The 57,671-nt window shown below is 74.0% G+C and carries 42 protein-coding genes and 5 pseudogenes (1 of these 47 running past the window's edge); 24 read left to right on the top strand and 23 right to left on the bottom strand.

Going from position 1 to position 57,671, the window contains the following annotated elements:
* Both ACIQWA_RS35670 and ACIQWA_RS35665 read left to right on the top strand, forming a co-directional pair.
* Window positions 1–9,965, top strand: partial view of an SDR family NAD(P)-dependent oxidoreductase gene (locus ACIQWA_RS35670; RefSeq protein ID WP_402489884.1) — the 3' end only. Its footprint begins 20,428 nt before the window's first position; 9,965 of the gene's 30,393 nt are visible here — the last part of the coding sequence; its start codon lies off the left edge, out of view; its stop codon occupies window positions 9,963–9,965.
* Window positions 9,966–10,241: 276 nt separating this feature from the next.
* The gene (locus ACIQWA_RS35665) at window positions 10,242–11,111 is read left to right on the top strand and encodes a N5-glutamine methyltransferase family protein (RefSeq protein ID WP_402489881.1); all 870 of its coding nucleotides are present in this window, start codon (window positions 10,242–10,244) and stop codon (window positions 11,109–11,111) included.
* 356 nt (window positions 11,112–11,467) lie between these two features.
* Here ACIQWA_RS35665 and ACIQWA_RS35660 read toward each other — a convergent pair whose 3' ends face one another.
* The 9 genes from ACIQWA_RS35660 to ACIQWA_RS35620 all read right to left on the bottom strand — a co-directional run bounded on the left by ACIQWA_RS35660 (window position 11,468) and on the right by ACIQWA_RS35620 (window position 25,779).
* A complete protein-coding gene (locus ACIQWA_RS35660; protein WP_402489878.1) occupies window positions 11,468–12,316 on the bottom strand; it encodes an ABC transporter permease in 849 nt (282 codons plus the stop codon).
* Window positions 12,313–13,362: an ATP-binding cassette domain-containing protein gene (locus tag ACIQWA_RS35655; RefSeq protein WP_402489875.1), complete on the bottom strand. Its 1,050-nt coding sequence runs from the start codon at window positions 13,360–13,362 to the stop codon at window positions 12,313–12,315. The genes ACIQWA_RS35660 and ACIQWA_RS35655 overlap by 4 nt, the downstream gene beginning before the upstream one ends.
* 106 nt (window positions 13,363–13,468) lie before the next feature.
* The gene (locus ACIQWA_RS35650; RefSeq protein WP_402489873.1) at window positions 13,469–18,571 is read right to left on the bottom strand and encodes a beta-ketoacyl synthase N-terminal-like domain-containing protein; all 5,103 of its coding nucleotides are present in this window, start codon (window positions 18,569–18,571) and stop codon (window positions 13,469–13,471) included.
* A gap of 175 nt (window positions 18,572–18,746) precedes the next feature.
* Window positions 18,747–20,897, bottom strand: coding sequence for an aminodeoxychorismate synthase component I (pabB, locus tag ACIQWA_RS35645; protein WP_402489870.1), 2,151 nt, complete (start codon window positions 20,895–20,897; stop codon window positions 18,747–18,749).
* A gap of 29 nt (window positions 20,898–20,926) precedes the next feature.
* Window positions 20,927–21,685: a thioesterase II family protein gene (locus tag ACIQWA_RS35640; RefSeq protein WP_402489867.1), complete on the bottom strand. Its 759-nt coding sequence runs from the start codon at window positions 21,683–21,685 to the stop codon at window positions 20,927–20,929.
* 40 nt (window positions 21,686–21,725) lie between these two features.
* Complete coding sequence (locus tag ACIQWA_RS35635; RefSeq protein ID WP_402489864.1) at window positions 21,726–21,920, bottom strand: ferredoxin; 195 nt, start codon at window positions 21,918–21,920, stop codon at window positions 21,726–21,728.
* Between the two features lie 38 nt (window positions 21,921–21,958).
* Window positions 21,959–23,212, bottom strand: a complete 1,254-nt coding sequence (locus tag ACIQWA_RS35630; RefSeq protein ID WP_402489861.1) for a cytochrome P450 — start codon at window positions 23,210–23,212, stop codon at window positions 21,959–21,961.
* Window positions 23,213–23,240: 28 nt separating this feature from the next.
* A complete protein-coding gene (locus tag ACIQWA_RS35625; protein ID WP_402489858.1) occupies window positions 23,241–24,299 on the bottom strand; it encodes a DegT/DnrJ/EryC1/StrS family aminotransferase in 1,059 nt (352 codons plus the stop codon).
* 94 nt (window positions 24,300–24,393) lie between these two features.
* Complete coding sequence (locus tag ACIQWA_RS35620; protein WP_402489855.1) at window positions 24,394–25,779, bottom strand: glycosyltransferase; 1,386 nt, start codon at window positions 25,777–25,779, stop codon at window positions 24,394–24,396.
* Between the two features lie 576 nt (window positions 25,780–26,355).
* Here ACIQWA_RS35620 and ACIQWA_RS35615 point away from each other — a divergent pair.
* Window positions 26,356–27,039: a LuxR C-terminal-related transcriptional regulator gene (locus tag ACIQWA_RS35615; RefSeq protein WP_402489852.1), complete on the top strand. Its 684-nt coding sequence runs from the start codon at window positions 26,356–26,358 to the stop codon at window positions 27,037–27,039.
* Window positions 27,040–27,640: 601 nt separating this feature from the next.
* On the opposite strand, the gene ACIQWA_RS35610 is transcribed toward ACIQWA_RS35615, so the two are convergent.
* Entirely contained in the window at window positions 27,641–27,997 is a 357-nt protein-coding gene (locus ACIQWA_RS35610) for a hypothetical protein (RefSeq protein WP_402489849.1), read from the bottom strand.
* Window positions 27,994–28,338, bottom strand: a complete 345-nt coding sequence (locus ACIQWA_RS35605) for a hypothetical protein (protein ID WP_402489846.1) — start codon at window positions 28,336–28,338, stop codon at window positions 27,994–27,996. Before ACIQWA_RS35605 ends, ACIQWA_RS35610 begins: the two co-directional genes overlap by 4 nt.
* A 694-nt stretch (window positions 28,339–29,032) precedes the next feature.
* Here ACIQWA_RS35605 and ACIQWA_RS35600 point away from each other — a divergent pair.
* The 3 genes from ACIQWA_RS35600 to pgm all read left to right on the top strand — a co-directional run bounded on the left by ACIQWA_RS35600 (window position 29,033) and on the right by pgm (window position 33,621).
* Window positions 29,033–30,562, top strand: a complete 1,530-nt coding sequence (locus tag ACIQWA_RS35600; protein WP_402489843.1) for a hypothetical protein — start codon at window positions 29,033–29,035, stop codon at window positions 30,560–30,562.
* A 343-nt stretch (window positions 30,563–30,905) separates the two neighbouring features.
* A complete protein-coding gene (locus tag ACIQWA_RS35595; protein ID WP_402489839.1) occupies window positions 30,906–31,733 on the top strand; it encodes a GNAT family N-acetyltransferase in 828 nt (275 codons plus the stop codon).
* Window positions 31,734–31,980: 247 nt separating this feature from the next.
* A complete protein-coding gene (gene pgm, locus ACIQWA_RS35590) occupies window positions 31,981–33,621 on the top strand; it encodes a phosphoglucomutase (alpha-D-glucose-1,6-bisphosphate-dependent) (protein WP_360229482.1) in 1,641 nt (546 codons plus the stop codon).
* A gap of 137 nt (window positions 33,622–33,758) precedes the next feature.
* Here pgm and ACIQWA_RS35585 read toward each other — a convergent pair whose 3' ends face one another.
* Window positions 33,759–34,937: an MFS transporter gene (locus ACIQWA_RS35585; protein ID WP_402489835.1), complete on the bottom strand. Its 1,179-nt coding sequence runs from the start codon at window positions 34,935–34,937 to the stop codon at window positions 33,759–33,761.
* A gap of 152 nt (window positions 34,938–35,089) precedes the next feature.
* On the opposite strand from ACIQWA_RS35585, the gene ACIQWA_RS35580 reads away from it, so the two are divergent.
* Complete coding sequence (locus ACIQWA_RS35580) at window positions 35,090–35,461, top strand: ArsR/SmtB family transcription factor (protein WP_402489832.1); 372 nt, start codon at window positions 35,090–35,092, stop codon at window positions 35,459–35,461.
* Between the two features lie 106 nt (window positions 35,462–35,567).
* Window positions 35,568–36,299 carry an HAD family hydrolase gene (locus ACIQWA_RS35575; RefSeq protein WP_402489830.1) on the top strand — a complete coding sequence of 244 codons (732 nt, stop codon included), beginning with the start codon at window positions 35,568–35,570 and terminating at the stop codon, window positions 36,297–36,299.
* A gap of 141 nt (window positions 36,300–36,440) precedes the next feature.
* Here ACIQWA_RS35575 and ACIQWA_RS35570 read toward each other — a convergent pair whose 3' ends face one another.
* Window positions 36,441–37,097 carry a GNAT family N-acetyltransferase gene (locus ACIQWA_RS35570; RefSeq protein WP_402489827.1) on the bottom strand — a complete coding sequence of 219 codons (657 nt, stop codon included), beginning with the start codon at window positions 37,095–37,097 and terminating at the stop codon, window positions 36,441–36,443.
* 93 nt (window positions 37,098–37,190) lie between these two features.
* On the opposite strand from ACIQWA_RS35570, the gene ACIQWA_RS35565 reads away from it, so the two are divergent.
* On the top strand, window positions 37,191–38,786 hold the full coding sequence (locus tag ACIQWA_RS35565; protein ID WP_402489825.1) for an AMP-binding protein: 1,596 nt from the start codon (window positions 37,191–37,193) through the stop codon (window positions 38,784–38,786).
* A 139-nt stretch (window positions 38,787–38,925) separates the two neighbouring features.
* Window positions 38,926–39,066, top strand: coding sequence for a hypothetical protein (locus ACIQWA_RS35560; RefSeq protein ID WP_402489822.1), 141 nt, complete (start codon window positions 38,926–38,928; stop codon window positions 39,064–39,066).
* Between the two features lie 116 nt (window positions 39,067–39,182).
* On the opposite strand, the gene ACIQWA_RS35555 is transcribed toward ACIQWA_RS35560, so the two are convergent.
* Complete coding sequence (locus tag ACIQWA_RS35555) at window positions 39,183–39,704, bottom strand: AAA family ATPase (protein ID WP_402489820.1); 522 nt, start codon at window positions 39,702–39,704, stop codon at window positions 39,183–39,185.
* Window positions 39,705–39,886: 182 nt separating this feature from the next.
* Here ACIQWA_RS35555 and ACIQWA_RS35550 point away from each other — a divergent pair, with 182 nt between their 5' ends.
* On the top strand, window positions 39,887–40,276 hold the full coding sequence (locus ACIQWA_RS35550) for a hypothetical protein (protein WP_402489817.1): 390 nt from the start codon (window positions 39,887–39,889) through the stop codon (window positions 40,274–40,276).
* Between the two features lie 103 nt (window positions 40,277–40,379).
* Here ACIQWA_RS35550 and ACIQWA_RS35545 read toward each other — a convergent pair whose 3' ends face one another.
* The 3 genes and pseudogenes from ACIQWA_RS35545 to ACIQWA_RS35535 all read right to left on the bottom strand — a co-directional run.
* Entirely contained in the window at window positions 40,380–40,985 is a 606-nt protein-coding gene (locus ACIQWA_RS35545) for an AAA family ATPase (protein WP_402489814.1), read from the bottom strand.
* Between the two features lie 273 nt (window positions 40,986–41,258).
* Window positions 41,259–41,798, bottom strand: coding sequence for a DUF6328 family protein (locus tag ACIQWA_RS35540; RefSeq protein WP_402489812.1), 540 nt, complete (start codon window positions 41,796–41,798; stop codon window positions 41,259–41,261).
* Window positions 41,799–41,956: 158 nt separating this feature from the next.
* A pseudogene (locus ACIQWA_RS35535) lies at window positions 41,957–42,505 on the bottom strand (MarR family winged helix-turn-helix transcriptional regulator); the annotation flags it as partial.
* A gap of 48 nt (window positions 42,506–42,553) precedes the next feature.
* Here ACIQWA_RS35535 and ACIQWA_RS35530 point away from each other — a divergent pair.
* The 4 genes from ACIQWA_RS35530 to ACIQWA_RS35515 all read left to right on the top strand — a co-directional run bounded on the left by ACIQWA_RS35530 (window position 42,554) and on the right by ACIQWA_RS35515 (window position 47,582).
* The gene (locus tag ACIQWA_RS35530) at window positions 42,554–43,534 is read left to right on the top strand and encodes a DMT family transporter (RefSeq protein WP_402489809.1); all 981 of its coding nucleotides are present in this window, start codon (window positions 42,554–42,556) and stop codon (window positions 43,532–43,534) included.
* A 52-nt stretch (window positions 43,535–43,586) separates the two neighbouring features.
* The gene (locus ACIQWA_RS35525; RefSeq protein ID WP_402489806.1) at window positions 43,587–44,186 is read left to right on the top strand and encodes a hemerythrin domain-containing protein; all 600 of its coding nucleotides are present in this window, start codon (window positions 43,587–43,589) and stop codon (window positions 44,184–44,186) included.
* Between the two features lie 355 nt (window positions 44,187–44,541).
* A complete protein-coding gene (fusA, locus tag ACIQWA_RS35520; protein WP_402489803.1) occupies window positions 44,542–46,635 on the top strand; it encodes an elongation factor G in 2,094 nt (697 codons plus the stop codon).
* Window positions 46,636–46,796: 161 nt separating this feature from the next.
* The gene (locus ACIQWA_RS35515; protein ID WP_402489800.1) at window positions 46,797–47,582 is read left to right on the top strand and encodes a maleylpyruvate isomerase family mycothiol-dependent enzyme; all 786 of its coding nucleotides are present in this window, start codon (window positions 46,797–46,799) and stop codon (window positions 47,580–47,582) included.
* Between the two features lie 86 nt (window positions 47,583–47,668).
* Here ACIQWA_RS35515 and ACIQWA_RS35510 read toward each other — a convergent pair whose 3' ends face one another.
* Window positions 47,669–48,535, bottom strand: a complete 867-nt coding sequence (locus ACIQWA_RS35510; RefSeq protein WP_402489797.1) for an NAD-dependent epimerase/dehydratase family protein — start codon at window positions 48,533–48,535, stop codon at window positions 47,669–47,671.
* Between the two features lie 289 nt (window positions 48,536–48,824).
* Here ACIQWA_RS35510 and ACIQWA_RS35505 point away from each other — a divergent pair.
* Window positions 48,825–48,952, top strand: a pseudogene (locus ACIQWA_RS35505) (transposase); the annotation flags it as partial.
* A gap of 7 nt (window positions 48,953–48,959) precedes the next feature.
* Here the strand turns inward: ACIQWA_RS35505 and ACIQWA_RS35500 are convergent.
* Window positions 48,960–49,643: a class I SAM-dependent methyltransferase gene (locus ACIQWA_RS35500; protein WP_402489795.1), complete on the bottom strand. Its 684-nt coding sequence runs from the start codon at window positions 49,641–49,643 to the stop codon at window positions 48,960–48,962.
* 272 nt (window positions 49,644–49,915) lie between these two features.
* Between ACIQWA_RS35500 and ACIQWA_RS35495 the strand changes: the two genes are divergently transcribed.
* The 3 genes and pseudogenes from ACIQWA_RS35495 to ACIQWA_RS35485 all read left to right on the top strand — a co-directional run.
* Window positions 49,916–50,740, top strand: a complete 825-nt coding sequence (locus ACIQWA_RS35495; protein ID WP_402489892.1) for a helix-turn-helix transcriptional regulator — start codon at window positions 49,916–49,918, stop codon at window positions 50,738–50,740.
* Window positions 50,741–50,921: 181 nt separating this feature from the next.
* Complete coding sequence (locus ACIQWA_RS35490; protein WP_402489792.1) at window positions 50,922–51,827, top strand: neutral zinc metallopeptidase; 906 nt, start codon at window positions 50,922–50,924, stop codon at window positions 51,825–51,827.
* Between the two features lie 87 nt (window positions 51,828–51,914).
* Window positions 51,915–52,233 (top strand): annotated as a pseudogene (locus tag ACIQWA_RS35485) (ATP-binding protein); the annotation flags it as partial.
* Window positions 52,234–52,282: 49 nt separating this feature from the next.
* On the opposite strand, the gene ACIQWA_RS35480 reads toward ACIQWA_RS35485, so the two are convergent.
* A complete protein-coding gene (locus ACIQWA_RS35480) occupies window positions 52,283–53,110 on the bottom strand; it encodes a 2-phosphosulfolactate phosphatase (protein ID WP_402489789.1) in 828 nt (275 codons plus the stop codon).
* A gap of 434 nt (window positions 53,111–53,544) precedes the next feature.
* Window positions 53,545–53,898 carry a hypothetical protein gene (locus ACIQWA_RS35475; protein ID WP_402489786.1) on the bottom strand — a complete coding sequence of 118 codons (354 nt, stop codon included), beginning with the start codon at window positions 53,896–53,898 and terminating at the stop codon, window positions 53,545–53,547.
* Between the two features lie 250 nt (window positions 53,899–54,148).
* Between ACIQWA_RS35475 and ACIQWA_RS35470 the strand changes: the two are divergent.
* Both ACIQWA_RS35470 and ACIQWA_RS35465 read left to right on the top strand, forming a co-directional pair.
* Window positions 54,149–54,487: pseudogene (locus ACIQWA_RS35470) on the top strand (DnaB-like helicase C-terminal domain-containing protein); the annotation flags it as partial.
* 135 nt (window positions 54,488–54,622) lie between these two features.
* A complete protein-coding gene (locus tag ACIQWA_RS35465; RefSeq protein WP_402489783.1) occupies window positions 54,623–54,847 on the top strand; it encodes a hypothetical protein in 225 nt (74 codons plus the stop codon).
* A 292-nt stretch (window positions 54,848–55,139) separates the two neighbouring features.
* On the opposite strand, the gene ACIQWA_RS35460 is transcribed toward ACIQWA_RS35465, so the two are convergent.
* Window positions 55,140–55,286, bottom strand: a complete 147-nt coding sequence (locus tag ACIQWA_RS35460) for a hypothetical protein (protein ID WP_402489781.1) — start codon at window positions 55,284–55,286, stop codon at window positions 55,140–55,142.
* A 96-nt stretch (window positions 55,287–55,382) separates the two neighbouring features.
* On the opposite strand from ACIQWA_RS35460, the gene ACIQWA_RS35455 reads away from it, so the two are divergent.
* From ACIQWA_RS35455 to ACIQWA_RS35445, 3 genes are read left to right on the top strand one after another with little or no spacing between them, the layout of a single operon-like run.
* Window positions 55,383–55,907, top strand: a complete 525-nt coding sequence (locus ACIQWA_RS35455) for a hypothetical protein (RefSeq protein ID WP_402489778.1) — start codon at window positions 55,383–55,385, stop codon at window positions 55,905–55,907.
* A complete protein-coding gene (locus tag ACIQWA_RS35450; protein ID WP_402489775.1) occupies window positions 55,904–56,056 on the top strand; it encodes a hypothetical protein in 153 nt (50 codons plus the stop codon). The genes ACIQWA_RS35455 and ACIQWA_RS35450 overlap by 4 nt, the downstream gene beginning before the upstream one ends.
* Window positions 56,053–56,553, top strand: coding sequence for a DUF6228 family protein (locus ACIQWA_RS35445; RefSeq protein WP_402489772.1), 501 nt, complete (start codon window positions 56,053–56,055; stop codon window positions 56,551–56,553). Before ACIQWA_RS35450 ends, ACIQWA_RS35445 begins: the two co-directional genes overlap by 4 nt.
* Window positions 56,554–56,568: 15 nt before the next feature.
* Here the strand turns inward: ACIQWA_RS35445 and ACIQWA_RS35440 are convergent.
* Window positions 56,569–57,247 (bottom strand): annotated as a pseudogene (locus ACIQWA_RS35440) (ATP-binding protein); the annotation flags it as partial.
* Window positions 57,248–57,671: the final 424 nt, after the last annotated feature.

Genomic DNA, 57,671 nt, shown 5'->3' with positions numbered 1-57,671 from the left:
TCGGGATCTCCCCCCGCGAGGCCCTCGCCATGGACCCGCAGCAACGGCTCACGCTGGAGCTCGCCTGGGAGGCCCTGGAGCGTGCCGGCATCGACCCCGGCGGCCTGCGCGGCACCCGCACCGGCGTCTTCACCGGCGTGATGTACCACGACTACCCGGGCAGCGACGGCAACGGCAGCGTGGTGGCCGGCCGCGTCTCGTACGAACTCGGGCTGGAGGGCCCGGCCGTCGCCGTCGACACCGCCTGCTCCTCCTCGCTGGTCGCCCTGCACCTGGCCGCCCAGGCACTGCGCCAGGGCGACTGCTCGCTCGCGATCACCGGCGGCGTGACGGTCATGGCCACACCCGGCGTGTTCGCCGAGTTCGGCCGGCAGGGTGCGCTCGCCCCCGACGGGCGGTGCAAGTCGTTCGCGACCGCCGCCGACGGCACGGGCTTCGCGGAGGGCGCGGGCTTCCTGGTCGTCGAACGGCTGTCGGACGCGCTGCGCAACGGGCACCCGGTGCTCGCGCTCGTGCGCGGCAGCGCGGTGAACCAGGACGGTGCGTCGAACGGGCTGACGGCGCCGAACGGCCCGTCGCAGCAGCGGGTGATCCGGCAGGCGCTCGCCAACGCCCGCCTCGGGGCCGATCAGGTCGACGTGGTCGAGGCGCACGGCACGGGTACGACGCTGGGCGACCCGATCGAGGCCCAGGCACTGCTCGCGACCTACGGGCAGGACCGCGAACGGCCGCTGCTCCTGGGCTCGATCAAGTCGAACATCGGGCACACCCAGGCCGCGGCCGGTGTCGCCGGCGTGATCAAGATGGTGCTCGCGATGCACAACGGCGAGCTGCCGTCGACGCTGCACGTGGACGAGCCGAGTGCGAACGTGGACTGGTCGGAGGGGGCCGTCCGGCTCCTGACCGAGCCCCGGCCGTGGGCCCCGGGCGACCGGCCGCGCCGGGCCGGCGTCTCGTCCTTCGGCATCAGCGGGACCAACGCCCACGTGATCATCGAGGAGGCCCCGGCAGCCGTCCCGTCCCCGGAGGAGCCGGAGGAGCCGGAGGAGCCGGAAGTCGTGCCGGGAGTCGTGCCGTGGCTGCTGTCCGCCGCGACCCCGGAGGCCCTGCGGGCACAGGCGGGGCGCCTGCTCGCCGTCGCCGACGAGGCCCGACCGGTGGACATCGCGTACTCGCTGGCGACGACCCGCGCGGCGCTCGAACACCGCGCCGCCGTGGTCGGCGACGGGAGCGAACAACTCCTGGCCGGCCTGCGGGCGGTGGCGGACGGCGAGGCGCCGACCGGCGTCGCGAGCAGCGGGCGGACGGCGTTCCTCTTCTCGGGGCAGGGGTCGCAACGGCTGGGGATGGGGCGGGAGTTGTACGTCCGGTTCCCGGTGTTCGCGGCGGCTTTCGACGAGGTGTGCGCGGAGCTGGACCCGGCCCTGCGCGAGGTGGTGTGGGGTTCGGACGCGGAGCTGCTGAACCGGACCGCGTACGCCCAGGCGGGACTGTTCGCGGTGGAGGTGGCGCTGTACCGGCTCGTCGAATCGCTGGGCGTCCGGGCCGAGTTCCTGGCCGGGCATTCGATCGGTGAGGTGGCCGCGGCGCACGTCGCGGGGGTGTTCGGCCTGGCCGACGCCTGCACGCTGGTGAACGCTCGTGGCCGGCTGATGCAGGCCCTGCCTGAGGGCGGCGCGATGCTCGCCGTCCAGGCGACGGAGGGCGAGGTCCTGCCGCTGCTGGGCGAGCAGGTGTCGATCGCCGCGATCAACGGTCCGCGCTCGATCGTCGTCTCGGGAACCGAGGACGCCGTCGCGGCGATCGAGGCGCACTTCGCCGATCGGCGCACGACGCGCCTGCGGGTCTCCCACGCCTTCCACTCGCCGCTGATGGACCCGATGTTGGCGGACTTCCGTTCCGTACTCGACGGTCTGAGCTACCACGCGCCGTCGATCCCGCTGGTCTCCAACCTGACCGGCGCGGCGGCGGAAGGGATCCAGGGGCCCGAGTACTGGGTCCGTCACGTCCGCGAGGCCGTCCGCTTCGCCGACGGCGTCCGAACGCTGGAAGCCGCCGGCGTCCGCCGCTTCCTCGAACTCGGCCCCGACGCCGTCCTCACCGCGCTCACCGTGAGCGCGCTGCCCGACAGCGAGGCCGAGGCCGTCCCGGCGCTGCGCCGCGGCCGCGCCGAGGAACGGACCGTCGTCGAGGCACTCGCCCGCCTGCACGTGCTCGGCGTCCCGGTGGACTGGTCCGCCTTCCACGCCGGAGCGGGCGGCCGCCGGATCGACCTGCCGACGTACGCCTTCCAGCACCGCCGCTTCTGGACCGACGCCCCGGCGCCCTTCCCGACGGCCGAGTCCGCCGGGCTCCGCAACGCCGACCACCCGCTGCTCACCGGTTCGCTCGAACTGGCGGGCACCGCGGGGTTGGTGTTCACCGGCAGGCTGTCGGCCCGCTCGCACGGGTGGCTGGCGGACCATGTCGTCCTGGGCTCGGTCCTGGTGCCGGGCACGGCGCTGGTGGAACTGGCCGTGCGCGCCGGGGACGAGGTCGGCTGCGACCTGGTCGAGGAGCTGACCATGGCTGCGCCGCTGGTCCTGCCCGAGGACGGCGCCGTCCGGATCCAGGTGCGTCTGGCCGAGCCGGACGATGCCGGACGCCGTGGGATCGGCATCCACTCCACGGCGGACACCGGCCCGGAGCCGGTCTGGACCCTGCACGCGAGCGGCGTGCTGGGCTCGGGCGCGGCACCGGCGGAGTTCGACGCCTCGGTGTGGCCGCCGGCCGGTGCCGAGGTGGTCGACGCGGCCGGGCTGTACGAGGGCCTGGCGGAGGCCGGGTTCGGGTACGGCCCGGCGTTCCAGGGGGTGCGGGCAGCCTGGCGGCGCGGAGAGGAGCTCTTCGCGGAGGTCGCCCTGCCGGAGGGCACCGACGGCAGTGGCTTCGGCCTGCACCCGGCGCTGTTCGATGCCTGCCTCCACGGCTTCGCCCTGGTGGGCTCCGGCGGGGGCGGCGGCGTGCCGTTCGTGTGGGAGGACGTCGTGCTGCACGCCTTCGGCGCGTCGTCGGTGCGGGTGCGGCTGACCCGGTCGGCCTCGGGCGCGCTCGCGGTGGCCGTGGCCGACACCGACGGCAGGCCGGTGGCCTCGGTCGGCGCACTGACGGTGCGTCCGATCGCGGCCGAGCAGCTCGCGGCCAGTACGAAGGCGGGCCGGGACGCGTTGTTCCGGGTGGACTGGGTGCCGGTGAAGGTGTCCGCCGCGCCGGAGTTCGTGGTGGTCGGGTCGTTGGCGGAGGTGCCGGAGGTCGTTCCGCCGGTGGTGGTGGTCGAGACGGTCGCGGACGAGGTGCACTCGGGGACGGCGCGGGTGCTGGAGCTGGTGCAGGGTTGGCTGGCGGAGGAGCGTTTCGCCGGGGCGCGGCTGGTGTTCGTGTCCCGCGGCGTGGTGGCGGGTGAGGACCTGCCGGGTGCTGCGGTGTGGGGTCTGGTGCGGTCGGCGACGTCGGAGGAGCCGGGCCGGTTCGGTCTGGTGGATCTGGCGGGGTCGGAGGAACTGCCGTCGGAGGTCCTGGGATTGGACGAGCCGCAGTTGCTCGTCCGTGACGGTGAGGTCCTCGCGGCGCGCCTTGCCCGGATGGAGACGCCGGTCGAAACGGTGGCGTGGCCGGCCGAGGGCACGGTTCTGATCACCGGTGGCACGGGCGGCCTGGGCCGGGTCGTGGCCCGGCACCTGGTGGCCGAGCACGGGGTGCGCGATCTGCTGCTGGTGAGCCGCCGTGGTGCGGATGCCGAGGGCGTCGACGCGCTGCTGGCGGAGCTCGGGGCCGGGGTGAAGGTCGAGGCGTGCGATGTCGCCGACCCGGCTGCGGTGGCGGACCTGTTCGCCCGGCACGAGATCCGTGCGGTCGTCCACACGGCCGGCGTGCTCGACGACGGCGTCATCGGCTCCCTGGCCGCCGAGCGCGTCTCGGCCGTCCTGCGCCCGAAGGCGGACGCGGCGTGGAACCTCCACATGGCCGCGGGGAACGTCGAGGCCTTCGTCCTGTTCTCCTCCGTCGCCGGTACGTTCGGCAGCGCGGGGCAGGCCGCCTACGCGGCGGGCAACGCCTACCTGGACGCCCTGGCCGTCCACCGCCGCTCGCTCGGCCGGCCCGCGGTCTCCCTCGCCTGGGGGCCGTGGTCGGACGTGGCCGGCATGACCGGCACCCTCACCACCGCCGAGCGCGAGCGGATGACCCGCGCCGGCGTGCCTCCGCTCGACCCGGAGCACGGACTGGCCCTGTTCGACGCGGTCGCCACTGGCGCCGAGCCGGCCGTCCTGCCCGCCCGGCTCGACCTGCCCGCCCTGCGCGACCGGGGCGACGTCCCCGCCCTCCTGCGCGGGCTGATCAGGACCCCCGCCCGCCGGGCGGCCGCGACTCCCGCGGCGGTCGACCTGACCCGGCGGCTGTCGGGCCTGGGCGGTGACGCGCGGCACGAGGCCGTCCTGGACGTGGTGCGCGACCAGATCGCGCTCGTGCTCGGTCACGGGGAGCGCTCGACGGTGGAGCCGTCGAAGGCCTTCCAGGACCTCGGCTTCGACTCGCTGACGGCGGTCGAGCTGCGCAACCGGCTGCGGACCGTGACCGGTCTCCAGCTCCCGGCCACCGTCGTCTTCGACTACCCGACCGCCCGCGCGCTCGCCGGGTTCCTGCTGGAGGGCCTGTTCGGCGCCACCGAGACGACGGACCTCGCGCCGGCGGTCCCGTCCCTCCCGTCCGACGACCCGATCGTGCTGATCGGGATGGCCTGCCGCTACCCCGGCGGCGTGGCGTCGCCGGAGGACCTGTGGCGGCTGCTGGCCGACGGGGTGGACGCGGTTTCGGAGTTCCCGGCCGACCGAGGCTGGGACGTCGAGGCCCTCTACGACCCGGACCCGGACCACAGCGGCACGTCCTACACCCGCACGGGCGGGTTCCTGCGGGAGGCGGCGGCGTTCGACGCGGCGTTCTTCGGGATGAGCCCGCGCGAGGCCCTCGCGACCGACGCGCAGCAGCGCTTGCTGCTGGAGACCTCCTGGGAGGCCTTCGAGCGGGCCGGCATCGACCCGGTGTCGCTGCGCGGCAGCCGGACGGGCGTGTTCGCGGGCGTCATGTACGCCGACTACGCGAACCTGCTCGGCGGCGGTGAGTTCGAGGGCCACCAGGGCAGCGGCAGCGCCGGCAGCGTGGCGTCCGGCCGGGTGTCCTACACCCTCGGCCTCGAAGGCCCGGCGGTCACGGTCGACACGGCCTGCTCGTCGTCCCTCGTCGCGATGCACCTGGCGGCGCAGGCCCTGCGCAGCGGTGAGTGCTCGCTGGCGCTGGCCGGTGGTGTCACGGTGATGTCCACTCCGGCGACCTTCGTCGAGTTCTCCCGCCAGCGCGGCCTCGCCGCCGACGGCCGCAGCAAGGCCTTCGCCGAGGCGGCGGACGGCGTCGGGTGGGGCGAGGGCGTCGGCATGGTGGTGCTGGAGCGCCTGTCGGACGCCCGGCGGAACGGGCACACCGTCCTCGCGGTTCTGCGGGGGAGCGCGGTGAACCAGGACGGCGCGTCGAACGGGCTCACCGCGCCGAACGGGCCTTCGCAGCAACGGGTGATCCGCCAGGCTCTCGCGAGCGCCGGGCTCTCGACGGCCGATGTGGACGCCGTCGAGGCGCACGGCACCGGGACGACGCTGGGCGACCCGATCGAGGCCCAGGCGCTCCTCGCCACGTACGGCCAGGACCGCGAACTGCCCCTGCTGTTGGGCTCGATCAAGTCGAACATCGGCCACTCCCAGGCGGCGGCCGGGGTGGCGGGCGTGATCAAGATGGTGCTCGCGATGCAGCACGGTGTGCTGCCGCAGTCCCTGCACATCGACCAGCCCTCCACCCACGTCGACTGGACGGTCGGCGCCGTCGAACTGCTCACCGAGCGCACGGACTGGCCGGCCACCGGCCACCCGCGCCGCGCGGGTGTCTCCTCCTTCGGGATCAGCGGCACCAACGCGCACGTCATCCTGGAGCTGCCCGAATCGGCGGAGGCGGAGAACGAGTCCGCACCCGGCCTGGTGCCCTGGGTGGTGTCCGCCAAGTCGGAGGCGGCGCTGGACGCGCAGCTCGCCCGGCTCACGTATGCCGGTGAACTGCCCTCCGCCGATGTGGCGTTCACCCTGGCCGGGCGGTCGGCGCTGCCGCACCGCACGGTGCTCGTAAACGGCGTCGAGGTGGCCCGGGGCACGGCGGCCGACGGCAGGACGGCGTTCCTGTTCTCCGGGCAGGGCTCGCAACGGCTCGGCATGGGGCGGGAGTTGTACGCCCGGTTCCCGGTGTTCGCCCGGGCTTTCGATGCGGTGTGCGACGCGCTGGAGCTTCCTGTCCGGGACGTGGCGTGGGGTGACGATGCGGAGCTGCTGAATCGGACGGAGCATGCCCAGGCGGGGTTGTTCGCGGTCGAGGTGGCGTTGTTCCGGCTGGTCGAATCGTTGGGTGTGGAGCCGGAGTTCGTGGCCGGGCACTCGATCGGTGAGGTGGCGGCGGCACATGTGGCCGGGGTGTTCTCGCTGGCGGACGCCTGCGCGCTGGTGCGTGCGCGGGGTCGTTTGATGCAGGCGCTGCCGGAGGGTGGTGCGATGCTCGCCGTGGAGGCGACGGAGGACGAAGTCCTGCCGCTGCTGTCCGACTCCGTGTCGATCGCCGCGATCAACGGCCCGACGTCCGTGGTCGTCTCGGGCGCCGAGGACGCCGTCGCGGCGATCGAGGCGCACTTCGCCGACCGCCGCTCGACCCGCCTTCGCGTCTCCCACGCCTTCCACTCGCCGCTGATGGACCCGATGCTGGCGGACTTCCGCGAGGTCCTCGAGGGGCTGACGTACCACGCTCCTTCGATACCGTTGGTCTCCAACCTCACCGGTGCTCTGGACGGGGACGTCACGACCCCCGACTACTGGGTGCGTCACGTCCGCGAGGCCGTCCGCTTCGCCGACGGCGTCCGCACGCTCCACGAGGCCGGCGTCCGCCGCTACCTCGAACTCGGCCCCGACACCGTCCTCACCGCCCTCACCGCGAGCGCCCTGCCCGAGGACGCCGACACCGTGGCCGCTCCGGCGCTCCGCAAGGACCGCTCCGAGGAGGCGAGCCTCCTCCAAGCCCTCGCGGGCCTCCACGTCCACGGCGCGAAGGTCGACTGGCGGGCCCTGCTCGGCGGCGCCGGCCGGCACCTTGCCGCGCTGCCGACCTACCCGTTCGAGCACCGGGACTACTGGCCGAGCGGCCTGCCCGCCGGCCGCGGCGCCGAGTCCGCCGGGCTCAGGAACGCCGAACACCCGCTGCTCACCGGCTCATTGGAACTGGCCGACAGTGATGGCCTCCTGTTCACCGGCCGCCTGTCGGCGCGATCCCACCCGTGGGCGGCGGATCACGTCGTCCTGGGTTCGGTCCTGGTGCCGGGCACGGCGCTGGTCGAGCTGGCGGTGCGCGCGGGAGACGAGGTCGGCTGCGACGTCGTCGAGGAGCTGACACTGGCCGCTCCGCTGGTCCTCCCGGGGACGGGCACCGTCCAGCTCCAGGTCGTCGTCGGCACGCCGGACGACGCGGGCCGCCGGCCCGTGAGCGTGCACTCCCGGACCGGCGCGGGCGGCCCCCACCCGTGGACGCTGCACGCCAGCGGCGTGCTCGGCACCGGCGCGACGCCGACGGCCTTCGACGCCTCGGCATGGCCGCCGGCCAACGCCGAGCAGGTCGACCTGACCGGCCTCTACGACGGTCTGGCGGAGGCCGGGTTCGGGTACGGCCCGGCGTTCCGGGGTCTCCGCGCGGTCTGGCGGCGCGGCGACGAGCTCTTCGCCGACGTCGCCCTGCCCGAGGGAGTCGAGGGCGGCGCCTACGGTCTGCACCCGGCCCTGTTCGACGCCTGTCTGCACACGCTCGCCGTGGGCGGCGGGCTCGGTGAGGGCGGTGCCGGGGTGCCGTTCGCGTGGGAGGACGTCGCGCTGCACGCCTCCGGCGCCTCCGCCCTGCGGATCCGGCTGGCGCCGTCGGCGTCCGGCGGGCTGGCGCTCGCCGCGGCCGACCCGGAGGGCCGGCCGGTCGCCTCGGTGGGCTCGCTCAGCGTCCGGCCGATCGCCGCCGAGCAGCTCGGCGCGGCCGCGCGCCCGGCGGGCCACGACGCGCTGTTCCGCCTCGACTGGGTGCCGGTGCAGGTTCCCGCCGACGTGGACGCGGCGTTCGTCTCCGTCGAGCCGACCGCGCAGGCGCTGGTCTCGCTCGCCGCGACGTCCGACGTGCCGCCGGTGGTGGTGGCCGAACTCCCCGTCGGTGGGGTCGATTCGGTGCACGCCACGGTGGCCTCCGTCCTGGAGCTGGTTCAGGCTTGGCTCGCGGAGGACGCGTTCGCGGCCTCGCGGCTCGTGTTCCTCACACGGGGCGCGGTGTCCGGCGACGACCTTGCCGGTGCGGCGGTCTGGGGCCTCGTCCGCTCGGCGGCCTCGGAGGAGCCCGGCCGGTTCGGGTTGCTCGACCTGGCCACCGCCGGGACGGAGTTCCGGACCGCCGCGGTCACCGTCGATGAGCCGCAACTGCTGCTGCGGGACGACGAGTTGTTCGCCGCCCGGCTCGTGCGCGAGGAGCTCGCGGCCGAGGCCCCGAGCTGGCCCACCGAGGGCGCGGTGCTGATCACCGGCGGTACCGGCGGCCTGGGTCGCCTGGTGGCCCGGCACCTCGCCGCCGAGCACGGCGTGCGCAGCTTGCTGCTGGTCAGCCGCAGCGGCGCCGCCGCCGACGGCGTGGCCGAGCTGGTCGCCGAACTGGCCGACCTCGGCGCCGAGACGGCCGTCGAAGCCTGCGACGTCGCCGACGAGGCCGCCGTCACCGGGCTGTTCGCCCGCCACGACATCCGCGCGGTGGTGCACACCGCGGGCGTCCTGGACGACGGGACGATCGGTTCGCTCACGCCCGAGCGCATCGGTGCCGTCCTGCGTCCGAAGGCGGACGCGGCGTGGAACCTCCACCGGGCAGCGGAACGCGTCGAGGCCTTCGTCCTGTTCTCCTCGGCGGCCGGCACGCTCGGCAACCCCGGCCAGGGCAACTACGCGGCGGCCAACGCCTTCCTGGACGCCCTGGCGGTCCACCGCCGCTCGCTCGGCCTCCCGGCCGTCTCCCTGGCGTGGGGGCCGTGGACCGGCAGCAGCGGCATGATCGGCACCCTCACCGAGGCCGAGGTCGAACGACTGGCCCGAGCCGGAATGCCGCCGCTGACGCCGGAACTGGGCCTCGCGCTGTTCGACGCGACCACGGCCGGCACGGCAGCCGCCGTGCTGCCGCTCCGCCTCGACCCGGCCGCCCTGGCCCGGCGCGGCGACGTCCCCCCGCTCCTGCGGGGCCTGGTGCGCGTGCCGGTCCGGCGTGGCGCGGCCGCGGGAGCGGACGGCGGGGCGGCCGGCGGCGCCGCGTTCGTGCGCCGGCTGTCCGAACTGCCGGGCGGCGAACGGCGCGAGGCGCTGCTGGAGGCGGTCCGCCGCCAGGTCGCCGCGGTCCTCGGCCACACCGACGCCTCCGGGGTGGACCCGCAGCGGGCCTTCCAGGACCTCGGCCTCGACTCCCTCACGGCGGTCGAACTGCGCAACCGGCTGGGCGCGCTGGTGGCCCTGCGGCTACCGGCCACCCTGGTCTTCGACCACCCGACGGTGGCGGAACTGACCGACCACCTCTTCGACCGCCTGGGCCTCCGGCCCGCGCCGACGGAGGGCCCGGCCGCACTGCTGGCCGAACTCGACCGGCTGGAGCTGGCGTTCGGCACGGCGGAGGCGGGCGTCCCGGACGACGACCTGTTCGCGCAGGTCACCGCCCGCCTGGAGGTCCTGCGGACCAAGTGGCTCGCCTCCAGGGCCGCCGACTCCGAGGCCGCGGCCTTCGACTTCGCGTCGGCGTCGGACGACGAGATGTTCGACCTCCTGGACAACGAGCTGGGGCTGTCCGACTGACCCGCCCGTCCCGACGTCGCGGGGGCCCGGATCCCGGGCTCCCGCGACGCTCCGCGCTCGTACGCCCAGCTGTTCACCATCAACGTCCGCGGGCCTGCTGCGCGTCTGCCGGCAGGTCCGATCCGTCGACAACGAACCACCGGAGCGTCCAACCGTCCTCGCGGACGCCATCCTCGCGGACGAGAGTTCTGGGCTCTTGACTAGTCGCCGCGGCCGTACCGTCGGCGGTGGTGTGCGGCGGCTCGGCGCCGCGCCGTGGGGCCGGGGAGGCTACGGATGGGAACGACGATGCTCGGGAACCTGATCGACGAGGCCGTGCTGACACTCGAGAGCACCGTGCGGGCCGGCGCACGGCGGGAGGTGGAGGAGCTGGCCGCGCGCGTGCTCGGTGTGGAGCCGAGCGGGCTGGACCCGCGGCAGGAGCTCGACGCGAGAGAGGTACGGCGCTTGGGGGACCTCGTCGGCAGGAGAGCCGAGGGCGTGCCGCTCGGCCACCTGACCGGGCGCGCCGTGTTCGGCGGCCTCGACCTCCTCGTCGGGCCGGGCGTGTTCGTGCCGCGGGTGCACAGCGAGCTCGTGCTGGCGGCCGGTCTGGAGGCCCTCGTCGAGAAGCGGGCGCCGACGGTGGTCGACCTGTGCGCCGGCTCGGGCGCGATCGGCCTGGCCATCGCGCACGCCCGGCCGGACGCCCGGGTGCACGCCGTCGAGTTCGACCCGATCGCCGCGGACTTCGCCCGCCGCAACGCGGCCCGGCGCGCCGCCCTGGGGGACACCGTGATGACCGTCCACGAGGGCCCGGCGGCCCGGGCGGGCACCCTCACCGGGCTGACCGCCGAGGTCGACCTGGTGCTCGCGAACCCGCCCTTCATGCCGGACGCGGCCGACGTGCCGGACGAGTTCGGCCGCTACCAGCCCCGCCAGGCCGTCTTCGGCGGCGCGGACGGCCTGCGGGTCGTGCGCCAGGTGGTGGAGGCGGCGGCCGGGATGCTGCGACCGGGCGGCGCCCTGGTGGTCGAGCACGGCCACCTGCACGGGGCGACGGTGCCGGCGCTGCTGCGGGAGTGCGGGCGTTTCGCCGAGGTGGTGTGCCGTCCCGACCAGGACGGCTGGCCCCTGTACTCGTCGGCCGTCCGCACCACCACCTGAGGACGCCGACTGCCGAACTCGCTGATCGGCACGGGGCGGAGGTGATGGCACACCGGCTGGACGCGTCGGCGGTCCGGGGCCGGGCCGCCGGCGCGTCCAGCCGGTGCCGGAGGAGTTCCAGGTGGCGGTCGTGGTGGCGGTGCGATCGCGTCCGTGCGGTCGAGTCCCCGCATCGACTCGCCGCGCTGGAGGTCGGAACGGCGGTCTTCGGGCACGGTGACCCGATCGTCCGACGCGCGGGCCTTCGCCCGGCGGGAAGCGGCCGCCGCGACCACGTCGGGAGGACAGGGCAGACAGGTGCGGTGCGCAGGAGGTCGGTCGTCCCGATGTCCCGCGCACCGCACCGGCCGCGGAGCTCAGCGCGGAGCGATCGGCCTGCGGAAGCCCGTGGCCGCCAGCCACGCGCCGATGGCCGCGACGGCCGTGCCGAGCAGCAGGGCCGGCACGGCCGTTCCCGTGCCCGGGAGGCCCAGGGCGAGGGCTCGGGTCGAGTCGATGGCGTACGTCAGGGGGTTGACGTGGGCGACGGCGGCCAGCCAGTCGGGGAGGTCGGCGGTCGGGACGTAGGCGCTGGAGGCGAACATCAGGGGGAGGACGGCGATGATCGCCAGATTCTGGATCGGTTCGGCACGGCGCAGCCAGGCGGCCGCCGCGATGAAGAGCCAGCCGAGGGCCCAGCTCATGAACAGCGTCAGCCCGATCGAGGCGGCGACCGCGCCGGCGCCGCCGCGCGGGTGGTAGCCGAGGACGAGCATGCCGAGCGCCAGGATGATCAGCGCCTGGACGGCGGCGCGCACGAGCGTGGTGAGGCTGCGGGCGACGAGCAGGGAGCTCGGGGCGACGGGCAGGCAGCGCAGGCGGGCGACGATGCCGTTCTGGAGGTCCTCGACGAGGCCGACGCCGGACTGGACGGCGGACTGCACGGCGTTGTCGACGAGGACGGCGGGCAGGACGAAGTCCAGGTAGGTGACGTCCGGCGGGAAGTGCGGCGGAAGTCCCATCCGGCTGAACACCTGGGAGAGCACGACGAGCGTGATGACGGGCTGGAGCAGGCCGAAGAGCAGCACCGCCGGATCGGTGACGAGCGCGCGCAGCGACCGGCCGGTGAGGATGCGGATCTGGGTGGGCCGTGAACTGCCGCGCCAGACCGGCGCGCTGACCGTGGCGGCGCGGGGCGGTCGGTCGGTGTCGAGCGTGGTGGTCACTGCTGGGATCCTTCCGGGCTGTCCGGGCTGTCCGGGCCGGCCAGGTCGTCGAGGCTGTCGGAGCGATGGGCCAGGGCGAGGTAGACGTCGTCCAGGCCGGGTTCGCCGAAGGTGAGCTCGGCGGCCTCGACCCCGACCCCGTCCAGAGCCCGGACGACGGCGGCGATGTCGCGGGTGGCCTCGATCGGGACGACCAGGGCGGCGCCCTCGCGCCCGGCGACCGGGGCGAGCCCGGCACGGCGCAGCGCGTCGGCGGCGCGCTCCAGGTCGTTCCCGGGCGCGCTCCCGCCGGGCCCGTCGAGGACGACGGTGACGGTGCGCCTGCCCACTCGGGACTTGAGCTCGGCCGGAGTGCCGTGGGCGACGACGCTGCCGCCGGAGAGCACGGTGATGGCGTCGGCGAGCCGGTCCGCCTCGTCGAGGTACTGGGTGGTGAGCAGGACGGTGGTGCCCTCGGCGACGAGGCCCTCCACGATCTCCCAGAGACCGAGCCGGCTCACCGGGTCGAGCCCGGTGGTGGGTTCGTCGAGGAACACCACCTCGGGCCGGCCGACCAGGCTCGCGGCCAGGTCGAGGCGCCGGCGCAGGCCGCCGGAGTAGCCACGGGCCGGACGGTCGGCGACGTGCCCGAGGTCGAAGAGGTCGAGGAGTTCGTCGGCGCGGGTGCGGGCGGCGCGGCGCCCGGCGCCCAGCAGGCCGGCGAGCAGGAGGAGGTTGTCGCGGCCGCTGAGCCGTCCGTCGACGGTGGCGTACTGGCCGGTGAGGCCGATCCGGCGGCGGACCTCGGCGGGGCGGCGGCGGACGTCGAACCCGGCCACGCTGGCCCGGCCGGTGGTGGGCGCGAGCGCGGTGGTGAGGACGCCGACGAGGGTGGTCTTGCCGGCGCCGTTGTGGCCGAGCAGGGCGAGGACGCTGCCGCGCGGGACGGCGAGGCTGACCGAGTCGAGCGCGCGGACGTCGCCGAAGGTCATGCCGACGTCGACCGCCTCGATCACGAGGTCGTCGGCGGCCGCGGTGGGCGGTGGCGGTGCGGTGCGGGCGGGCATGATCGGGTCTCCGTAGGGGAATCGGCAGGGCACGCGGGGCTTTCGGGGCACGGGTTCGGTCGACGGAGCCGGTCCGCGGAGTAGGTCCCGGAGTGGCTCCGCGGCGTCAGTCCACGGCGTCCATCAGGCGGAAGAGTTCCTCGTCGGTGGCCTCGTCGAGGTCGGGCCCGGGAGCCGGGCGGGCCGGTCCGGCGGTTGTGGCGCAGCGCCGGGCGAGGTCGCGCAGCCGGGTGGCGGTGGCCGGGTCGAGTGCGGTGCCGGCGGCGAGCAGCGCCGCGAGGCGGTCGACCAGGTGGGCGGCGGCGGGTTCGGGAGCGGCGCCCGGGGCGGGCCGGTCTCGGAGGGCCGCGATGGCGCGGACGACGGAGGCCGGCGAGGGGTGGTCGAAGACGAGGGTCGCCGGGAGGGGCGTGCCGGTGGCGATGGCGATGCGTTCGCGCAGTTCGACGGCGTTGACGGAGTTGACGCCGAGGTCGGAGAACGCCTGGGTGGCCTCGAGGTCGTCGGGGCCGCGCCCGAGCACGGCGGCGGTCTCGGCGAGGACGAGTTCGAGGAGCAGGGCGTCGCGCTCCTCGGGGCTCGCCGTGGCGAGCCGGCCGTCGCGCAGCGGTGCGGTGGCGACGACGGCCGTGGTCGGCGGTGTCGGCGCGGCGGGCGCGAGCCAGTACGTCTGCCGCTGGAACGCGTACGTCGGCAGCGGCACGGGCCGGGCGCCCGGCAGGACGGCCTCCCAGTCCACCGGTACGCCGTGCAGGTGGAGACGTCCGACGGCGACGAGCAGGGCGCGCGCCTCGTCCGCCCGGTCGGCCGAGCCGGTCGTGGTGACGGCGGCCGGTGCGCCGGCGTCCGTGCCGGCCAGGCACTCCCCGAGCATGGGGGCGAGCGCGGAGGCGGGACCGAGTTCGAGGTAGGCGTCGGCGTGCTCGGCCCTCAACCGCGAGACGGCGTCCCGGAAGCGGACCGGCTCCCGGGCCTGCCGCACCCAGTGGCCGGGGTCGCGGGCCTCCTCGGCGGTCAGCGGTCGGCCGGTGACGCCGGAGACCAGCGCAATGGCGGGTGGGGCGAAGGACAACCCCTCCAGCACGTCACGGAATTCCGCCAGCATCGGCTCCAGCAGCGGCGAGTGGAAGGCGTGCGAGACGCGCAGCCGCGCCGTCCGCCGGTCGGCGAAGTGGGCCCCGACCGCCGCCACCGCCTCCTCGGTGCCCGAGACGACGACGGACGAGGGGCCGTTGACGGCCGCCAGCGAGACGAACTCGCCCAGCAGCGGCAGGACTTCGTCCTCCGACGCCCGGACTGCGAGCATCGCGCCACCGGCCGGGAGGGCCTGCATGAGCCGGCCCCGGGCGGCGATCAGGGTGCACGCGTCCGGCAGGGACAGCACCCCGGCGACGTGCGCGGCGGCGATCTCGCCGACCGAGTGCCCGGCCAGCAGGTCGGGGCGTACGCCCCAGGACTCCAACAGCCGGTGGAGGGCGACCTCGTGGGCGAACAGCGCGGGCTGGGCGAACTCCGTTCGATCGAGGAGGTCTGCCCGGTCCTCCCACAGCACGGAACGCAGCGGCCGCTCCAGCAGCGGGTCCAGGAAGCCGCACACCTCGTCCAGGGCCGCTGTGAACTCGGGGAAGGAGGCGGCGAGTTCGCGCCCCATGCCGGGACGCTGGCTGCCCTGCCCGGCGAAGACGAAGGCGAGCCGCCCGCCGCCGTCACGCCGCCCGGTCACCGGGGCGACCGGCGACGGTTCCCCGGCGGCGAAGTGCTCCAGCGCGTCGACGAGTTCGCCGCGTTCGGCGCCGGCCAGCACGGCGCGGTGGGTGTGGACGGCCCGGGTGCCGGCGAGCGCGAGGGCGACGTCGGGCAAGGCGTACGAGGGGTGGGCGGCGAGGTGCTCGGCCAGCCGCCCGGCCTGGGCCCGCAGGGCCGGCTCACCGCGGGCGGACAGCAGCAGCGGCACCGGACGGTCAGCGGTGCAGGGCGGCACCGGACGGTCAGCGGTGCGGGGTGCCGCCGGGCGTGCTGCCGCCACCGGTGCCTCCTCCAGCACCACGTGCGCGTTCGTCCCGCTGATCCCGAACGACGACACCCCCGCCCGCCGCACCCGCCCGTCCTCCCGGTGCCACGGCTGCGCCTGCGTCAGCAGCCGCACGGCGCCGGAGGACCAGTCGACCCGGCCGGTCGGCCGGGTGACGTGCAGGGTCCGCGGCAGTAGACCGTGTCGCATCGCCTGCACTGTCTTGATCACCCCGGCCACCCCGGCGGCCGCCTGGGTGTGCCCGATGTTCGACTTGACGGACCCGAGCCACAGCGGCCGGTCCGCCGGGCGCGCGTCGGCGTGGACGGCGAGGAGCGCCTGTGCCTCGATCGGGTCGCCGAGCGAGGTTCCGGTGCCGTGCGCCTCGACGGCGTCGACGTCGCCGGGCGCGAGCCCCGCGTCGGCGAGGGCGCGACGGATGACGCGTTGCTGGGCGGGGCCGTTGGGCGCGGTGATGCCGTTCGAGGCGCCGTCCTGGTTGACGGCCGAGCCGCGGACGAGGGCGAGCACCGGGTGCCCGTTGCGGCGCGCGTCGCTCAGCCGCTCCAGCACGAGCAGGCCGGCGCCCTCCGCCCACGCCGCGCCGTCGGCGTCGTCGGAGAAGGACTTGCAGCGACCGTCGGCCGCGAGCCCGCGCAACCGCGAGAACTCGACGAACGACGTCGGCGTGGCCATCACCGCGACGCCGCCGGCCAGCGCGAGCGAGGACTCGCCCGAGCGCAGCGAGCGGCACGCGAGGTGCAGGGCGACGAGCGAGGAGGAGCACGCGGTGTCGACGGCGAGCGCCGGGCCCTCCAGGCCGAAGCAGTAGGAGATCCGCCCGGCCAGCGCGCTGCCGGCGGTGCCGATCCCGAGCAGGCCCTCCAACTCCGCCGGGGCGCCGACGCCGTAGTCGTGGTACATCGCCCCGGTGAAGACGCCGGTGCGGCTGCCCCGCAGCCCGTTCGGGTCGATCCCGGCGTGTTCCAGCGCCTCCCAGGCGGTCTCCAGGAGCAGCCGCTGCTGAGGGTCGGCGGCCAGGGCCTCGCGCGGGGAGAAGCCGAAGAAGGCGGCGTCGAACCGGCCCGCGCCGTCCAGGAACCCGCCCCGGCGGACGTAGGAGGTGCCGGGGTGGTCGGGATCGTCGTCGAAGAGGCCGTCGAGGTCCCAGCCGCGGTCGGCGGGGAACGCGGAGTCGGTGTGGGTGCCGTCGGCGACGAGCGCCCAGAGGTCGTCGGGGGAGGAGACGCCGCCCGGCAGTCGACAGGCCATGCCGACGATGGCGATCGGTTCGTCGGAGGAGGCGTCGTGCGGGTCCTCCTCCCGGTCGGACACCACGCCCGACAGCAACGCGGCGACGGCCGCGGGAGTCGGGTGGTCGAAGCCGAGACTCACCGGCAGCGCACGGCCGGTCGCCTCCGCCAGCAGGTTGCGCAGCCGGATGGTGCGCACCGAGTCCAGCCCGTACGCGCGGAACGCCGTGCCGACGCCGATCGGCTCGTCCGCCGGGCCGCGGTCCATGACCTCGGCCGCGCACGAGCGCACGAGGTCCAGCGCGTCGCGGTAGTCCATGGCGTGGGAAGCCTGAACGACCGCCGCCCCGGCCACCAGTTCCTCCAGCGACCGCCGGTGCAGCTTCCCGGCCGGGGTGCGCGGGAGGTCGTCGACGGCCACCAGCTCCAGCGGCACCTTGTACTCGGCGACCTCGCGCTCCCGCAGGAAGGCGGTCACCGCCCGCAGACCGATCGCCGGGTCCGCGGCGCGGGTCAGCACCAGGCACGGGATCTCGCCGAGCCGAGCGTCCGCCCGTCCGACGACGGCGAGCGGGCCGATGCCCGGCATCGCCGCGAGGAGCTCCTGGACCTCCGTCGCGTCGAACTTCCGCCCGCCCACGTTGATCAGCTCGGCCGCGCGTCCGTGGAAGCGCAGCAGGCCGTCCGCCCCGAGGCTCGCCCGGTCGCCCGTGCGCAGCCAGCCGTCCGGCGTGACGGCCGCTGCGGTGAGGTCGGGCTCGCGGTAGTAGCCGCGGAACATGCTCGGACTGCGGTACTGGAGGTCGCCCGGCTCGCCCGTCGGCAGTTCGCGCCCGTCGTCGCCGACGACCCGCACGCGGGCCCCGCTGGTCGGTCGGCCCACGCTGCGCACGGCGGCGCCGGCCGGATCGGTGGTGGAGGTCCGGGTGCCGGTGCCCAGTTCGGACATGCCCCAGACGACGACGAGTTCGCCGCCGAGCACCGCCCGGACGTCGGCCGCCAGCGCGGCGGGGATCGCCGCCCCGGCGGTGCGCACCTCGCGCGGCCGGAAGCCGGCCGGCTGCCCGCTCCGGGCCAGGGTGGCGACCACGTCGTGGAGTTGGGCCGGGACGGCGAAGACGGCGCTCGGGGCGGTGGCGCGGGCGAGGGCGAGGAAGCGCTCCGGGTCCCAGCCGTTCAGGAGCACCTGGCGGCAGGCCCGGAACAGGGCGGTGTGCAGCGACTGCAGGCCGAACAGGTGGGTGAGCGGGCAGGCCGTCAGGATCGCCTCCGCGAAGGCCGGACCGCCCTCGTCGGCGACGGACGCCGTGTTGGAGAGCAGCCCGTCGTGGCTGTGCAGGCAGATCTTGGGCCGGGCCGAGGTGGTGCCGGAGGACGGGACGAGGACCAGTGGGTTCTCGGGCCGGACGTCCACGGGGTGCGGGGCGTGACCCGCCCACTGGGCGGTGAGGCGCTCCAGCGCGTGCACGCCCCGTGCGGTCGGTGCCTCGTCCCCGGCGACCAGCACCGCCCGGAGGGACGACACGGTCGTCAGGAGTTCGACCGCCGTGGCTGCCGCCTCAGCCGGGAGGAGCACGGCGACCGGGTCCACCCGGGCCAGCAGTGCGCGTACGTCCGCGGCGCCGTGCCCCGCGTGGACGGGCAGCAGGACGGCGCCCGCGACGGCGACGGCGACGTGTGCCGTCTGGTACTCCCGGCAGTTGGGGAGCTGGACGGCGACGACGTCCCCGGGCGCGACGCCGAGCTCCTGGAGGGCCCGGGCCAGGGCGGCGGCGTCGTCCGCCCACTGGCGCCAGGTCACCTCCCGGTCACCGTCGACCAGGGCGACGGCGTCGGGCGCCCGGCGGACCGCCGCCGCGAACACGGCGGGCAGCGTGTGGCCGCCGAGCGCCCCGGGCGAGCCGGCGGCCGGATCGATCGCGTAGTCATCGCTGTGGACGGGCACCTTCGCTCCTGACGGGGTCGCCGGCCGGCCGCACCGGCCGTGCTCAGCCTGGGTTTCGGGAGGGACCGCGCCCTCCGGGGCGTCCTGCTCCGGGCCCTCCTCGCCGGAGCCCGTCGGCCGGGCGCGCGGCTCCGGGCGCCCGGCCTGGCGTGCGGAAGATCCGGAGAGCGGACCCTCAGCTCGGGATGGCGGCCGGGAACGAGCCGGACGGACGGCGCCGACGCATCGCGGCCGCCGGGCTCTCCAGCGGCAGCTCGGCGTCGAGCAGCGCGAGCAGCGGGCGGGCCTTGACCGCCGTCTCCTCGAACTCGCCCTCGGCGTCGGACAGCGCGATGATCGCCCCGCCGACCCCGTAGCGCAACCGTCCGCCGCTGAGCACGGCGGTGCGGATCACGATGCTCAGGTCGGCCGCGCCGCTGAGCGAGAAGTAGCCGATCGCGCCGGAGTAGATGCCGCGCGGTCCGTTCTCCAGCCGGTCGATGATCTGCATCGTGCGCAGCTTGGGCGTGCCCGTCATCGAGCCGCCGGGGAACGCCGACCGGACGCCGTCGACCGCGCTGCACTCGGGGCGCAGCCGGGCCCGAACGGTGCTGACGAGCTGGTGCACGGTGGCGTACGTCTCGACGTCGAACAGGGGGTCGGCGACGACGGAGCCGGTCCGGGCACAGCGGCCGAGGTCGTGCCGGACGAGGTCGACGACCATCAGGTTCTCGGCCCGGTCCTTCTCGCTGGTGGCGAGGTCGGCGGCGAGCAGGGCGTCCTCCTCGCCGGTGGCGCCGCGCGGACGGGTGCCCTTGATGGGCTTCGACTCCATGAGGCCGTCCGGGCCGATCCGCAGGAAGCGCTCCGGGGAGGAGCTGAGCACGGCGAGGTCACCGAAGGAGAGGAAGGCGGCGAACGGGGCGGGGCTGATCCGCCGCAGCGCGCGGTAGGCCTGCCACGGGTCGAGGTCGGCGGGCGCGTCGATCATGTTGGTGAGGCAGACCTCGTAGGTCTCGCCGGCCGTGATCTCGTCCTGGCAGGCGTCGATGAGCTCGAGGTACGCCTCGCGCGGGTGTCGCAGCCGCAGCCGGGCGTCGGCGCCGGGCGGGGTGTGGGCGGGCGGGTCGGTGTGCGGGGCCGGGCCGGTGAGCAGGGCGGCGGTGTCGTCCAGCCAGACGTGGGCGGAGACGTCCCGGCCGTCCTCGGCGAGGGCGAGCAGGTGGGTGGTGCCGGTGTGGTGGTCGAGGACGACGGCTCGGTCGGCGAAGACCATGACGGCGTCTGGGTCGGGCGAGCGGTGGGCGCGTTCGCCGCCGCACTCGGCCTTGAGTTCGTAGCCGAGGCAGCCGACCCAGCCGAGCGCGAAGTCGAACGGCAGCTCGGGCAGGTCGACGTCGACCGTGCGCAGGTCGTCGTCGAGCCAGGTCAGGAACTCGCCCTGGACGACCTGCGTGGTGCCGCCGGCGGTCACCGTGACGGTGCCGCGTTGGACGTCCGCGGTGGCGACGCGGGCGAGCGGCCCGGCGGCGTTGCCCATCACCGAGACCTGCCCGAGGCGGCCGCCGGGCAGGCTGCTGTCGAGCCAGAAGGGATGACCGCCTGCGCGGAACACGTGGTCGAAGACGGTCTCGGCCTCCCAGCCGGTGTCGACCCGGCGGGTCAGGACGGCGAGGCGCCGGGTGGTCGGCCGCCGCGCGGCTCGGGGTGCGGGTGCCGGGCGGGGCGAGGTGCGGGGGCGGGGCGCCGTGCCGCGGCGTCGGCGCCCGTGCTGCTCGGTGAGGTGGCGGAAGTTCGACAGCAGCCGCAGGCCGGCCTCGGTGCCGATCGACTCGGGATGGAACTGCACCCCCCACAGGGGGAGTTCCCGGTGGCGCAGGGCCATGACCACGCCGTCGTCGGTGGCCCAGGCGATCGGTTCCAGGGCGGGCGGGAGCGAGGTGACCGCCAGGGAGTGGTAGCGGACCACCTCCAGCGGGTTCGGCAGGTGGTGGAAGAGACCGGTCCCGGTGTGCCGCACGGCCGAGGTGCGCCCGTGCCGGGGTGCGGGCGCCCGGCCCACGGCGGCGCCGTGGGCGAGTGCCAGTCCCTGGTGGCCGAGGCAGACGCCGAGGAGGGGCAGCCGGCCCTCCCGGGCTATGCCGGCACAGTGGCCGAAGTCGGCGGGCCTGTGCGGGGTCCCGGGGCCGGGGGAGAGCACGACGTTGTCGAACGCGTCGAGCAGTTCGGGTCGGAAGGCCGGGTCGTCGTTGCTGATGACCTCCGGCTCTCGGCCGTTGACCTCGGCGAGGTAGTGGAAGAGGTTGTAGGTGAAGGAGTCGTAGTTGTCGACCAGGAGTGTGCGCATCAGGGGTCCTTGTCCGGGCCGGCGGTCCGTCAGCGGAGCTCGGCGAGTTCGGCGGAGATCTCCCGGAGCACCGCCGTCTGCTGGTCGGCGAGGAAGAAGTGGCCGCCGGGCAGGACCCGGAGGCGGAACGCCCCGTCGGTGTGGGCCTGCCAGGCGCGGGCCTCGGCGACGGTGGTGCGCGGATCGGCGTCGCCGGTGAGCGCGACGACCGGGCAGCCGAGGACGCGGTCGGGCCCGCAGGTGTAGCGCTCGATGGCGCGGTAGTCGGCCCGGATCGCGGGCATCGCCATGCGCAGGACCTCCTCGTCGCCGAGCAGCTGGGCGTTGGTGCCGTTGAGCAGCTTGAGCTCGGCGATGACGCCGTCGTCGTCCTGTCGGTGCACCGCCTCCGGGCGGGTGGTGGACGGCGCCCGGCGGCCGGAGGCGATGACCGCACCGGGTGCGTGGGTGCCCTTCCGTTCCAGTCGCCACGCGGTCTCGAACGCGAGGACGGCGCCCATGCTGTGGCCGAAGTACACGGTGGGCCGGTCGTCCAGGGTGAGCAGTTCGTCGGTGATCCGGTCGGCGAGGGTGGCGATGTCCTCGATGCAGGGTTCCCGTCGGCGGTCCTGCCGGCCGGGGTACTGCAGCGCGATCACCTCGGCCTCGGCGGACAGGGCCGCGGAGACGGGGAGGAAGAAGCTCGCGGATCCGCCGGCGTGCGGGAAGCACACCAGGCGTACCGTGCGGCCCTCACCGGGGTGGAAGCGGCGCAGCCACAGGGTGCTCGCCGTGCCGGGGCTGGTCATGGGGGTTGGTCCTCTCTCGGGGCCCCTCGCGGGGCGGGATTCAGTCCCGGTGGACGGTGATGGCGCCGGACGGGCAGAGCGTGGCGGCGGTGTCGACCGCGTCGCGGTCCTCGACGGCCACGGCGGGCCCCCGCAGTTCGACCACGCCGTCGTCGTCCTGGTCGAACACGGCCGGGGCGTTGAGCACGCACTGGCCCGCGCCGACGCAGCGGTCGGTGTCGACGGTGATGCGCATGAACGGTTCTCCTGAAGCGGATCGGTGGGCGGGGTCTCCTACCAGCGGACCGGAAGTGCGTGCAGGCCGCACAGCACGCCGTCGTACTTGAGCGGGAGGTCCTCGACCGGCACTGCGAGACGCAGGCCGGGAATGCGTTCGAAGAGCCGGCGGTAGGCGATCTCCATCTCGATCCGCACCAGGTTCTGGCCCAGGCACTGGTGGACGCCGTAGCCGAACGCGACGTGGTGGCGCTCGGTGCGGGCCGGATCGAACGCGTGCGGGCAGGAGAAGGCCTTCTCGTCGTGGTTGGCGGCGGCCACGAGCGGCACGATCCCCTCGCCGGCCCGCACCAGCTGCCCGGAGATCTCGACGTCCTCGACCGCGACCCGCAGCGAGACCAGGTCGGCCACCGAGTGGAAGCGCAGCGTCTCCTCCACCACCCGGTCGTCACCGATCCACTCGGGGTTCTGGAGCAGCGTCACCACGCCGAGTGCGATGTTGTTGGCCGTCGTCTCGTGCCCGGCGATGAGCAGCAGCATCAGCACGCCGGACATCTCGTGCGGCTCGATCGCGCCGGTCGCCAGCAGCCGGCTGATCAGGTCCTCGCCGGGCCAGTTCTGTTTGATCGCCACCAGCCGGTTGATGTAGCGCAGCAGTTCGCGCGAGGCGGTGTCGCGCTGTCGGTCGGTGGAGGCCTGGATGGCGACCAGGGTCCGCGTGCGGGACTCGAAGAAGTCCCGGTCCACCGGCGGAACGCCGAGCAGCGAGGAGATGACGAGCGACGGGACGGGCAGCGCGAAGTCCGCGACCAGATCCGCCTCGTCGCCGGCCGCCAGCATCGCGTCGATGCACCGGTCGACGGTCTGCTCGACGGCGGGCCGTAGCTCCCGCACCCGCCGGACGGTGAACTCCGGGATGAGCGCCCGGCGGAAGCGGTCGTGCTCGGGAGAGTCGAGACCGACGAACCAGCCGGGGATCTGTTCCTGGCGCGGCACGCCCAGCGTCTCGCTGACGTTGGGGAATCCGGGATGGTCGGGGTTGGAGCTGATCCTCCTGTCGGTGAGGACCGAGCGCACGTCCTCGTGCCGGGTCACCAGCCAGACCTTGCGGCCGTTCGGCAGGTAGGACAGCACCAGGCCCGGCAGCTCCCGGTAGTCCTGGTAGCGCGGCGGCGGGAAGCGCTCGCCGGGCACGCGCAGCGGGAAGTCGACCACCGGCGGCTCGGCGCCCGTCGGCTCCCCGGGAGGCCCGGTCCGGGAGGGCACGGTGTCGGGCGGCGCTGTCTCGGGCGGCGCTGTCTCGGGCGTCATGGTGTCGGGTCTCCTCCGGCCGGCCGGCTCAGGACGCGCCGTAGAACGCGCGGACCGCGCCGATCACGCGGTCCTGGTCGGCGGGGGTCAGGTCGGTGTAGGTGGGCAGGTAGAGGCCGTCGGCCGCGAAGCGGGCCGCGTTGAGGCCGGGCCAGGAGGGGTCGTAGTATCCCGGCTGACGGCTCATCGGCTGGAAGAACAGCCGGGTCTCGATGCCCTCGCCGGTCAGGAACTCTCGGAGCTCGGAGCGACGTTCGGCCCGCAGGTCGTACATCCACAGCACGTCCCGGGGCGGCATCAGGGTGATCCCCGGGACCTCCTTGAGGCCCTGGTCGTAGCGCCGCTCGATCTCCTTGCGGGCCGCGAGGAACTCGTCCAGGCGCTCGGTCTGGGCGACGGCGACGGCGGCCTGCATGGCCGTCATGCGGAAGTTGTAGGCGAGCTTCTTGTGCAGGAAGCTGTGGTCGGCGGTGAAGGCCATGGCCCGGAGGTGGGCCAGCTGGCCGGCCAGGCGGGGGTCGTCGGTGAGGCAGATGCCGCCTTCACCGGCTGTGATGATCTTGTTGGCGAACAGCGAGAAGCAGGCGATGTCGCCGACCGGTCGGATGCCGTGGGCCTCGGAGGAGTCCTCCACGACCCGCAGGTTGTACTGATGGGCGATCTCCATGATCGTCGTCATGTCGCACCGGCGGCCGTAGACGTGCACCGGCATGATCGCCTTGGTGCGCGGGGTGAGCCGCTCCTCGATCCGTTCGACGTCGATGTTCAGGTCGTCGGCGCAGTCGACGAACACCGGGGTGGCGCCCGTGTAAGTCACCGCCCAGGCGCAGGCGATCATGGTGAACTCCGGCACGATGACCTCGTCGCCGGGGCCAATGCCGAGCGCGCGCAGGGCCAGCGTGAGGGCCGCAGTGCCGGAGGAGCAGGCGACACCGTGCGCGGAGCCGTTGTACTCGGCGAAGGCCTCCTCGAAGTGCCGGACGAACGGCCCCTGGGACGAGATCCAGCCGTCGCCGATCGTGCGGTTGACGTACTCCAGCTCCCGGCCGTCGAGGCTCGGCCGGGACACGGGGATGGTGAAGGGCATGGGGTCCTCACTTCGGGACGGCCCGTCGCGCGACGGGTCGCCGTAGGGCGGGTCGCCGTACGGCGGGTCGGCTCGTGGGCGGTCGGGAAACGGATCAGGTCAGGGCCGGTAGTCCGAGCAGGAGGTCGGCCGCCGCCGACCGGCCACCGGCGGCGCGCTGCGCCTCGCCGACGCGTGCGGCCCGCTCGCGGAAGGAACGGTCGCCGAGCACGCGGGTGAGCTTGTCCACGACGTCGTCCGGGTCGAGGTCCTGCGGCCGGTCCAGCGTGAGGCTGATCCCGAAGTCCCGGCCGCGTACGGCCTGGTCGTAGCAGTCCACCCACAACGGCCGGACCACCAGCGGCTTCCCGAAGTACACGCCCTCGTGGAAGCCGTTGCCGCCGCCGTGGGTGAAGAACACCTCGACCTTGGGATGGGCCAGCACGTCCAGCTGCGACGGCAGCCAGCTCTCGACCCGCAGGTTGTTCGGCAGCTGGTCGCGCGGCGGCAGGAGGTGCTGCTGCTCGGTCGGCAGCCGCCACAGGACCTGGTGCCGGCCGTCCAGGCGTCGCGCGACCTCCACCAGGTCGCCCACCTGCGCCCGGGTGAGCCGGGTGATCGTGCCGAATCCCATGTAGACCACGGAGGACTGCACGTCCAGCCAGTCCATGACGCCGGTCGGGTCGTCGGCCGGCGAGGCTTCCGGCAGTGGCGGCACCATGGCCCCGACGAGCTTCACCTTCCCGGGAATATCGAAAGGATAGTCGAGCTCCCGCACAGAATTGCAGAGCACCATTTCCGCGCGGTCGATCCGCGTCATGGGGCTGGGCTTCGGCAGGCCCAGCTCCTTGCGCAGCCGGGCGTCCTCGGAAAGCACCTTCCCCATCGCGGGGTGGAAGAACAGCGCGAGCGTGCGGAGCTTGAAGAGACGGTTTCTCAGCCTCTGGCCGAAACCCATCGGGTAGGGCAGGCCGGAATGCGGGACGGGGAAATCCTTCGGGGTGTAGGAGGACCCGAAGGGGCTGTGCGAGGTGAGGACGTTGCTCGGCAGGAACGGGACGCTCAGGACGAACGGAATGCCCCGGGTCAGCGCGAGGTCGACGGCGAAGGCACTGACGCAATCGATGACCATCAGGGCGGGATCACACTCGTCCACGACCTTCGCGAGCCGGCGGTACTTCTCGGCCTGGAGGTCGGGCCGGTACGACTGGTGGATCACCGCCCGGTGGGCCTTGAAGCGCGAGAGCTGGGTCACCCGGCGGTACACCTCGTCGCTCCAGCTGACCGCGGACAGCTCGGAGAAGACGTCGCCGAGGGAGGCGAACTCCACCGCCGACCGGTCCGCGAGGCCCAGGACGTCGGCGCGCCGGGGCTCGTCGGTGGCGAACCAGAGGTCGGGCACGCCCCGTCGGGCCAGCTCGCCGGCCAGCACCAGCAGGGGGTTGAGCAGGCCGCTCTCCGGAAGGCTGACAAACAGGATCGGCCGTTGCACGGCGCTCATCGGACTCCCTCGGGGCGGGGTTGGCGATCGGGACTGCACCCCACCTTGGTCTCACGCCCGGTGTCGGGAATTCCTTAGTCCTTGGCCCGGCCGGACGGTCGCCCGGCCCGATCATCCGGGTGTGTCCCGGTTTGATCGGAAGTGGCCGGCGAAGGGGAGTCAGAAGGGGAGTCAAAGGCTCCTCCAAGGATTCCCCGGAGGCCCCCGGCCCGTCGGGTGGCCGGGCATCGGGTCGCGATCCTGGTCCTCGAACGGATTCTTCGGATGCGGCCCGCTTCTTGACGGCTCCCATATACTCTGGTCGCAGGCGCTTGGGTAAGCTGAATCTCCGTCAGTCGCAATTGCAGGCCGTTCCAGGCGCGTGACCCCGGAATATCGGGATCGTCATCGAATCACTCATCCGAACATCCATGGTTTCCGGCCGGAAGCAGTTCGGTCGCCTGAAACCGCTGTCTCCACCGATGCCGGAGTTCCGTGCTGACTTCACGGCGGTTCAGGCCGGCGGAGAATGCGCCGGATTGTTCCGGGAAGAACAAACCGTACCCGTGCCTTGAAGGGATCCGATTCTCTGTGGTGATGTCGTACGCAGCCGGTGCAACCCGGACCGTCGAACCCGCTCCCGTCCCGGCCGCCGGCGCGGGACCGCAGCACCACCCGCTGGCCGGACAGCCCGGCCTGACCATGGCCCAGCTCGACCGGGCCCTCACCATCCGGCAGGCGAACGAGGCCTTCTTCTGGCAGTTCGGACGTTCCTCCGCGGACCTCTGCGGCCGTACCTTCAGCGACCTCGTGCACCCGAGCGTCCAACAACCCCTGCTGCGTCAGTTCTCCGGACTGATCGAAGGGCGGCGTGACCGTTTCGCCACCGACGTCATAGCAGTCGGCCCGCACGACGAGACGTTCACCGTCCCGCTCACCGCCGTCATGGTGCGCGGCGATCTTCCTGACGAGTCGTCGATCCTGGTGATGATGCCCGACGGGCGTCCGGACTCGGGTGGGTCCGAGGTCGTGGCCGGCCAGAAGAAGTTGCTGAGCGAGATCGACGCGAAGATTCTCGAGGGCATCGCGGCCGGCGTCTCGACCGTGCCGCTCGCCGCCCGGTTGTACCTGAGCCGTCAGGGCGTGGAGTACCACGTGACGTGCCTGCTGCGGAAGTTGCGGGTCCCCAACCGCGCCGCACTGGTCTCCCGGGCCTACTCGATGGGGGCCCTCAAGGTCGGGGTCTGGCCGCCGAAGGTCGTGGAGAGCTTCGTCAAGTAGTGGTTCCGCCAAGGCCCGTGGGTGCCGCTCCGCTCCGGACGGCTGTTGCCGGCTGACCGGCAGCGGGAGACGCTCACGCTGCTTCCTCACAGGGCCCGCACTTGACTCCGTAGCGGCTGAGGCGGCGGACAGCACGTCGGCGGCCAGTACCCTGATGCGTCCTTCCCGGGTCCTCCACGGCCGTGGCCGTCTTCGCCGGGCGGCTGCGCGCTCCCGCGCCGTCGCTGCTGGTCCTGGCGGGCATCGGGGTGGCGCTGATACCCGGAGTCCCCGCCCTGCGCGTACCGCCGCAGGTCATCGGCATGGTGGTCGCTGCCCCCGCTGCTGTACGCCTCCGCCGAGGAGCTGTCGCTGCGCGACCTCCGTACGGTCTGGCGCCCGGTGGCTGTTCTCTCCCTCGGCCTCGTCCTCGCCGCCGCCGCCGTCGCCGGGCTACCACCCGCAATGGCCTTCGTGCTCGGAGCGCCCGCGAGGAGGACGACGCCCGCGACCTCCTCAACCGCGCCGCCCTCGACCACGTCGACCACCTCACCGAACTGGAGGCCGTACCCGACACCGCCCTCGACCGGGTCCGCCGTGCCCTCACCGCCCGCTCCTCCGGTCACGGCGTTCGGTCGTCCTGGTCGAGGCGGGTGAGTGCACTGCGCGCGTACTGCTGGTAGCCGGTCTGGTACCAGGGTGCGTCGGCGGGGATGTGGGCGGCGGCGTCAACCGCTTCGTGGAGGAGTGCGCGCCGTGCGTCGGGCAGGTGGGCCAGGCGGGGGTGGCGGCTGAGGTCGAGCAGGACCCTGGTGAGGTGGTAGGCGTAGCCGCGGGGGTTGACGGCGAAGAGGGTGCGGTAGACCCGCATGCCTTTCTCGCCGTCCAGCCACCGGTCGCCGATCAGGAGTTGGATCCGGGCCCGTAGGACCAGGTCCGGGTGCGGGCCGGGGTTCGGGTTCTCGTCGGTGCCCTTCATCGGGCGTTCGCCTGCCCGAGTCGGCGCTCGAACTCCTGGAGCTGCGGCACGGTGTGCTCCCACATGCGGCGCTGGTGGGCGGGGGCGTCGGCGGGGATGTGCGCGCTCGCGGCCCGTGCCTCTGCCAGCAGTTCCTCCCGCGCCCCGGGCCGGCGGGCCGCGCGGGGGCTGGTCTCGGCGAGTGCGCGCAGCACGTAGGCGAGTTTGTAGGCGTACACCTGGGGGCTGACGGCGAACAGGGTGCGGTAGACCCGCATGCCCTCCTCGCCGTCGAGGATCCGGTCGTTGTGGCTCAGCAGTGTGATCCGGGCTTTCAGTACCAGGTCCGCATGGACGTTCATGTTGCTTGTCCCCCTTCGTCGTTGCTTCTGTACGCACCCAGCACCCGCACCCTCCCGCGTACCGCGCCGGACGCGTCCGGGCACGGCGGTGTGCGCGCCGGCCGCCCGGGCGAGCGCGGGCGGCGGCGCGAAGGCCGTCGGGGGAGTGGGGTGTTGCACGAGTGTGCGGGGTGCGCGGGGGCGGCGGCAAGGCACAGGAAGGGTGTGCTGAGTCCTACCGCTCCCAGGCCTGACCTGGCAGGATTGGGGTCGGCACCCTCCCGGGGCCGGCCCGGAAGACCTGACGCACCCCCAGGGCCGTGTGCGGACCGCTGGTCGCGGAACACACGGACGGACGCGGGCCGAGGCGACGGCCCCGGGGACCCACGGGAAGCGCTCCGGACGCTCATCCGGATGGCGGCCTGTCACACCGAACCGCCGTTGCGCACTCAGCGTGGCGATGGTGACACTTTCCGTGAGCGAGCGGTTCGGATCCGCTGTGCTCCCATCTGAGACGACCTGTATGGGAGGCCGAGAGATCGTGCTGGGACGACGGATTCCGGGGGAAGACGGAGGCGGGGGTCGAGGGCGCTGTCTGCTGGGCGCGCTGGCGTCGGTGGGCGCCCTGGCGCTGAGTGGTGGCGGGATCCTGCCGCTGCCTGCGGCAGCTGCCGCGGTGGCGCCCCGCGCGCCCGCAGCCGCCGGTGCGTGTTCGGTGGCGAACGGTACGACGGTCTGCGACACCCCGGGCTCCTCCACCTACACCGTGCCGCAGAACGCGCGGCAGGTCCGGTTCACCGTCGTCGGCGGGGGCGGCGGCGGAGGCGGCGGGTTCGCCGGTGCCGGGGGTGGCGCCGGTGCTGCGATCGTCTGCACCGTCACCGGCCTGGCTCCGGGCACGGAGCTGGTGGTGACCGTGCCCGCCGGCGGCAACGCCGGTGCGCTGGCGGAGAGTTCGCAGGTTCTGAGTCCTTCCGGTGGTGGTCAGGCCGCCTCGGTCAGCGCTTCGGGCCTGGTCATCTCCGCCGCCGGTGGCGGAGGAGGCGCCGGCAGTGTCGCCCAATTCGGCGGCTTCGAGATCGACGGAGTGGACGGCGGCGCCGGTGGCGGCAGCGGCGGGGGCGCGGGCGGCACGGCGAGCGGCACTCCGGAGGAGACCGGCGGCCGGCCGGGCGCCTCACCGAGCTGTACCGCGTCCGGCAACGGGCTGACGGCCGTCACGGGCCCGGCCGCCACCAGCACCGCCGGGCAGTCGGCCGCCGACGGCGGCAGCGGCGGGACGATCTCTCCCGACGGTTTCGCGCCCCAGTGCTCCGGGGCCGGCTTCGGCGGCCAAGGTGGCGAGGGTGGCCTGAGCGGCCTCGGCGACCTGGCCGGGCTCGGCGACGGTCTGTCGGGATGCGTCCTGATCACTCCCGTCCTGTCCTGCCCTCCCGACGGTTCCACGTCCGTGTGCGCTCCCGGCTTCGCCCAGTACACCGTCCCGCCCGGGACCAGCACGCTGACCGTCACGGCTGTGGGCGCCGCGGGTAGCGGCGGCGGTGGCGGAGGTGGCCAGGGTGCCAGCATGATCTACGGCGACGGCAGCAGCGGCCAGGGCGGTACGGGCGGTGGCGCGGCGGCAGCCGTCACCTGCACCTTCACCGGGCTCCAGGCGGGCAGCGTCCTGGACATCACGGTGCCCTTCGCCACACCCGGCGGGGCGGGCGGCAGCGGTGGCAGCGGCGGCGTCCTCTCCGCGGGCAACCCCGGCCACGGCGGCCACGGCGGCCAAGCCGCGTCCGTCGCCGGCCCCGGGGGAATCGAGGTACTCGCGCCCGGCGGAGGCGGCGGAGCCGGCGGTCACGGCTCCGCCAACCGCCCTCCGGGCGGCTCCGGAACCGCCGGCGGCCCGGCCGGCCAGGGTGGCGGAGCCGGTGGATCAGGCGGCTTCGCCCAGGCCACCGGCGGCCAGCAGGGCACCGACCCGGTCTGTGCGGCCAACGCCACCGGTGTGACCGCCACCCCCACTCCGTACACCGGCGCCGCCGGCGCCGCGGTGACCGACGGCCAGACCGGTGGCACCGGCGGGGCCATCACCCTGCCTCCCGCGATCACCGGCGCGTGTCCCGCCGGCGCTGCGACGGGCAACGGCGGAAGCGGCGGCCGCGGCGGTGACGGCGGCCGGGGATCGAAGCCCGCCGGGCAGAACGGCGCGGGCGGGACCGACGGCGCGAGCGGCTGCGTCCTGATCGCCGCCGCGTGAACAGGGTGGCGCCGCCGGAACACGACCGGCCCGGTGCGACAGCGGGTGGCTGCGCCGCGTACGGCGCGGGCCGGGCGTGATCCTTCCCCTGCCCTCCGCGCGTGGGGCCCAGCACCGGCGGATGGGCGCACGTCCGTCCCGGGCGTCGGCCCGGTGGCGTGTGCCGGGCCCTACGCTGCGGGGAGCGGGAGGAAGCGACTGGTCATCACCTGCGGCGGTCACCGATGCGAGGGCCGAGCGGCCGAGGAAGCATGCGCGGTTTCCGGCTCTCCAGGGGTGGCCCAGTGGATCGATGTCGGATTGGCCCGGTGCTGCTGGTCAATTCGGTACTACGGTGGGCGGCATGACAACCGGAATCACCGCGACCGACAAGTTCCCCTCCCTCACTCCGGCCGAGGCGCCGTTGCGTCAGGCCCGTAACTCGGCTGCTTTCTGGGCCGCGACCGGCCACTCCCGGGGGCACGAGGTGATCCGGCGCCGCGGCTTCCTGGCCGTCGACGGTGGTGAGCGTGCGGGCCTGCGGATCCTGGTGCAGGAGGGCGATCTCGACGCGGGTGAACTGGCGGAGTTGAGTGGCCTGGTGCGCCGGGCCGCGGGCCCGGTCAACGCCGAGGACCCCTTCGGTGCCACCGACCTGAGCCACCTGGGCCTGCGCAGCTGGCAGATGCCCGTCATGCTCCGCCCGCCCGTACCTGCGTCCGTACCGGCGTCCGGCGCCGGGCTGGTGCCGGTGTCTGTGCCGGGGCCCGAGTCCGGCGGTGCGTCGGGGCTGGATGTGGTCCGGGTGGAGCGGGTGGAGGACCTGTGGGCGGCTGAGCGGGTGGTGATCGAGGGTTTCGAGCTGGCGGCCTTCGAGCCCCACCGTCCTGGTGAGTTGTTCCCGGTCGCGTTGATCGAGCGGGTGGGTGTGGACGTGTTCCTGGCCTCGCACCAGGGTGTGGCGGCGGGGGCGTGCGTGCGGGTGGTGGACGACGGTGTCGCCAGTCACTACTGGGTGGCCACGTCCCCGGCGTTCCGCTCGCGCGGCGTGGGCCGGGCCGTCATGACCGCCTCCCTCGCCGACCTGGCGCAGGTGCCGGCCACTCTGACCGCCTCCAAGCTGGGCCGGCCGCTGTACGAGTCGCTGGGCTACACCGCCGCGGCGCCTTCGACGTGGTGGGCCTCGCACTGAGACCCCGCCGCCCGGCTGCCCCGCCGCCCGACCCTCCCGGTTCTCCGGACCGCCCCTCCCGCCTCCCCCGCCCGCCCGGTTCTCCCTGCTCCCGACCGTCCCGCCCGTCTCCTTCCGGTTCCCGTCCCGTGGGTGTCCTGGCATGGCCCGTACGGTTCGGGGCGGGGTCGTGTTCTGGCTACGATCGGTGAGTGCGGGGCGGGTTCGTTTCGCGGGTACGTAGTGGGATTTCGGCGGGAGTGGGCGGATGGGACACGAACGGGCCGGGTTGCCGGCGCAGCCGGGTGATCTGGTGGATGTGGCGCGGTTGGTGACGGCGTACTACGCGCTGCACCCCGACCCGCAGGAGGTGGCGCAGCGGGTGGCGTTCGGGACGTCGGGGCACCGGGGGTCCTCCCTGGACGCGGCGTTCAACGAGGACCACATCGCCGCGACCACACAGGCGATCTGCGAGTACCGGACCGAGCATGGGGTCACGGGCCCGCTGTTCCTGGGCGCGGACACCCATGCGCTCTCCGAGCCGGCGAAGGTGACGGCGCTGGAGGTGCTGGCGGGCAACGGCGTACAGGTGCTGATCGACACCGCCGACGGCTACACGCCGACGCCGGCGGTCTCCCACGCGATCCTGGCGCACAACCGGCGCAGCCCCCAGGCGCTGGCGGACGGCATCGTCGTCACCCCCTCGCACAACCCGCCTCGGGACGGCGGCTTCAAGTACAACCCGCCCAGTGGCGGCCCGGCGGGGTCGGAGGCGACGGGCTGGATCCAGGACCGTGCCAACGAGCTGATCCGCGAGGGCCTGCGCGGGGTCAAGAAGGTCCCCTACGCGCGGGCGCTGGCGGCGGCGACCACCGGGCGGTACGACTTCCTGGGTGCCTACGTCGAGGACCTGCCCGCGGTGCTGGACCTGGACGCGGTGCGGGCGGCCGGGCTGCGGATCGGCGCCGACCCGCTGGGCGGCGCCTCGGTGGCCTACTGGGCGCGCATCGCCGAGTCCCACCGGCTGGACCTCACCGTGGTCAACCCGGTCACCGACCCGACCTGGCGGTTCATGACGCTGGACTGGGACGGCAAGATCCGCATGGACTGCTCCTCCCCGGCCGCGATGGCCTCCCTGATCGGCCGCAAGGACGAGTACGCCATCGCCACCGGCAACGACGCGGACGCCGACCGGCACGGCATCGTCACCCCCGACGGCGGGCTGATGAACCCTAACCACTACCTGGCGGTGGCCGTCGACTACCTCTACCGCCACCGCGCCGACTGGCCGGGCGACGCGGCCGTCGGCAAGACCCTGGTGTCCTCGTCGATGCTGGACCGGGTCGCCGCCGACCTCGGCCGCACCCTGCTGGAGGTCCCGGTCGGCTTCAAGTGGTTCGTCGACGGCCTGCTGGAGGGGTCGATCGCCTTCGGCGGCGAGGAGAGCGCCGGCGCCTCCTTCCTGCGCCGCGACGGCGGGGTGTGGACGACGGACAAGGACGGCATCCTGCTCGCCCTGCTCGCCGCCGAGATCACCGCCGTCACCGGCGCCACCCCCAGCGCCCACTACCGCGAGCTGACGGCCCGCCACGGCGATCCGTCCTACGCCCGCGTCGACGCCCCCGCCGACCGCGAGCAGAAGGCCCGCCTGGCCCGCCTGGCGCCCGAGCAGGTCACCGCCGGCGAACTGGCCGGAGAGAAGATCACCGCGGTGCTCTCGCACGCGCCGGGCAACGGGGCGGCGATCGGCGGCCTCAAGGTGTGCACGGACAACGCCTGGTTCGCGGCCCGGCCCTCGGGCACGGAGGACGTGTACAAGATCTACGCGGAGTCGTTCCTGGGCGCCGAGCACCTGGCCCGGGTGCAGGAGGAGGCCCGCGCCCTGGTCGGCGACGTGCTCGGGGCCTGACGGGCTCCGGGCGCGGGGTGGGGCGGGGCCGGGGTTTCGCACCCCGGCCCCGCCTGTTTGCTGTTCCGGCCCGTACGCGGCTGGTGAGGCCGGTGAGGCCGGTGAGGCCTGTGCGGGCGTCGCGGCTCGGTGGGCGTTCAGGCCCGGGCCGGGGCCGGCGCCGCCGTACGGGAGCGGGCGCGCTGGTCGCGGGTGGTGGCCGCGGCGGTCGCGCAGGCCGCGAGGGCGAGTACGGCTGCGGCCAGGGGGAACCAGCGCGTGCCCAGCAGGGTGATGGCGGCTGATCCGGCGATGCCTCCGGCGGCCGTGCCGAGGTAGAGGGCGCTGCTGTTGAGCGAGATCAGCAGGGGCGCGTTCGCCGGGTCGATCGAGGCGAGGCGGTGCGGCAGTGCGACGGAGACGGCCCATCCGGCCAGGGGGACGACGACCGCGTACGCGAGTGCTCCGGGCATGCTGCGCCCGAGCCAGGGCAGCGCGGTGAAGGCGCAGGCGGCGACGGCGGAGCCGGTCAGCAGGACGGCGCGCACCCCGGCGCGGTCGACGAGGCGTCCGCCCAGCCAGCTGCCGGCCACCGAGAGGACGCCGGTGGTGAGCAGGATGAGGCTGAGCTTGTCGGCGTCGCCGCCGGTGGCGCCGTGGACGGCGGTGGCGAGGTAGATGTAGACGCTCTGGAAGGCGAGGAAGAAGGTCAGGGTGGTCGCGGCGGCGCCGAGGACGCGGCGTGAGGCGAGCGGGGCCAGGCGGGCGGTGAGGGTGGGGGCGGCGGCGGGGGCGGGCAGGTCGCGCAGCAGGAGTGCCAGTCCGGCGAGTGCGGCCAGGCCGAGGGCGGTGACCAGCCACATCGTCAGGCGCCAGTCGGTGCGTCCCACCCAGGTGCCCAGCGGCACGCCCAGCGCGGTGGCCACCGTCATGCCGCCCAGCACGGTGGCCAGGGCCCGGCCGCGCCGCTCGGGGCTGACCAGGGTGGTGGCCACGGCGTTGGCGGTGGGGGTGTAGAGGGCGGCGCCGGCGGCGGCCAGTACCCGGGTGGCCAGCAGCAGCGGGTAGCTGGGGGCGAGGGCGCTCAGGGCGTTGGCGGCGCTGAAGACGGCGAGCGCGGTCAGCAGCAGGCGCCGCCGCGGCCAGCGCGCGGTGGCGGCGGCCAGCGGCGGGGCCAGCAGGGCGTAGCCGAGCGCGAAGACGGTGACGAGCTGGCCGGCGGCGCCCACCGACACGTGCAGGTCGGCGGCGATGGGGCCGAGGATGCCGGCGACCACCATCGAGTCGGTGCCCATGGCGAAGGTGCCGAGGGCGAGCAGGAGCAGGCGTACGGGCACGGAGAGCCCCCCGGGGCGGTTGTGTGGATTGTTGGACGAGCATGCAACAGTTGGATACTCGCCAAACAATCGGGGATTGGTGGATGATTGTCAAACCATCCCTGCCGTCGCCCGCCCCCTGCGCGGGAACCCCGAGGACCGGAGCCCACCCCATGACCGACGACGAGCGGCTGCCCCAGCCCCCCACCGCCGACATCGACCTCGTCACGGTCCTGCACGCCCTCGGCGACCCCGTGCGGATGCGCCTGCTGCTCAGCTACGCCGACGGCGCCGAACACTCCTGCGACCCCCGCGGCCTGGGCCTGGACCACCTCCACAAGTCGACCGTCTCCCACCACATGCGCGTCCTGCGCGAAGCCGGCGTCACCACCACCCGCGTCGCCGGACGCAACCGCTTCGTCAGCCTGCGCCGCGCCGACCTCGACGCCCGCTTCCCGGGGCTGCTCGACGCCCTCCTCGCCTCCGCCCCGCAGTCGGCGGCGGTGGCGGACGTGGGCGCGGGCGCGGTGGCGGCCGGCGCCTGAAGGGCACCGCCCGAGGGCTGGGTTCATCACCCCCCTCGCCCGACCACCCACCACCCGCCGCGTAGGGTGCGGGACGCACCGCGGGCACACGGAAAGGAAACGGTCCATGCCGATCAGGGGCGTGCTCTTCGACGTCGACGACACCTTGTTCGACTACACCCACTCGGAGGAGGCGGGCATCCTCGCCCACCTGCGCGACGTCGGCCTGCTGGAACGGTTCCCCACCCCGCGGGCCGCCCTGGACCTGTGGCGCGCCGTCATGGAGCACAGCTACGCCCGCTACCTCGCCCGGGAACTCACCATGCGAGGCCAGCAGTACGAACGCACCCGGCGCTTCCTCGCCCACCTCGGCCAGGACGGCGCCGAACACCTCAGCGACGAACAGGCCGCCGCCTGGTTCGACGGCTACGCCACCCACCGCGACGCCGCCTGGCGCGCCTTCCCCGACGCCGAGCCCACCCTGCGCCGCCTCGCCCCCCACTACCGCCTGGGCATCGTCTCCAACTCCGACACCGACCACCAGCGCCGCAAACTGCGCGCCATCGGCCTGCTCGACCACTTCGGCGACGTCATCGTCTGCTCCGACCAGCACGGCGAGGCCAAACCCGCCCCCAGCATCTTCCACGCCGCCTGCACCGCCCTGGGCCTGCCCCCGCACGAAGTCGCCTACGTCGGCGACAACTACACCCTCGACGCCGAAGGCGCCCACGCCGCCGGCCTCCACGCCTTCTGGCTCGACCGCGCCGCCACCACCACCCCGGTCGCCGAGGGCATCCACGTGCTCCACACCCTCGACCCCCTCGCCCCCACCCTCACCGCCCTCCCCGCCACCCCCTGACCCCGCAGGCCCGCACGGGCACCCACCCCCACGCCCCGATCCACACCGGCACCCGCAACCCGCACGGGGCCGCACGACTGGGGGCGCCTGCGGACAGGAAGTCGGCCGGGCCGACTTTTCGTGCACGTGTCTTGGGGAGGGTCAGGAGGGTGGGGTGTCGGCGCCGAAGAGGGTGCGGCAGGCGGGGGTGAGGCCGGTGACGGTGACGGGGACGGGCGGGCCCTGCCAGTGGTCGCGGTCCAGGCGCAGGCGCCGGGTCTCCACCGCGTGGCCGTCGAGGACGTCGAGGGTGATGCCGTCGTCGCGGTAGCCGAGCTTGTGGGAGACCGCGAGGGAGGAGTGGTTGTCGGCGAAGGACATTGACGTCGCCGAGCGCGCGCCCAGCTCGGCGAACGCCAGGTGGAGCATCGCCGCGCGCATCTCGGTGCCCAGCCCCCGGCCCTGGTGCTCCAGGCCCACCCACGAACCGGAGGTGATCTCGCGCCGCACCGCGAACTCCTGCGCCCGCATGTCCTGGACGCCCACCGGCCGCCCCTCGTGGAAGGCCACCAGGTCCAGCGCCCAGTGCTGCGCCGTCCAGCGTCCCATCCGCCGCCAGTGCATCTGCAGGACGTGCCGGGCCCGTTCGGCGGGCGGCAGTTCGCCCCAGGGGGTGAGGAAGGGCCGCTGGTCGGGCGGGTGGACCCCGCGCGCGGCGAGGTCCGCGACCTCGGACAGCTCGTCCTCGCCGGGCAGGCGCAGTTCCAGACGCGGCGTGTTCACGCGCAGGCCCTTCAACGGCCAGTGGTCGGTGATCATCGGCACAGTGTGCCGGGACCCGGACGCCGCCCGCACCCCGGTTTTGCGCACGCACGCCGGGACCCGGCAGGGCCGGGGCTAGGGTGGGGAACCATGGTTGCCCCCTCCGCAGCACAAGCGGCCGACAGCGCCCCGGAGTTCGTCAGCGCCCCCGCCCTGATCCTGCGCTCCCTCGCCTCGCACCCCGAGCGGCGGGCCATCACCTCCGCTGACGGCGTCGAGATCACCGCCGGCGACTTCGCCGCCACCACCTACCGCCTCGCCCACGAGCTCCTTGCCCGTGGCGCCGGTCGCGGCACCACCGTCACCCTGCTCACCGGCAACACCCCCGAGGCCCTCGCCGCCCGCTACGCGGCCGGGCTGGCCGGGGCCCGGGTGGTCAACCTGTACGACGGGATGGGCGCCCCCGTGCTGGCCGAGATCGTGGCCAGCGTGGACACCACCGTGCTCCTCGTCGACGCCGAACGGTACGTGGGCGCCGCCGAGTTGCTGCCGCTGATCGACGTCCCGACCGTCCTCACCCTCGGCCCCGGCCCCGGCCCCGACGGCACCGACGGCACCGGGATCGGCGAGGACGCGATCGCCGCCTCCGCCGTCCACCCCGCCACCGACCCCGCCGTCCCCCTCGGCCCCGGCGACGACCTCGGCATCCGCCACACCGGCGGCACCACCGGCATCCCCAAGGGCATCCTCAGCCTCCACGGCCCCTACCGCAGGGCCTTCGACTTCCCCTTCGCCGACCCCCGCCCCGCCGGCGAGAAACCCCGGCTGCTCGCCGCCACCCCCCTCGCCCACCTGGCCGGGGTCCTCGCCGACCTGACCCTGCACCACGGCGGCTCGGTCGTCCTGCAACGCGCTTTCGACCCCGGCGAGGTCCTCGCCGCGATCGAACGCGAACGCATCACCGACCTGTTCGTCCTGCCCCCGCTGCTGTACCGGCTGCTCGACCACCCGGCCCTGGCCCGCACCGACCTGTCCAGCCTGCGCCGACTCTCCTACGGCGGCTGCGCCGCCTCCCCGGCACGGATCCGCGAGGCCCTCAAGGCGTTCGGGCCCGTCCTGGTCGGCGGCTACGGCATGTCCGAGGCGCAGAACATCGCCGTCCTGGGCCCGCACGAGCACGACCGCACCGGCCACGGCGGCCAGGTGCCGGTGGGCCGCCCTCTGCCGGGCGTCCAGGTGGAGGTCCGCGCCGCCGACGGCACCGTGCTGCCCGCCGGGGAGCAGGGCGAGATCCACGTCCGCTCCGGCACGCTGATGGCCGGCTACTGGAAGCAGCCCGAGCTCACCGCCAAGGTGCTGCGCGGGGGTTGGCTCGACACCGGAGACGTCGGCTACTTCGACGCCGACGGCTACCTCTACCTCGCCGACCGCCTCAAGGACCTGATCATCGTCGTCGGTGGCCACGTCTACCCCACCGAGGTCGAGGAACTCCTCCTCACCCACCCGGCCATCGCCCAGTGCGCCGTCTACGGCGTCCGCGACGACCAGCAGGCCGAACACGTCCACGCCGCCGTCGTCCCCGCCCCGGGCCGGCAGCCCGACCTGGAGGACGTCCGCGCCTTCGTCACCGCCAACAAGGGCCGCCTCTACGCCCCCGAGGCCCTCCACCTGGTCGACGCCATCCCGCTCACCGCCGTCGGCAAGCCCGACAAGAAACGCCTGCGCGAGGACGCCGCATCCCGCTGACGCCACCCGCCCTGCCCCGCCCGGCCCGTCGGACGGTTCGCCTACCGCACGAGCCGTCCGGGCAGGCGGGCGGTAGGGCCGGGCAGGCGGGCAGGCCGGGCTGCGGGCGACCATGGGTGAGAGTGCCCAAGAAGCCAGGGTGATCGAGAGGACCGTGGCCTGGCTCAACGGCTTCCGCCGCCTCAACCGCCGCTATGAGTACGAGGCCGACCACTTCGCCGCGTTCGCCGGCATGGCCGGGCCGGACAACTATCAACTCTTCCATGGACGTGCACCATAACTGACGACCTGTTGGCGAGTCCGGAGGCCGGTTCCTGAGGAGCACGATCCGGAATGGCCCGCCCCGGCGGCTGGCCGCAGCCTCCGCACGGGAAGCCGGACGGGGGCACCGGGCGCTCAGGGGCGGGCGAAGGCGGTGATGTCCGCGAGCGGCGGGTGGTAGCCGTCGGTGGTGTCCACGTGCAGCTGGGGCACGGGGAGGGACAGCGGGGTGAAGTCGTCGATCAGGTTGCCCGGGCCGGGTGGGGTGGCGAGCAGGGCGTGGTCGGCGTGGGCGGCGCGGTGGCCGCCGGCGGCGAGGCGCTCCGCGATGCGGCGCCGGGCCAGGGCGGGGGCGACCCGGCAGTGCACGACGCGCAGGTCGGTGCGGGCGGCGAGCGGGGTCAGGCCCGGGCGCCACAGGTGGTCCTGGTAGGCGGCCTCGGCGACCACGCTGATCCCGGCGTCCACCAGCACGCCCAGCACGCCGAAGAACGCGTCGCGCACCGCCAGATCGGGTGTGGGCGTACGGGTGCCCGCGTGCACGAGGCCCTCCTTGAACTCGTCGCGCACGACCGCCGGGCAGCCCAGGGCGCGGGCCAGGGCGTGCGCCAGCGTCGTCTTTCCGCTGCCCGGCCCGCCGCTCACCACGATCAGCAACTCCCGCCTCCCGTCCAGCCGGCCGGCTCGTCAGGTCCGTAAGTCCGCATGTCCGTAAGTTCGTTGGGACTCTGTGCCCGAAACCTCCGGCGTCCCGGGCTCGTTGGAACCGGTGGACGAACCGACCGGCCCGGGCGGCGTCTCGACGGCGCGCGGGCCCGTATACGACGGAGGGGACCATCATGACCCAGGCAGGAGACGCGGTGCGCGGCGGCAGCCCGGACTCGGCGGTCGACCGGGTGGCCGACTTCTACGGCGCCTACATCGACGCCGTCTCCGACGGCACCGACAACCTGTCGGAAGAACTGCGCGCCCACTACCTCACCGAGGACCTCCGCCAGCGCCTGGCGGCCTGGGAGGAGGCCAACCATGCCGACGGCGTGCTGCGCGCCCAGGACGTGCCCACGGCCTGGGAGGTGCGCTACCACGACTCGGGTGCCGGGCACCTCTTCACCACCGTCACGCTCACCTGGGGCACCGGCCCCGACGCCGGGCACACCCGGCTGGCGGTGCAGAGCGACCTGAGCACCAAGCTGATCTCGGACATCGAGGACGCCCCCGCCGGAGGCTAGCGGGAGTCGGCGGGGCGGCCCGCCGCCCAGGCCTGAGCCCGCCCGGACGGGCTCGGGCCCCGGAGGGGCTGAGGTCCCGGCGGCGTTCAGGCCCCGGCGGCAGTCAGGCCAGGGCGGCGGTCAGCCGCGCGGGCAGGGTGTCGTAGGGGCGGCAGTCGACCACCGGCAGGCCCGCGGCGCGGGCCCGGTCGGCGAGCCAGCGGGAGTAGCGGGCGCTGACATGGGCGCGGGCGTCCTGGGGGCCGGCGTCGGGTTCGCGGTGGGCGTAGTTGGCGGTGATGCGCCGCGGGTCGCCCTCGTGGAGGAAGACGGCGCGCAGGCGCCGGCCGAGGGCGGCGGCCTCGGCGCCGGCGCGTACGGCGGCCGCGGGGGTGAGGTAGTCGCCCTCGACGACAGCCGGTACGTCCACGCTCAGGCGGTTGCGCACGACGCCGAGCAGGGCCTCGTCCAGGGCGTGGGCGGTGGCGATCTGCAGCTCCAGGACGCGGTCGGCGCCCAGCTCCTGCTCGGGGTCGCGGTAGGGGGCGAAGTGGTGCAGTCCCGGGTGGGTGGCCGGGGTGGTGGCGGCCTGGAGGGCGGCGACGACGTCGTCGAACTCGACCGTGAACGCGCCGTGGTCGGCGGCCAGGCGCTCGGCGGCGCGGCTCTTGCCGAGGCCGGAGGCGCCGCCGATCAGCAGGACGTCCCAGGAACGGTGGTCGGTGTGCATACCGTCACATTAGAGGAGACCGGTAATCGGTTTCGGGCGCCGGTGGGCTCTGTGGGGTGGGGAAGGCGGGGCGCGCGGTGAGCGGCGCCTCGCGGCCAGGCCCCCGGCGTCCGGAAGCCGGCCCACGGTCTGGTCCCGGTGCCGCCGCCCGCCCGCCCGGGTCCGTTACGGGAGCGCGGGCGGCGGCCAACGGGGTCGGCGGCCGACGGGAGGTCCGACGGCCAGCGGGGCCGGGGCGGCCCGGGTGAGGCCGTCAGGGCCCCTCAGGGCCCCTCAGGGCCGCTCGCGGCTGGTGGCGCGGCGCAACGCCCAGGGCAGGGCGAACCAGAGGGTGGCGAAGATCAGCGCGATGACGGCGGAAATGGCCACGGCCGGCGCGGGGCCGAGGACGACATCCAGGACCAGCAGCACGGCGCCGGTCAGGGCGCTGGCGAGCAGCAGCAGGCCGTACTGGGCGATGCGGGCGGAGACGTCGACGATGCGGGCCTTGCCGGGGTGGCGGTAGAGGCCGCGGTGCAGGGCGACGGGGGTGGCCAGGGTGGCGGCGGCGATGACGGCCAGCAGCAGGGTGGTGACGTAGATGTCCTGCTGGGCGTCGGAGAGTTCGGCGAAGCGCGGGGTGAAGGCGACGCCGAGCAGGAACGCGAAGACGATCTGGACGCCGGTCTGCAACACCCGCAGTTCCTGGAGCAGTTCGACCAGGCGGCGGTCGGCCCGCACGGCCGGGTTCTCCCAGCCCGGCGGCGGTGAGGACTCGTCAGGGCGGCCGGGGTCGGGGTCGGGGTCGGGGCCGGGTGGGGGAGGGGTGCTCATGCGTCACATTCTGCGCGGTCAGGGCCCGTGCCGGGGCCGTTGCCGGTGGCGGTGGCGGTGGCGGTGGCGGTGGCGGTGGCGGTGGCGGGGCCTTTGCCGGTGGCGGTACCGGCGGCGGTGGGAGTGGCCGCGGCGCGGCCCGGGCCCCCGGGGCCCGGCGTCCCGGGGGCGTCCAGGCGGCGGTGCCAGGCGGTGAGCAGGGCCTGGAGGGCGGCGGCCTCCTCGGGGGCGAGGTGGGCGAGCAGGCGGTGCTCGTTGCGCAGGTGGGCGGTGAACGCCTCGTCGATCAGGCGCACCCCGGCGTCGGTGAGGGCGACCACGCGCCCGCGCCGGTCGTCCTCGGCGGGGCGGCGGGTGACCAGGCCGGCGCGTTCCAGGCGGTCGATCCGCTTGGTCATCGCGCCGGTGGTGACCATGGTGTGGGCGGCGAGCTCGCCGGGGGCGCGCTCGTAGGGGGCGCCGGCGCGGCGCAGCGCGGCGAGCACGTCGAACTCGCCCTCGCTCAGGCCGTAGCGCTGGTAGACGAGGGTGAGTTCGGCGGTGAGGCGGTCGGCGAGGCGGTGCAGGCGCCCGATCACGGCCAGCGGGGAGACGTCCAGGTCGGGGCGTTCGCGGTGCCACTCGGCCTGGATGAGCGCGACGTGGTCGGCGGGGGCGGCGTCCGGCCGGTGAGCGTGCTGCTGCTGGTGGTGGTCCGTGGGGTCCATGGGGCCCATTCTAGCCTGGTAGCTTCCAGGGAAGCTATATTGTCTTCCATGGAAGCCAATGCCCGGTGGGTCCTGCTGACCGCCCTCGCCCCCCTCGCCTGGGGCGCCAACTACTGGGTCACCCACGCCTACCTGCCCGCCGACCACCCCCTGTGGGGCGCCGCCCTGCGCGCCCTGCCCGCCGGACTGCTGCTGCTCGCCGTCGCCCGCCGCCGCCCCCACGGCCCCTGGTGGTGGCGCAGCGCCCTGCTCGGCCTGCTCAACACCGCCGTCTTCTTCGTCCTGCTCTACCTCGCCTCCCAGCTGCTGCCCACCAGCACCGCAGCCACCGTCATGGCCGCCTCCCCGCTGGCCATGCTGCTCACCGCCTGGGTGCTGGCCGGCCAGCACCCGCACCGCGCCCACCTGGCCGGGGCGGTGATCGGCCTGGGCGGGGTGGCGCTCACCGTCCTCGGCGGCGCCGGGGTGCCCGACGGCAGGGGACTGGCGGCCTCGGCGGGCGCGATGCTGGTCTCCTCCGTCGGGTACGTCCTGGCCGCCCGCTGGCGCGAGGGCGCCGACCCGCTGGCCGCCACCGCCTGGCAGCTGACCGCCGGCGGCCTGCTGCTGCTCCCGCCGGCCGTCCTCGCCGAGGGTGCCCCGCCGCCGCTTGCGGGCCGTACCCTGCTGGCCTTCGGCTATGTCACCCTGGTGGCCACGGCGCTGGCCTTCGCCTGCTGGTTCGCGGGGCTGCGGCACCTGCCGGCCGGTACCGTCGGCCTGCTCGGACTGCTCAACCCGCTGGCCGGGGTGCTGCTGGGCACCGCGCTGGACGGCGATGCGCTGGGGCCGCGCCAGGGGGCGGGGCTGGTGCTGGTGGCCGCCGGGATCCTGCTCGGGCGCCCCCGCGCCCGCGCGGCCGTACCGGACGTGGCCGCGCCTGCTGTGCCTGCCGCGGCGGGCACCCGCGCTGTCCCTGCCGACCCTGCCGCCCCCGCCGATCCCACGGCACCGGCGGGGACGGGCTTGCCGCGGCGCCGTGGCACGTGATCGGATGGCGGGCAGCATCGCGTGTCGGTGGCGGACCGCGCCAGGCATGGAGGTGCGCGACCGAAGGGACCGCCCGCTCGTGGCCTCCCCGTACCCGCACGGCCGAACGGCCGCGCTCAGTCTCCAACTCTCCCAGGCGCACAACGAATTGCGCCGCCGCCTGGCCAACCTCCGCGCGGGCCTGGGCCGCCGGACCCTGCCCGACGACTCCCTGGGCGCCCACTGCCTCGCCTTCTGTTCGGCCCTGACCAACCATCACCAGGGCGAGGACCAGGGCCTGTTCAAGGCCCTGGTGCGCGAGCGGCCGGACCTCGCGCCCACTGTCGCCAAGCTCGTCGAGGACCACGGGTTCATCACCCACATCCTCGCCCGGGTCCGCGACCTCGCCGAACAGGCCGTCCGGGTCGCGGACGGACCCGGCGCGGGGGCCGGCGCACAGCCCGGCGCACAGCTCGACGCACAGCCCAGCACACAGCCCGGCGCGCGGCGGGCTGCGGACCTGGAGGCCATCGGGCGCGAACTCGACGGCCTGGCCGCCATCATGGAGTCCCACTTCGCCTACGAGGAACGCGCCATCGGCGCCGCCCTGGACGCCGGAGTCGCCGGCCGCGAGAACTGGTCGGAAGCGGTGCTGCGCTTCCGCGCACCGTAAAACCCCTCGCCGACGCGAGCCCGTCCTCCCTAGACTCGCCCCGCGGCCGCGCCCCGAGTGCGCGGTCGACCATGACGACGACGGCAAGCGGAGAGGGGGCAGGGCGGCCATGCCGAAGCACAGCGCCGCCGCCCCCTCTCCCGCCTCGCGGTACGAGGTGATCCTGGTGTCCCCGTCCTTCCGGTGCCCGCTGCGCGGCCGGCACCGGAACAGTGCCGCCACCGTCTGAACCAGCCCTGCGCGAACTCCGTAAGGGCCTACTCCCGTCAGTGATCTGACGGAGCATCAGAATCTGTCGGCAGTACTGTGCCAATCGCGCGTCCACCCGTAGCACCGCCTCGAAAGGCACCGGGCCATGCGCACCGACACCACCACCAGCACCACTGTCACCACCACCGCCGGCACCACCACGACTGCCGCGATCGCCGCCGTCCGCAACCTCGGCATCCTCGCCCATGTCGACGCCGGCAAGACCACTCTCACCGAGCGGATCCTCTACCTCACCGGCACCACCCACAAGCGCGGCGAGGTCCACAACGGCACCACGGTCACCGACTTTGACCCCCAGGAACGCGACCGCGGCATCACCATCTTCGCTGCCGCCGTCAGCTGCACCTGGGCCGGGCACCGGATCAACCTCATCGACACCCCCGGCCACGTCGACTTCGCCGACGAGGTCGAACGCAGCCTGCGCGTCCTGGACGGCGCCGTCGCGGTCTTCGACGCCGTCGCCGGCGTCGAGCCGCAGAGCGAGTCGGTGTGGCGCCAGGCCGAACGCCACGGCGTGCCCCGGATCGCCTTCGTCAACAAGCTCGACCGCGCCGGAGCCGACCTCGACGCCGCCGTCGCCTCCATCCGCGAACGCCTGCACCCCCACCCGCTCGCCGTCCACCTGCCCATCGGCACGGAAGACGCCTTCACCGGCCTCGTCGACCTCGTCCGCCTTCGCGCCCTCACCTGGGACGCGGACGGCACCCTCGCCGAGGGCCCCGTCCCCGACCACCTCGCGGCCGAAACCGCCGCCCGCCGCCGCACCCTGGAGGAAGCCGTGGCCGAACTCGACCCCCGGGCCCTGGAGGAGTTCTGCACCGAGGGCGCCCTCGGCACCGACACCCTCACCACCGCCCTGCGCGACCTCACCCGCACCGGGGAGGCCGTGGTCGTCCTGGCCGGCTCCGCCTACCGCAACCGCGGCATCGAACCCCTTCTGGACGCCGCCCTCGCCTACCTCCCCTCGCCCCTGGACACCCCACCCGTGCGGGCCGCCGACGGCGACCAGCAGCGCCACCCCGACCCCGGGCAGCCCCTCACCGCCCTGGCGTTCAAGGTCACCACCGCCCCCACCGGCCGCCTCACCTACCTGCGCCTGTACGCCGGCACCCTGCGCAAGGGCGACACCCTGCTCGACGCCGCCACGGGCCGCACCGAGCGCATCGCCCGCATCCTGCGGGTCCAGGCCGACCGCCACACCGAGACCGACCATGCCCTGGCGGGCGACATCGTCGCCGTCATCGGCCCCAAGAACGCCCGCGTCGGCACCACCCTGTGCGACCCCGACCACCCGATCCTCCTGGAGGCACCCGTGAGCGCCGAACCCGTCGTCACCGTCGCCGTCGAGGCCCGCCGCACCGCCGACACCGACAAGCTCACCGCAGCCCTGGCCCGCCTCACCGACGAGGACCCCTCGCTGCGCCTGGCCACCGACCCCGAAAGCGGCCAGCGCACCCTGTCCGGCCTGGGCGAACTGCACCTGGAGGTCGCCGTGGAGAAGGTACGCCGGGACGCCGGCGTGGAGGCCGTCGTCGGCCGCCCCCGCGTCGCGCTGCGCGAGGCCCTGCTCGAAGGCGTCACCGGTTTCACCCACCGGCACGTCAAACAGGACGGCGGCTCCGGCCAGTTCGCCCACATCGTCCTGGACGTGGCCCCCGCCGACGACGCCTTCACCTTCACCTCCACCGTCACCGGCGGTCGCGTGCCGCGCGAGTACGTGCAGGCCGTGGAGGCCGGCTGCCGTGACGCCCTCGCCGACGGCCCGCTCGGCGGCCACCCCGTCACCGGCCTCGCCGTCACCCTCACCGACGGCCTCACCCACCCCAAGGACTCCTCCGAACTCGCCTTCCGTACCGCCGCACGCCAGGGCCTGCGCGAGGCCCTGCGCGCATCCCGCCTCCAGCTGCTCGAACCCCTCGCGCAGGTGAGCGTCACCGTGCCCGAGGACGCGCTCGGCGCCGTCCTGGGGGACCTCGCCGCCCGCCGTGCCAGCGTTCAGGGCACCCGGCCAGGCCCGGGCGCCACTGCCGAGGTCAGCGCCCTCGTGCCGTTGGCCGAGCTCTTCGGCTACGCGGGCCGCCTGCGCGGGCGCACGCAGGGGCGCGGCACCTTCACCACCCGGCCGGCCGGGTACGCCCCGGCTCCCGCGGCCCCCGCGGCCGGCCGGGCGGACCGCTGAGGTGCGGCCCGGCCCTCCCCTCCCGGGGGAGGGCCGGGCCTCCGGCCTGCCTGCCCTGCCCGCTTCGCCCGCTTGGCCCGTCCGTCCGCTTGCCTGTCGGCTTGCCCGTGCGGCCGTCAAAATCGCTGGCCCGTGCCCCGGGGCGGTGATAGACATCCGGGGTGCAAACGACCTTGGACCTCCCCGACCTGCTGCGTCTGATCGACGAGCGCTCCGGCGCCTTCCGCGCCGCGATCGCCGCCGCCCCCGACCTCGACGCCACCGTCCCCAGCTGCCCCGAGTGGACGCTCTTCGACCTGGCGCAGCACCTGGGCGGCGGGGACCGCTTCTGGGCCGCGATCGTCGCCGCCGGCCCCGCCGACGCGCCGCCCGCCGAGGCGGTCGCCGCGCGCGCCGCCCTCACTCCGCCCCGCGAACGTGAGGCCCTGGTGGCCTGGCTGGCCGCCTCGACGCGGCACCTGCTGGATGCTCTGAGCGCCGCCGGCGCCGAGGCCGGCTGCTGGACGTGGTGGGGCAACTCGCAGTCCCCGCAGACCGCCGGGGCCGTCGCCCGCCACCGGGTCCAGGAGACCGCGGTGCACACCTACGACGCCCAACTCGCCATGGGGGCGCCCGAGCTGCTGCCCCAGGAGGTCGCCCTCGACGGCGCCGAGGAGTTCCTGCTCTCCTGCTGCGCCACGACCTTCCCCTGGCCGCACGCCGACGCGGTCGTCGACTACCACGCCACCGAGGGCCACTCCTGGCGCCTGCACCTGGACGCCGACGGGGCCCGGGCCGAGACCCTGGCCGAAGACGCCGCCGCCGTCACCGTCGCGCACGCGTCCGCGCGCGGCGGTGCCTCCGAGATCGTCCTCTTCTACTACGGACGCCTCACGATGGAGGACCTGGCCATCGACGGCGACCCCAAGATCTTCCAGCAGCTCATCGACTGGAAGCCGGGCGCCTAACCGCTGTTCGGCCCGGGCCGGAGGCGCCCGCGCCGCGGGTGGCCGGGCGGGCGCGGCTGTGCCGGGGGCGGCCGGGCGGGGGCGTGTTACAGCGCCCCGGCCTGCGCCGCCGCCCACGCAGACGGGAACAGCGGACGCCACCCCAGGTCCCGGCGGGCAGCCGCGGTCGACACCTGCCCCTCCCACGGGTCGAACTCCGCCCCCGGGGCCGAAGTGCCCGGGTGGGTACGGCCGTTGAGGATGTGCAGGTCCCAGGCGGTCAGCGGCGCGTCGTCCGACACGTTGTAGGTGCGGCCCTCGATCCCCGGGGTCACCACCGCCCGCCACAGCGCCTGCGCCACGTCCGCGTGGTGCACCACCGCCAGCCGCTGGTGGGCCGGCCAGGACGCGGCCCAGTGCAGCGACTGCGCCAGGTGCGGATCGCCCTCCCCGTAGACGAACGCCAACCGGGCCACCACCAGCGGCAGTTCACCGCCCAGCTCGCGCAGTCCCGCCTCGGCCTGCGCCTTGGACTGCGCGTACACGCCCCACGCCGGATCGGGCGCGAGCCGGTCCTCCTCCACGGCCGGGCGGCCCAGCCCCCGCCCGTACACCAGGTTGGTGCTGGTGTGCACGAACCGGGCCACCCCCGCCTTCGCGGCCTCCCGGCCCAGCGCGATCGCCGCGTCCCGGTTCACCGCCCACGCCTGCTCGTCCGGCACCCCGCGCAGCGCGGCCGCCACGTTCAGCACCACGTCGGCGCCCGCCAACGCCCGCGCCCGGTCGGCGGGTTCGCACACGTCCCCGACCACCGTCTCCACCCCGTCCGGCCCCAGGCCCAGCGCCTGCGCCTTGGCCGCGTCCCGCACCAGCACCCGCACCGAACCGCCCTCGGCCCCGGCCCACCGCGCCAGGCGCGGCACCAGGCGCCGCCCCACCGAACCGGTCGCCCCCGTCACCAGGATCTTCGTCATGCTTGCTTCCCCTCACAGGAGTTGTGCTCTCCGACATCCACCAGCCTGCCCGCCGGCCCCCGTCGCCGACAGAGACCCGCCGATCCAGGGACCCCCGATCCCTGGCTGAGCGCCCGCACCAGGGATCACGGACCTCGTACGGCCGGTAATCGAGCTGCCGCGGCCGGGGTTGCCGCGTACCCTGCACGGCTGTGGACATGGAACGCAGTGCTCGCCAGCTTCGGCTGATCGGCGAGACGGTAGAGATCGCGAAGGGCAGATGATGCCGGTTCGGGTGCCGGGCCGGTTTGTCGACGGCACTGTCCACGCGGGCCACAGGGAACAGGGCAGCCTGATCCGTCGCTACACCAGCCGGCGGAACAAGCACGCCGCGGTGAACGCCTACGCGAGGCCGTCGACAGGGCGAACGTTGCCTGATGCGGCCCTAGACGGCGCGCAGCAGGAGGCGGCCGTGGCGGAAGCGTTCGCCTTCGGCGGGTTCGCGCAGCAGGCGGGCGCTCTCGGCGAGGCCGGCCTCGCGCGCGAGGGCGGCGAGGTGGTCGACGGGCCAGCGGTAGGCGGTGGTCACCTTGTGGTCGAAGGCCGTCACCGGGGCGCCCTCGGACTCGAAGAAGCCGAGCAGCGCGTACCCGCCCGGCGCCAGCACGCGGCGGAACTCCGCGAGGTAGGAGGGCAGTTGCTGGGGCGGGGTGTGGATCAGCGAGTACCAGGACACCACGCCGGCGAGTTCCCCGTCACCCGCCTCCAGCGCGCCCATGGAGCCGACCTCGAAGCGCAGCCCGGGGTGGCTGCGGCGGGCGATGGCGACGAGGGCGGGGGAGAGGTCGACGCCGAACGCGTCCAGGCCCTGCTCCCGCAGCGCCGCCGTCAGGTAGCCCGGCCCGCAGCCGAGGTCCGCCACCACCGGCGCCGGGGCCGAGGCCGGGGCGGGGCCGGGGTTTGAGGTGGGGGCTCCCTCGCGCACCAGGTCGGCGAAGGCGGCGACGAAGGAGCGGTCCAGCGGCTGGCGGGCCAGACCGTCCTTGACGTGGTCGGCGTAGCGCTCGGCCAGGGCGTCGTAGGCGTCGGCGGTCGTGCTCAGGTACGACGAGGACGACGGCGATGACACGGATGACAGGGATGACAGGGATTCGGTCACGGGGACGACCCTAGCGCCTGTCGAAAGCGGTGCTCAGACCCTGATTGCCCTGGCCCTCTTCACCGGATCCGCCAGCCACCTGACGCCACCACACCCCCGGTCCTCTCGGATCCCCCTGGTCCCCTCGGATCCCTCCGGGCCCGCGGCCCGCCGGGCTCCAGCGGACCACGGACAGCGGCCCGCAACCCGGGACCGGTACTCCCTGGCTACCGCCCCCGGCGCCCGTCATGCTGGACCTCATGATCGACCGCCCCGCCCTCGCCGACTTCCTCAGCCGCTCCCGCGCCCGCCTGACCCCCGCCGACGTCGGCCTGCCGCCCGGGGCTCGGCGCCGCACCCCCGGGCTGCGCCGGGAGGAGGTGGCGCAGCTGGCCGGCCTGTCGGTGGACTACTACGCCCGCCTGGAGCAGCGCCGCGGCCCGCAGCCCTCGCCGCAGCTGCTGGCCGCGCTGGCCCGGGCGCTGCGCCTGAGCGAGGACGAGCGTGACCACCTGTTCCATCTGGCCGGCCACGAGCCGCCGCGCCGGCACGCGCTGCTCGCGCATGTGCGCCCCGGGCTGCTGTTGATCCTGGACCGTCTGCACGACACGCCCGCCCAGGTGGTCTCCGACCTGGGGGACGTGCTGGCGCAGAACGCGATGGCCGCCGCCGTGTTCGGGGACGCCACCGCGCCGGGGCAGCGCAACCTGCTGCTGCGCTGGTTCACCGACCCGGCCGCTCGCGCGCTGTTCCCGCCCGAGGACCACGAGGAACTGGCCCGCGCCCACGTGGCGGGACTGCGCGCCGCGCACGCGGCCCGCCCGGGCGATCGGCGGGTGGCCGAGCTGCTCGCCGAACTCCTCGCCACCGGGGAGGAGTTCGCCGCGTACTGGCAGCGCCACGAGGTGGCGCTGCGGCGCAGCGGTCGCAAGCGGGTGCGCCACCCGGTGGTGGGGGAGCTGGACCTGGAGTGCGAGGTGCTGGCCGCCGGCGGGCAGGACCAGCTGCTGCTGGTGCACACCGCCGCAGCGGGCAGTGAGAGCGCCTCCCGGCTGGAACTGCTGCGTGTGGTCGGCGCCGCCGTGTGACGTCCCTCGCGTGGCTGAGAAGGCTGCCGTCCGTCGGGGCCCGCTGCCCGTAGGCTGAGCGGGCCGCACGGGGCGCAGAACGTCACCAACGCGACACACCGACACACCGATGTACCGACACACCGATGTACCGGCACGGCGGCATACCGACAGATCGACAGAAGCGGGCAGGCAGGGGCACATGCAGTTCGACGACGACGGCGACCTCGACACCTCACAGGTGGACGACCGGCGCGGCATCCCGGGCGGGAAGGTCGCCATCGGCGGCGGGGCGGTGGGCCTGATCGCGGTGCTGTTCGCGGTCATTCTCGGGGTCGACCCCCAACTGCTGGGCCTGTCCGACGGCGGCGGCAGCAGCAGTTCCTCCAGCACCGGGGTGCGCACCGACAGCGAGGTGCGCCAGTCCTGCAAGAAGGGCGTGGACGCCAACAAGCGCCAGGACTGCCGGATCACCGCCGTCACCAACAGCCTCCAGGAGTTCTGGAGCGCCGAGCTGCCGCGCCGTACCAAGGTCGCCTACAAACCGGCCCAGACGGTGCTGTTCACCAACCGGGTCTCCACCGCCTGCGGCCCGGCGACCTCCGCGGTCGGCCCGTTCTACTGCCCCGGCGACCAGATGGCCTACTTCGACCTCGGCTTCTTCGACGAACTGTCCACCCGCTTCGGCGCCAAGGGCGGCCCGTTCGCCGAGTCCTACGTCGTCGCCCACGAGTACGGCCACCACCTGCAGAACCTGCTGGGCACCATGCAGAAGGTCGGCGGCGACCGCCAGGGCGCCGACAGCGCCTCGGTGCGCCTGGAACTCCAGGCCGACTGCTACGCCGGGGTGTGGGCGCACCACGCCACCACCACCCCGCAGCCCTCCACCGGCCGCCCGCTGATCTCGGTCCTCACCGACCAGGACATCGCCCAGGGCCTGGACGCGGCGGCGGCCGTCGGTGACGACCGGATCCAGAAGCAGGCCACCGGCAGGATCAACCCGGAGGCCTGGACCCACGGCTCCTCCGCCCAGCGCAAGGCCTGGTTCACCACCGGCTACCGCAGCGGCGACCTGACCCAGTGCGACACCTTCTCCGGCAAGATCTGACGCACCGCCCCCGCTTGACCCCCCGTTTGACCACCCCTTGCACCCGGGCCGTGGGCGGCCCGGGTCGCCGGCTGCGAGTGGATCGAGAGGAGCCGGCCGCTCTGCCTGATCGGAGACTCCGGCACCGGCAAGCCCCACCTGCTGATCGCCCGGGGCACCGAGGCCGCCATTGCAGGGCTACCGGGTCCGCTGCACCCTCGCCACCAAGCTCGCGAACGAACTGGTCGAGGCCGCCGACGAGAAGCAGCTCAACACGACCATCGCCCGCTACGGCCGCGTCGACCTGCTCTGCATCGACGAACTCGGCTACATGGAACTCGACCGCCACGGCGCCGAACTGCTCTTCCAAGTCCTCATCGAACGCGAGGAGAAGAACAGCGTCGCCATCGCCTCCAACGAGTCCTTCGGCAAAGCGCACATGTTCCGGCGAACCTCTGCCAGGCAGCGCCGAAACGTCACAGGGTCGGCTGCGGCGCGGCATCGGCGCTGTGGCTGAAGGCTCCGTCGGTGAGGACGGGCACGATCGTGCTCGCGTCGAGTTCGGTGGCGACGGCCACGTCGTCGGCGAACCCGCTCCGGATCAGTTCGATACCTGAGGAACAGGCCGCCACGGCGGCGCTGACATCGGAAGTCTGCGTGAAGCAGGCCCCGGCGACGGCTGCCTCAGGGGACAGCGGGCCCACGCCTTGCGACGCCAGTTCGGCGATGATCGCCCCGGCGCCCAGCAGGTCCTCCAGCGCAGGCCGCAGGCTTCCGTCCGGCCACCGCTCACCAGAAGCGATCACCACCACAGGACGTTCCGCAGTCCCGTAGCCGTGCCGGGCCAGCCATCGTCCAACAGCTGTGGCATTACGCAGACAGCCCGCCACCACCGTCGAATCGCCTGCCGCCGCGGCGATGGCGGATCCGTTGGGTGAGGGCAGCACGAGTCGTGGGGTGAACGGGGCTCGCCGCAGTGCCGCCGGCGACAGGGACCACGGCGAGGTCGAGGTGGCGGCTCGCCGCCCAACGGCCAGCGCCGCCGTCCTCGCCTCGGCAAAGGCGGACGCCGTTTCATCGCGCCAGGCATAGGGAAAGACCTGGGCCCCTGCCTCGACGGCGACGGTTACCGATGTCGTGAACGACAGCACGTCGACCACTACCAGGCAGGCGGCGTTCTCGGCCAGTTGCTGGGCACCGGTGGGGCCCCAATCGAATCGGACGCCGTGCTCTTGCTGCAGGAACCAGTCACTCATGATCGCCGAGTATTTCACCGATTGGATCATTGGGAAGTACAGGATCAAGGGGATTTACCACCCGGAGAATTTCACGGCAGGGCGCAACCGTCGGCCCCGGCCGTAGACCCGGCCGCACGCTTCCACTCGGCATCGGCGGTGCGCGGGGCCGTTCCGTTCGGTGTCTTCGCAACTGGCGCTGGGGGACTGATGGCAGGGTCTGGTTCGGGGACCCGGTCGCCCGCCTGCTCGACAAGAACCCCAACGACCGACCCAAGACGCCCACACCACCCTCAACGAGATCGGCGAGCGCTACCGCGGCCGCCACGTGCCCCGGCGCGGCAAGGACCTCCACCGACGTCACTCTCAGCCCGGAGAAAGGCCGTCACGGCGCCACCGTGCCGGGGAATTCGAACCGAGTCCCGAGGAGTAGGCGGAGATGCTCCTCACCAGGAGGACGGCGGTGGCGGGCGCCGCCAGGGCGCCCGCCACCCGGCTGGACGTCAGACGATCGAGACCCGGGAGACGTAGGCGTTGTTGAAGCTCAGGCTGCCGCCCGCGTAGAGGCGGTAGTCGGTACCGTTCGCCGTGATGATGCCGTTGTTCCACTGCGAGGTCACCGAGTACACACCGGCGACCCCGGGGTAGTTCGTGCCGACGCTCCCCGCGTAGCAGAGCTGCCAGTAGCCGCTGCTGTCGTGTATCCAGAGCTCGATGCCGTACGCCTCCGCGCCGCCGCCCGGGCACTGCACGGGTCCGATCGCGCTGGCCGGCGAGGCCGCCAGGACGCTGCCGCCGATGAGGGTCGCGGCCGCCAGCGCCACGGCACCGATTCGTGTGATCTTGCGACGAGCCATCTGCTTTTCTCCTCGTGTCGGACCGTTGTGGCAACCGGCTGACGGGCCGGCCGACACCATCCTTGTGTCAGCGGCAGACCGCCACCATGACGTTGACCGGACGTTGGGCCGACACTTGCGGCGTGGGGCCCTCACGCCCTGGGAGTCGCGATCCTGGACACAGGGGGGTGTCGATGGACTTCGAGTACGACTGCTGTACTGCGGGGAGACGAACGCCGTTTACGGCGAGCCGAAAGGGGTCCGCACCGTCCGCTACGAGAGCCGCTACGAGGAGATCAACGAGATCTCCCGCCACCTCAAGATCCTCGCTCGCGAACTCGAGATCCCGATCATCGCGCTGTCCCAGCTCAACCGGGGAATCGAGCACCGCACCGACAAACGCCCGCAGTTGTTCGACCTACGCGACTCCGGCACCCTTGAAGACGACGCCGACCTCGTCATCCTCCTGCACCGAGAATACGCGTACGAGAAGGAATCCCCCCGCGCCGGCGAGGCCGACCTGATCGTCGCCAAGCACCGCGGCGGCCCCACGGCCACCATCACCGTCGCCTTCCAGGGCCACTACTCCCGCTTCGTCGACATCATCCAGGGCACCGCAGTGCCGCACCAGCAGCCGACCACACCCGAGGACAGCGAGGCGACCACCGCCCAGCAGCCCGAGCCCGTGCCCTCCGGAGAGTAAGGGCCGACGCCCTGCGCGGCGGATCACCAACGAGGGATCACCGTGCTCACGAACTACCGCTACGACGACGGCCACGACCTGCGCCAGGAGGACGTTCGAGAGCAGCTCAACTGCCCCGGGGACCTCGAACTGTCCGGGCTGACGGTCGACCATACCCTCCAGTTCGCCGCCGTCACCGCCGCTCAGCCCACTGTCCACGCGGCCAACCAGCGGCTGCCGGCCCTGTTCGCCGCGCTGTCCACCCCGGAGGACGACCTCGATTTCTGACGGGCCTTCGGGTCCGCGGGCGACAACGGCTACTTCCTCCTGGGCAACCTCCAGCCCTCGCCGCACCCATCGGCAGCCAGTAAGTGGACTCCGGCCGCCGACGTGTTCACCCGCCTTCGCGCTGCCGGCGGCGACCGATGACCGACCGGCTGGCTCCGCTGCGTGTCTTCCTCTCCGCCGCCGCCGAGCAGGCCCTGGCCGCCGACATGATCTACGCGGTCAAGACGCCCAATGCCGACGGGCTGGGCTGCCCCGACTTTCGCGGAGTAGGCGGTGCAGCTGCTGCGCCCTGCTACCAGCCGTCGGTCTCCTCGGCAGCGGCAGCGGCGTTGGCCTCGGTGATGCTGTGCAGGAGCTCGGGGCCGACGGGCTGCCGATCCTCCGGGTGCAGGTCATGCGGCTCCACGAGTGCTTCGAGGTGCGCGGCCACCTCGGTCATGCAGCCTCTTCGCTGGCTGTCCTGCGGGCATCGAGCCAGGCTTCCACGGCCTCTACCTCGTTCGGGGACAGCGGCAGGTGCCGGTAGGCGTTGTCGATGTTCACCCGCTGGCCGGGGTCGGGGGAGCTGCGGCGCATCCCCAGGAGCACGAGCGCCGCGGCGGCGCGCTGCGCCGCCCGCTCCAAGCGCATCGTCCTGGTCGACCCGGCCCGGACACTGACCGCGAAAGAGGCGAACGGCTTCCGTGGCAGGACTCTCGCCCTCGACCAGCAGCGCGAACTCTTCCTCCGCTGGACCACCGATGAGCACCTTTACCCGCACGAGGCCCTGCTGGGCATGCTCGCCCTGCTGCATGGCGCCTCCAGTTCCGAGGTCCCGATGCTGCAGATCGACCACGTCGACCCGGTGGCCCGGACGTTCCGGCTCGGCGAACGGCCCCACCCCGTCCCTCTGGACCCGGCCTCCTGGCGGTGCTGCACCGCTGTCTCGCTCACCGTGCGGCGTGGCCGACGGCCAACCCTCACGTGCTGGTCACCAAAGGGACGAAGGCCTGGCGAAGCCCGGCCTCAACTGCCCACCTATCCCACGTCCTTGACGAGTGCGGATACCCGCCCCGGATGATTCGCAGCACCCGGCTCGTCGACCTGGTGAACACCATGGACCCCAAACTCGTGGCCGCCGCCTTCGGGATGGACCCGCAAGCCACCCTGATCTATCTCGCCGATCACGTCGACGCCTCCCGCCTGCCCAGTCGAGCAGAATCGCGATGACTTCCGACGCGAAGCCGTCTACTGTCCAGCGGATGAACGCCAAGGGCACCGAGCTCACCGATACGTCGGCCGTCATCGTCTGCTGCCAGGACGACCCGACCACCCAGGTCAGGTTCTCCGACCGCTACTTCCCCGACGAGCACGGGACCGGCTTCGCGGTGGAACTGCACACTGAAGGCCTCCAAGCCCGGCTCGACTCGGTCATCACCTGGGTCTGGGGACCCGAGTACCTGGCCGACTTCCTCGACAAGCTCGCCGCCGACTTCCGCGGCTGGGAGGGCGAGCGCACCTGGAGCACCCACCACCTCGCCCTGCAGGCCGTCTTCCGGTCCGGGGGCCATGTCGGCCTCACCTGGACTCTCCGGCCATGGACCGCCCGGGAGGACTCCTGGGAAGCCTCGGTCACCACCTGGCTGGAGGGCGGCGAACAGCTAACCACCCTTGCCGCAGACGTCCGCCAGTTCCTCGACCGCGGCAATCCAGCTGGAACCCGTTGAATCTCGCCGTCACTTCGCACAGGCTCGCCGGAACATGTGCGCTTTGCCGAAGGACTCGTTGGAGGCGATGGCGACGCTGTTCTTCTCCTCGCGTTCGGTGAGGACCTGGAAGAGCAGTTCGGCGCCGTGGCGGTCGAGTTCCAGGTAGCCGAGTTCGTCGATGCAGAGCAGGTCGACGCGGCCGTAGCGGGCGATGGTCGTGTTGAGCTGCTTCTCGGCGGCGGCCTCGACCAGTTCGTTCGCGAGCTTGGTGGCGAGGGTGCAGCGGACGCGGTAGCCCTGCATGGGCGGCCTCGGTGCCCAGGGCGACGAGCAGGTGGGGCTTGCCAGTGCGGGAGTCTCCGATCAGGCAGAGCGGCCGGCTCTTCTCGATCCACTCGCAGCCGGCGAGGGTGTGGATCGTCGCGGGGTCGATGTTGGGGTTGACGTCGAAGTCGAAGGCCCGCAGGGACTTGTCCGTGGGGAAACCGGCGGCCTTGATCCGCCGCTCGGAGCGGCGTCGGGCTCGGTCGTCGCACTCGGCCATCAGCAGTTCGGCGAGGAAGCCGCGGTAGGTCATCTGGGGCTTGACCGCGCCGGCGGCGATGTCGGCGAAGTCCGCGCGGTTGGTCGGCAGCCGCAGCAGGCGGCAGGCGGAGTCGATGGCCTCGTCGGCGGCCTGATCGGTCAGTCCGCGCCGGCGGGGCAGGGTCACTGGGCTTCTCCCTCACGGTGGGCGGTGCTGGCTGGGCTCGGCTTTCTCGCCCGCGTAACGAAGCCACTGCTGTGCCTGGCGGCCCGGGTGAGTCACTCGTGCACGGGACGTCGGCCGTGCCGACTTTCTGTGCACGTCCGGGTTTCGGCCGGGGGGCGGGGGCGTGCGGTCTCGGGTGGCGGGGTGGCGGGCTGGGGTGTTGTTGTCCCGTTGGTTGCGGTCTCGGGTGGCGGGGCTGGTGTGTTGTCGTCCCGTTGGGCGCGGTCTCGGTGGGGTGGCGGTCTCGGTGGGTGGCGGGTTGTTGGTGGCTTCTGGTTTCTGGTTAGCGGGGTTAGTGGTGTTGTGGGTGGGTGTGGCGGGTGAGGGAGTCGAGGGTGACGGCGGTGAGGAGGATGGTGCCGGTGATCATGTATTGGATGGCTTG

This window comes from Kitasatospora sp. NPDC098652 (assembly GCF_044760155.1).
Lineage (GTDB): Bacteria > Actinomycetota > Actinomycetes > Streptomycetales > Streptomycetaceae > Kitasatospora.
The sequence above is the reverse complement of the archived record's forward strand: the minus strand, read 5'-3'. Positions and strand labels throughout refer to the sequence as shown.

Coding starts and splice junctions, on each gene's coding strand:
- ACIQWA_RS35665 (WP_402489881.1), top strand. CDS start 10,242: ATGGGAACGACGATGCTCGGGAACCTGATCGACGAGGCCGTGCTGACA.
- ACIQWA_RS35655 (WP_402489875.1), bottom strand. CDS start 13,362: ATGCCCGCCCGCACCGCACCGCCACCGCCCACCGCGGCCGCCGACGAC.
- pabB (WP_402489870.1), bottom strand. CDS start 20,897: ATGCGCACACTCCTGGTCGACAACTACGACTCCTTCACCTACAACCTC.
- ACIQWA_RS35640 (WP_402489867.1), bottom strand. CDS start 21,685: ATGACCAGCCCCGGCACGGCGAGCACCCTGTGGCTGCGCCGCTTCCAC.
- ACIQWA_RS35635 (WP_402489864.1), bottom strand. CDS start 21,920: ATGCGCATCACCGTCGACACCGACCGCTGCGTCGGCGCGGGCCAGTGC.
- ACIQWA_RS35630 (WP_402489861.1), bottom strand. CDS start 23,212: ATGACGCCCGAGACAGCGCCGCCCGAGACAGCGCCGCCCGACACCGTG.
- ACIQWA_RS35625 (WP_402489858.1), bottom strand. CDS start 24,299: ATGCCCTTCACCATCCCCGTGTCCCGGCCGAGCCTCGACGGCCGGGAG.
- ACIQWA_RS35620 (WP_402489855.1), bottom strand. CDS start 25,779: ATGAGCGCCGTGCAACGGCCGATCCTGTTTGTCAGCCTTCCGGAGAGC.
- ACIQWA_RS35615 (WP_402489852.1), top strand. CDS start 26,356: ATGTCGTACGCAGCCGGTGCAACCCGGACCGTCGAACCCGCTCCCGTC.
- ACIQWA_RS35610 (WP_402489849.1), bottom strand. CDS start 27,997: ATGAAGGGCACCGACGAGAACCCGAACCCCGGCCCGCACCCGGACCTG.
- ACIQWA_RS35605 (WP_402489846.1), bottom strand. CDS start 28,338: ATGAACGTCCATGCGGACCTGGTACTGAAAGCCCGGATCACACTGCTG.
- ACIQWA_RS35595 (WP_402489839.1), top strand. CDS start 30,906: ATGACAACCGGAATCACCGCGACCGACAAGTTCCCCTCCCTCACTCCG.
- pgm (WP_360229482.1), top strand. CDS start 31,981: ATGGGACACGAACGGGCCGGGTTGCCGGCGCAGCCGGGTGATCTGGTG.
- ACIQWA_RS35580 (WP_402489832.1), top strand. CDS start 35,090: ATGACCGACGACGAGCGGCTGCCCCAGCCCCCCACCGCCGACATCGAC.
- ACIQWA_RS35575 (WP_402489830.1), top strand. CDS start 35,568: ATGCCGATCAGGGGCGTGCTCTTCGACGTCGACGACACCTTGTTCGAC.
- ACIQWA_RS35570 (WP_402489827.1), bottom strand. CDS start 37,097: ATGATCACCGACCACTGGCCGTTGAAGGGCCTGCGCGTGAACACGCCG.
- ACIQWA_RS35565 (WP_402489825.1), top strand. CDS start 37,191: ATGGTTGCCCCCTCCGCAGCACAAGCGGCCGACAGCGCCCCGGAGTTC.
- ACIQWA_RS35550 (WP_402489817.1), top strand. CDS start 39,887: ATGACCCAGGCAGGAGACGCGGTGCGCGGCGGCAGCCCGGACTCGGCG.
- ACIQWA_RS35545 (WP_402489814.1), bottom strand. CDS start 40,985: ATGCACACCGACCACCGTTCCTGGGACGTCCTGCTGATCGGCGGCGCC.
- ACIQWA_RS35540 (WP_402489812.1), bottom strand. CDS start 41,798: ATGAGCACCCCTCCCCCACCCGGCCCCGACCCCGACCCCGACCCCGGC.
- ACIQWA_RS35530 (WP_402489809.1), top strand. CDS start 42,554: ATGGAAGCCAATGCCCGGTGGGTCCTGCTGACCGCCCTCGCCCCCCTC.
- fusA (WP_402489803.1), top strand. CDS start 44,542: ATGCGCACCGACACCACCACCAGCACCACTGTCACCACCACCGCCGGC.
- ACIQWA_RS35510 (WP_402489797.1), bottom strand. CDS start 48,535: ATGACGAAGATCCTGGTGACGGGGGCGACCGGTTCGGTGGGGCGGCGC.
- ACIQWA_RS35490 (WP_402489792.1), top strand. CDS start 50,922: ATGCAGTTCGACGACGACGGCGACCTCGACACCTCACAGGTGGACGAC.
- ACIQWA_RS35475 (WP_402489786.1), bottom strand. CDS start 53,898: ATGGCTCGTCGCAAGATCACACGAATCGGTGCCGTGGCGCTGGCGGCC.
- ACIQWA_RS35460 (WP_402489781.1), bottom strand. CDS start 55,286: ATGACCGAGGTGGCCGCGCACCTCGAAGCACTCGTGGAGCCGCATGAC.
- ACIQWA_RS35455 (WP_402489778.1), top strand. CDS start 55,383: ATGTTCACCCGCTGGCCGGGGTCGGGGGAGCTGCGGCGCATCCCCAGG.
- ACIQWA_RS35450 (WP_402489775.1), top strand. CDS start 55,904: ATGATTCGCAGCACCCGGCTCGTCGACCTGGTGAACACCATGGACCCC.
- ACIQWA_RS35445 (WP_402489772.1), top strand. CDS start 56,053: ATGACTTCCGACGCGAAGCCGTCTACTGTCCAGCGGATGAACGCCAAG.